This window comes from Microbacterium sp. GW823-FHT02G05 (assembly GCF_058797175.1).
On sequence record NZ_JBXAJK010000001.1, the window covers coordinates 1,526,513 to 1,584,183 of the forward strand.

Below are 57,671 nucleotides of genomic sequence, written 5' to 3' on the forward strand. Positions count from 1 at the left end.
ACGCGATTTCCCCGGCGCCAAGGTCGTGCTGCTCGAGCAGAACTACCGTTCCTCGCAGAACATCCTCACGGCGGCGAACGCCGTCATCAGCAACAACTTCGACCGCAAAGAGAAGAAGCTCTGGAGCGACCGCGGTGATGGCGACAAGATCGTCGGCTTCACCGGCTACTCGCAGCACGACGAGGCGCAGTTCGTCGCAGACGAGATCGAAGCGATCCACCGTGCCGGCACGCCCTACTCCGAGATGGCGGTCTTCTACCGCACGAACTCGCAGTCGCGTGCGTTGGAAGAGATCTTCATCCGCTCGGCCGTCCCGTACAAGATCATGGGCGGCACGAAGTTCTATGAGCGCGCCGAGATCAAAGATGCGCTCGCGTACCTCGTGGCGGTCGCCAACCCCGCCGATTCGATGGCGCTGCGCCGCATCCTCAACAAGCCGCGCCGGGGCATCGGCGACGTGACCGAGACAGCCATCGCACGCTTCGCGGATGACCACGGCATCACCTTCCGTGAGGCGCTGTCGCGTCCGGCCGAGCTCGGGGTCGGCCCCAAGCTGCAGGCCGCCATCGCGCAGCTCGACGAGACACTCACGGCCGCATCCGTGCTCATGCTCCCGCCCAGCGGCGAGCTCGCACCGCCCACTGCGGTTGCCGAAGGGCTCACGCTTCTGCTGACGCAGAGCGGCTACTTCGAGTCGCTGCGCGCGAGCCGTGACCCGCAAGACGAGGCCCGTCTCGAGAACCTCGACGAGCTCGTCGCCGTCGCGCGCGAGTTCGCACGCAACAACCCTGAGGGCACCGTCATCGACTTCCTCACCGAGGTGGCGCTCGTCTCCGATGCCGACGACCTCGACGACTCATCCGGGTCGGTGTCGCTCATGACGATGCACACCGCCAAGGGACTCGAGTACGACGCCGTCTTCGTCACGGGTGTCGAGGAAGACCTCATCCCGCACCGTATCTCTGCGGGCGAACCGGGCGGCCCGCAGGAAGAGCGGCGCCTCTTCTATGTCGGCATCACCCGAGCGCGCAAGCGTCTGCACCTCTCGCTGGCGATGACGCGCGCCCAGTTCGGAGAGATCTCCGCCGCGATGCCCAGCCGCTTCCTCCAGGAGATCCCGGCCCACATCATCGACTGGCGGCAGTCGCCGGGCGACGTCAACTCCCGCGGTGGAACACAGTCGAGAGCCCTCAACGGGCGCCGACCCGGGCGTGGCTACGGCGGTTCCGGTAGCGGGTTCGGCGGCTCGGGGAACGACCGTTTCGCGCCCCGGGAGCTCCCCAAGAACTCGTTGAAGCCACTGTCGACCTCGATGGATCGGTTCCCGAACCGCGTGCCCGCCAAGGTGCGTGACAATGGCGATCTCGAACTCGCGGCCGGCGATCGTATTCGTCACGACGACTTCGGCGAGGGCCGCGTGGATGCCGTGACCGGCGAGGGTGCCAAGCGCATCGCCCACGTGCGATTCGACACGGCGGGGCTGAAGAAGCTGCTCATCAAGATCGCGCCGATCCAGAAGCTGTAGCCATACGGCGCATCGCTTTCCCCGCGGCGGATAGGCTGACGGCATGGCTCTTTTCTCGCGTCGCTCCAAGTCCGACAACGCTGCGTCCGAGGCGGACACTGCGGAGAGCGCGACGACGGAGACATCCGTCTCCGGGGCGCCCGAATCGGTGACGGCGGAAGAGCCCGGGAACCCGGACGTGCCCAACGTCTCCATCTCCATGGAGACGTTCCGAGGAGTGGGGGCGGCATCGACGCCGGCGCCCGCCCCGCAGGCGCCCCCGGTGCGACCTGCCACGCCCACGCTGCCCCTCGCTCCCGCCGACCCCCCGGCGCAGACCGAGACGGTTCCGGGCATGAAAGACAACGTGCTGCTGCGCGAGGCGCTCGCCGAGCTCGGCGAGGCGCCCACCAACGAGCAGCTCCTCGGCGTGCTTCGTCAGACTCTCCAGGGGCACCTCTACTTGCGTGTGCAGGGCGACGCCCAAGAGCAGATCAACGCCGGTCAGCCGCTCGCGATCGCCGTCGCCCGCGAGGGCGAGAACCAGTTCATGCTGGCCTACAGCTCGGCGGGGGCAGTGAAGGCCTCGGTGCTGCTCGAGAGTGACCCGACGGCCACATCCGCGGTGGCACAGCCCGTGCACGCCGCGTTCTCGCAGCTTCTCGCGGGCCCGTTCGCGGGTGTCGTGTTCGACACCGCGTCGGCCCCGCATCGCGCGGTCTTCCCGCGTGAGCTGATCGAGAAAGCGATGAATCAGGCAGACCCTGGTTTCGCGCTCAAGACGCAGCTCGCGACACCGCGCGACGCATCCTCTGAGGCGCGTGTCGGCGAAGAACTCGCGACAGCTCGACTCTGGGTTGCGGTTGCGACGGGGCAGGAAGAAGGGCAGTTCGGCATCGCCGAAGCGCAGACGGCCGATGGCTCACGCCTGCTGCAGCTGTTCTCGCACCCCCTGGAGATCATCGCTCTCGGGCGAGGAGAGCAGCCGATGCCCTTCACCGCCGAGCAGCTGGGAACGGTTCTCGCCCAGCACGCCGAAATCGATGGCGTCCTGATCGACGCGGCGGGCCCCACGATCGCGGTGCGCCGCGCTGCTCTCGGCGCGGTCATCGCGCTCGCGAAGCCCCAGGAGGATGGCGCGGCGGAGCCCGCAGCCGAATAGCGTCACCGTGCGCAACGAGGGGTGAGCGGAGGCATCCGCCCATCCCTCGTTTCGCATGACCTCGATGATCGGCTCTCGGCGTCTTCGTCCGACCTCGGTGGGGCCGGAAATATCGCCCTTGCCACCGGCGGGTGCGGCAGTCCAGGATGTAGGCACCAGCGCGACGCGGCGCACCGGAAAGCGACGTTCTTGCGCACCATCCAGTTCATTGAGGGGAACGAGATGTCTAAGAACAACAATCGCCGCAAGGTGCTGGCCGTGCTCGCGGGCGGGCTTGTCCTCGGCGTCGGCGCTGCGGTGACGCTTGCCGCCTGGAACGACTCCGAGTTCGCTACCGGAACCTTCACCGCCGGCAGCTTCGACCTCGAAGGCTCCATCACCAGCGGGACCACCGGCTTCGCCAACCACAACACGGCGGGCACCGCTCAGGCGCTGTCGTTCACGCTGCCCTCGGGTGTCGTGAACAACATGTCTCCCGGCCAGACCGTGTACGCCCCGTTCTGGGTGCGGTTGGCGGCGAACACGACGAGCGATGCCACGGTGACTCCCGCGTCCGTCGCCGCGGGCACTGGCGGCAACGAAGCGAACATGTCGTACTCCATCTCCGTCATCGGCGTCGCGGAGACGTGCGATCAGAGTTCAGCCGCGGCCGGCACGACCATTGCGACAGGAGCCACGCTCTCGGCGCTGACCGATGCCGCCTCCAGTGTGCTTCTGAAGGGGTCGCCGACGACGGTGGCTGGCACTGCGATCCAGATGTGCTTTGCCGTCACGGCGGGAAACCAGGCGTCGCTGGTGCAGGGCGCCTCGGCGACAGCCACCTGGCGATTCGAAGCGACCTCGACGAACTGATCTCATGCACACCCGCAGAGCCGTGCGGGAGAAGAGGCAACAACGCTCCCGCCGCGTGAGAGCAGTGCTTGCCGGAGGCCTGGTCTTCGGTGTCGGCGCTGCCGCGACGCTCGCATCCTGGACCGATCAGGAAGTCGCGACGGCGACCATCACGGCAGGGACCTTCGCGATCGAATCGCGCACGAACCTCGGGGCTTTCGAGGATTCGCCGCACACCCCCGCGCTGACGCTGCCCCTCGGGGCGACGGGACTGTATCCGGGGGAGAAGCGCGCCGCGTGGATCCAGATCCAGAACAAGGGGTCGGTGCCCGGCACCGTCAGTCTCAGCGGGGTGACCGTGGTCGGCGCCGATAACGTGAGCGCGCCGACAGGCAACAGCGTGAACCTGCAGAACGTGCTGAAGGTGGGAGTGGCGGTGACGACCACCACCAATGGGGGTGTCGCCCCCACCTGCACGACGACGACGCCGACGACATCCGTCGCCACGGGAGCGAACGTCGTTCCCGCTCCGGTGGCGACGGGCTCGCTGTCGGCGAATCGCGGCAACATCGTCTCCTTCTGCGTTGTCGTCGAATTTCCGGCGACCGCGGGAAACAACACGCAGGGCGGCGATGTGCGACCCACCTGGACCTTCACGGCGACCACGCCGACGACCTGACGAGGAGGCGAGATGATGCGGATGCTGCGCGCTGTGGGGCGCGGGATGCGAGAAGCTCTCCTCACTCTGGCTGCCGCGGGTGGTGTGGTCTGCATCGTCCTGGTCGTGTTGGCCTTCACCGGCGGGTTCTCGCTCATGATGTTCAAGACCGGATCGATGGCGCCGACGATCCCGGCGGGGTCTGTCGCACTCGTGCAGGAGATCTCGGCGGCGCAGATCGCGGTCGGCGACATCGTGACCGTCGCCCGCGAGGACGAGCTCCCTGTCACACACCGGGTCACGAGCGTCGCATCTGCCGATGATCGTGACGCGCGCGTGATCACCATGCGCGGTGACGCAAACGACGTCGACGATCCCGCGGCGTACGTCGTCACAGATGTGCGCATCGTGCGCGGGTCCCTCCCGCACCTGGCGAACGTCGTCGTCTGGCTCGCTCAACCCCTCGTGCTCGGCTGCATCACGCTCGGAGCGGCGCTCCTGGTCGGGTGGGCGTTCTGGCCACGTTCCCGAAGAGAGGAGTCGGATGCTGCGGCATCCGATCTCCCGGCCGATGAGGTGCTCGCCGATGATGCGCTCGCCAGAGACGGGCGGGTGCCCGTGGGTGCGGCTCTGCGGAGGGATCGTCGGACATGAGGCGTCTCCGGTGGGCGAGTGCGGCGCTGGCGATGATGATCGCCGTGATCGCGGGCGCGCCGGCGGCGCACGCCGATCCGTCGACACAGATCGTGCAGGGGCAATACGTGCGTCTGGTCTCGGTCGCCGACTGGGATGCTGCGCAGAATCTGCGCCCGGGAGCATCAGTGCGGTGGGATGTCGCGGTGAGCGCGGACGCTCCGGAGGCGGGGACGCTCACGGTCGGGGTGAGTGCGCGCGGTGACGCGTCGCTGCGCATTCATGCCGCTCTGTGCATGAATCCGTGGGAGGGCGATTCGTGCCCGGGTGGGGCGCGCACGCTCGTCGAGAATTGGAGTGTTCCGCGAGATGGGGCCCTGATGCCGCTGGCCGAGTTCGATGCCGCTCTCGAAGGGCACCTCCGCCTGCAGGTCGCCCTCGACCAGGGGTCTGCGGGAAGCAGTGAGCTGCGGGTGCACGGGCAGGGCGCAGGCGACACCGTCAGCGTCGGCCCCGGTGACGATCTCGCCACGACGGGGATGTCGCCGTTCGTGGTGGTGCTGTTCGGGCTGAGCGCAGCGCTGCTCCTGCTCGGCGGTGTACTGGCATTGACCTCCCGCCCGCGAGACGCTGTCCGGAGCGGGCGATGAGGCGGCGGGTGGCCGCGGCCACCGCGGGGCTGTCGATCCTTCTCGCGGGGGCACTGCTGCCCGGCGTGCAGCCGACGACGGCCTCGTTCGTCGACGACGAGTATGCAACGACCGCGATCTCCACGATCACGTTGGCACCTCCGCAGAGCATCTCGGTCATCAACTGCACGGGTCTTCTCGGTACCGGCATCGGTGCCGGGGTCACGATCGAGTGGCAGTTTCCCGCGGGTGCGCCGTACACAGGTTTCACACCCGCCGCGAACGTGCAGTGGGCGTTCAACAGTGCGGGGGACAACTGGCAGGCGGTGGCGACGCAGGCGCAGGGCAACGGGCGCTATCGCACCACGTTCAACACGGGCATCATCAGCGGGCTGCTGAGCCTTCTTCTCGGTGGGGAGATGACCTTCCAGTCACGGACGGTGCTCGGCAACTGGGTCTCGGGGAGCAGCGCGAAGGTGAAGTACACCGCCCCCGTCCTCGGAAGCCCCAGCTGCCAGATCGTGCCCTGAGTCAGTCCATCAGTGCGAGCGCGCGGAACGCATCTCGCTCACGCAGCTCCTCGCGGCGGCTGGCAGGAGCAGGAGAGACGCGAGCCGGCGCGGTGCGCCCCGTCGTGCGCTGGTAGAGCTCATCGATCAGAGAGGTGGCGAGCCCGACGAGTTTGGCGATCTCTGCATCGTCGCGGTCGATCCACGTGCAGCGAGGTTCATCATCGACGGGAACGAAATCGTCGTGTTGTTCCCACACCACCAGGGTGCGCTCGGCCCCCAGCACGTGCTGCTGCCACCACACCTGGCGGAGGTAGGTGCGCGGCACGGAACGCCAGGCCTTGTTCGTCGTCTTGATCTCGGCGAGCACGATGCGACCCTCGGCGTCCACCGCGATGCCGTCGGGGGTGGCGAGATGACGATGCTCGATCTCGGCGCGGAACAGCGCAGAGGACGGGAGGATGCCGTGGGTCGCGGCGACCCAGGCCGCGATCTCCGGCTCTCGGCGGCGGCCGTGGTCGGTGTAGGCGTTCCCCGTGAAGCGGGCGCCACCGCCGAGCTTCACCTCCGCCGCGCGGGCGATCGAAGCGGGGCTGGTGAGGTTCGCGACATCCGTCGCAGTGATCCCGCGCGAGCGTGCCCGAAGCCAGGCGACCCGGTCGCGGGAGTCCGCGACGATTCGGGCTTCAAGTTCGGGGGTCACCTCTCGAGGCTACCCCCGGGCGCGCACGCCTGCGTCCGCACACGCCGTGCCGCGCGGGCGTGCTCCGACACGCCCTCGACGGGAGAGCGTGTCCTCGGCGATCCGGGGCAGGGGGAGTGAGGCCTCCTCGATTTGGGCGGCGGATGCCGGTGGGGTACAGTTGTCGATAACCGAAGACCGCCGGTCATCGTGTTGCGTGAAAACGCAGCATGATCGAAGCACTGCTCTCGCAGGGGCCCGCGCAGGACACGAACGAATCCCAGTTCTCTGGATGTAGCTCCGTGCGCTTGCGCCGGAGCTTTTTTTCTTGCCGCAGCGCCGGATCCGGAAGGTCGAGGTCGATGCTCCTCTCACCAGGAGCATCCCGTACCCACCAAGGAGTGACCATGGCGCAGAAGGATGCATCGGTTGCCGAGCTCACGAAGAACTTCGAGAACTCGAACGCCGTCCTGCTGACCGAGTACCGCGGTCTGACGGTTGCCCAGCTCAAGGAGCTGCGCAACAACCTTCGTCAGGACGCGAACTACGCCGTGGTGAAGAACACGCTGACCAAGATTGCTGCGAACAACGCAGGAATCACGTCGCTGGACGACGACCTCAAGGGTCCGTCGGCTGTGGCGTTCGTGCACGGTGACTTCGTCACCGCTGCAAAGGCTCTGCGTGACTTCGCCAAGGCCAACCCGCTTCTCGTGATCAAGGGTGGCGTCTTCGAGGGTGCTGCCCTCAACGCTGACGAGGTCAACAAGTACGCCTCGCTGGAGAGCCGTGAGGTTCTGCTGGCAAAGGCCGCGGGCATGATGAAGGCGACGATGGGCAAGGCTGCGGCCACCGTCGACGCGCTTCGCGAAAAGCTGGAGACCGCCGAGGCCGCGTAAGCGACCAGCGATTTCCTCTCTACAAACCACATCAATAGGAGATACATCATGGCGAAGCTCACCACTGAGGAGCTGCTTGAGCAGTTTGCTGGCCTGACGCTCATCGAGCTCAGCGAGTTCGTGAAGGCGTTCGAGGAGAAGTTCGACGTCACCGCTGCTGCCCCCGTCGCCGTTGCCGGCGCTGCTGGTGGCGCTGGCGCTGCTGAGGCTGAGGAAGAGAAGGACTCCTTCGACGTCATCCTCGAGTCGGCTGGCGACAAGAAGATCCAGGTCATCAAGACGGTCCGCGAGCTCACCTCGCTCGGCCTCGGCGAGGCCAAGGCTGTCGTCGACGGTGCACCCAAGGCTGTGCTCGAGGGCGCAAACAAGGAGACCGCCGAGAAGGCCAAGGCTGCTCTCGAAGAGGCTGGCGCAACGGTTACCCTCAAGTAATCTCGCGTTTTCACGCTTCGCGAAGGCCCCGGGTTCTCCCGGGGCCTTCGTGCGTTCAAGGGGAGATTCGGCCGCGGGGTGCTGTCGAATTCCGCACCACGAGAGCGGATGCCTCCACCCGGTGTTCGAGCGGTGCATCCGCGTTCTGCATCCGCTCCTGCAGCAATCGCACCGCCGTGCGGCCCTGTTCCCTCGGATGCTGCCGCATTGTCGTCAGCCCGAACATCTCCGCGTACTGGTGATCGTCGATGCCCACGACGCTCAGTTCGCCGGGGATCGAGATCGCCATCCGCCGCGCCGCGATCATCGCGCCCACCGCCGTCTCGTCACACACGGCAAGGAGTGCCGTGGGGCGCGTGCGCCTGTTGCCCAGCAGGTCCCCGGCTGCGGCGTAGCCTCCAGGTACGGAGGACTCGGCGGGGACGATGCGCGCCGCATCCTCAAGGCCTGCCTCTGCCATGGCATCGAGGTAGCCGCGGATGCGCAGCGCGTCGCCGAACCCTGCCTGCTGGGGGTCTGCGGGGCCGCCGAGGAACGCGATGTCGGTGTGACCGAGGTCGATCAGATGCTCCGTCGCGACGTGAGCGGTGAGGCGATCATCGAGCATGATCGAGCTCGCTCCCTCGCTGTGCGGGCCGATCGTGACGATGGGGCGCCGGGCCTTCAGCAGCCTCTCGATCTCGTGGGCCTCCGGCTCGATACCGACGGCTATGACACCGTCGAAGCGTCGCCGTGAGATGGCGTGGTCGAGCATGCGCGCCCGGCCTTCGCTGCCGTCGGCGCCGTTGTAGAGCATGAGGTCGAATCCGCCCGTGAGGAGCTCCTCCTGCACGCCGTCGAGGAGCTCGGCGAAGTACCAGCGGTCTGCACGGGGCAGGATCACGGCCACGGTCTGCGTGCGTCCCGTCGCCAGGCTCGCCGCGCCCGGGTGAGCGACGAATCCGAGTTCCTTCGCGGCACGGGTGACACGGGCGCGCGTCTCGGCGGAGACGTATCCGGAGTCGTTGAGTGCGCGACTGGCCGTCGACTTCGAGACGCCGGCGCGCGCGGCGACATCGGCGAGTGTGGACATGATCGACTCCGGGGTGGGGCCGCTGCGATGCGGATCGGGATCAGCCTAGCGCGGGCGCGAGAAAAGAGGGAACCGGTTCCATCTTGTATCCGCGAGAGCGCTTCCATAATGTTCGAGAAGCGGCAAGAAGGTTGTGAGCTTGTGACCCGACAGCCATTGTGCCGCGGAGGAGATCAACAGTAGGTTGGCCTGGAATCGGTTCCCGACGCGGTGATGCAGTGGGATGCGCCGCGTCGCGAACGTGAACTCGAAGAGGAGAAGTCATGGCACTGACACAGCGTTACCGGCGACTCGCGCCGCTCGCACTTGTGGGCGCAGTGGGAATCGCTCTGGCGGGATGTGGGGCGCCCGGCGCGCCCAGCGGTGGGGGAGAGACCGGTGGCGGCGGCGGCGACAGCACCGTGACGATCTACGGCACCATCGTCGACGCAGAAGCAGAACTTCTGCAGCAGTCGTGGGCGGACTGGGCCGAGTCCGAGGGCATCACCATCAAGTACGAGGGTTCCCAGGACTTCGAGACGCAGCTCGGAACGCGCGCGCAGGGCGGCAACCCGCCTGACATCGCGATCTTCCCGCAGCCGGGACTCTTCGCGGACTTCGCGTCTCGCGACTTCCTCAAGCCTGCGCCCGCGGACGTCGAGAAGAACGCTAACGAGTACTGGACCAAGGACTGGGTCAACTACGGCACGGTCGACGGCACCTTCTACGGCGCTCCGCTCATGGCCAACGTCAAGGGCTGGATCTGGTACTCCCCGGCGAAGTTCGCCGAGTGGGGTGTTGAGATCCCCAAGACGCTCGACGAGCTCACCACGCTGACCGAGACGATCGCCTCGACGACGGGCGCTCCGGCCTGGTGTGCCGGATTCGAATCCGGCACGGCGACCGGCTGGCCGGGCACCGACTGGATCGAGGACTACGTGCTCCGTGACAGCGGCGCCGAGGTCTACGACCAGTGGGTCACGAACGAGGTCAAGTTCACCGACCCCGAGATCAAGGGCGCTTTCGACAAGGTCGGTGCGATCCTGCTCAACCCGGCCTACGTCAACGCCGGTTTCGGTGACGTGCGCTCGATCAACTCGACTGCCTTCGGTGATGTCGCCCCCGCGCTGGCATCCGGCTCGTGCGCGCTGACGCACCAGGCATCGTTCCTCTCGGGCTTCTTCCCGGAGGGCACCAACGTCGCGGAAGACGGCGACGTCTGGGCCTTCATGCTTCCGGGTAAGACCGAGTCCGACTCGGCTGTCACCGGCGGTGGTGAGATCGTCGGCGGATTCAGCGACGACGAGGCCACGCAGAAGGTCCTTGCCTACCTGTCGAGCCCCGAGTGGGCGAACAGCCGCGTCAGCCTCGGCGGCGTCACCTCCGCGAACAACGGGCTGGACCCGGAGAGCGCGAAGGACCCGATCCTTCAGGAGACCATCAAGATCCTGCAGGACCCCGACACCACGTTCCGCTTCGACGCATCTGACCTGATGCCGGGTGCCGTCGGCGCCGGAACGTTCTGGAAGGGCATGGTCGCGTGGGTCAACGGCACCGCGACGGATGAGGTGCTCACGCAGATCGAGTCCGGCTGGCCGGCCGGATGATCTGAGGAAAGCGGGTCGCCCCTCACCGGGCGGCCCGCTTTTCCCACCCGGCAGCGCCGCCCGGTGGGTGACCACGCACACCCCGAGAAGGGACTGAAGTGACCCAGTTCTTCCAGTGGATCGGCACGATGCATCCGATCCTTCAGGCGCTCATCGTCGTGCTCGCGTTCGCGGCCGTCGTCGCGCTCATCCTGTTCTTCGTCGACATCGCGCCCCGCAAGGGCACCATGTACACCGTGATCCGGCTGGCGATGTGCCTGCTCATTCCGCTCGCGGTCATGCTGCTCTTCAACTCGTACTACTGGGCCATGGGAGTCGCGGTCGTCGTCGGCGGCATCTTCTTCCTGCTCGATCTTCGAGCCAGGGAGGGACGCGGATATCTGATCCAGCTCGTCGCCTTCATGGCACCGGCGATGCTCCTGCTACTCATCGGACTCGTGCTGCCGTCGATCCAGACGATCTTCGCCTCGTTCATGAACTCCTCGGGCAAGAGCTTCGTCGGCCTCGCGAACTATGCCTGGATCTTCGGTCAGCCCGACGGCATCCGTGTCGTCGTGAACACGATCATCTGGGTGCTGGTCGTGCCGACGGTCTCGACGGTCGTCGGTCTCGCCTACGCCGTGTTCATCGACAAGACCCGCGGCGAGAAGATCTACAAGGTGCTCGTCTTCATGCCGATGGCGATCTCGTTCGTCGGCGCCGGCATCATCTGGCGGTTCATGTACGAGTATCGCGCGAAGCAGTACGACCAGATCGGCCTGCTCAACCAGATCGTCGTCTGGTTCGGCGGCGAGCCGCAGCAGTGGCTGCTCAACCCGCCGTGGAACACCTTCTTCCTCATCGTCGTGCTGATCTGGGTGCAGACCGGTTTCGCGATGGTCATCCTGTCGGCATCGATCAAGGGCGTCCCCGTCGAACTGCTGGAGGCCGCGGAGCTCGACGGCGCCAACGCGTGGCAGCGGTTCATCTCGGTGACGGTGCCCGCCATCCGCCCCGCGCTCATCGTGGTGCTCACGACGATCTCGATCGCCTCGCTGAAGGTCTTCGACATCGTGCGCACCATGACCGCCGGAAACTACGAGACCAGCGTGCTCGCCAACGAGATGTACACGCAGTTCACCAAGTTCGAGGCGGGGCGCAGCGCTGCGCTCGCCGTGATCCTCTTCCTCCTGGTGCTGCCGATCGTGATCTACAACGCGCGCCAGATCCAGAAGCAGCGGAGCATCCGATGACTGACACCGTGAGCACCCACTCGTCCTCCACCCGCGCCATCACGACAGGCGGGAAGCTGGATGCGTCGGCGGCACGCGCTCGCCGCAAGCTGTCCCGGCCCTGGGCATCCGCCGCATCCATCGTCATTGCCGTGCTGTGGACGATCCCGACACTCGGACTGTTCATCTCGTCGTTCCGTCCGCGCGATCAGATCATCTCCAGCGGATGGTGGGAATTCTTCCTCAACCCCGAGGTGACGGGGGAGAACTACGTCGACGTGCTGCAGTCGGGCACGACGCAGCTGACCATGCTCGAGTCGTTCGTCAACTCGATCGCGATCACGATCCCCGCCACCGTCGTTCCGCTCATGATCGCGTCGATGGCGGCCTACGCCTTCGCATGGATCGACTTCAAGGGACGCAACGCGCTGTTCATCTTCGTCTTCGCGCTGCAGATCGTGCCGATCCAGATGGCCCTGGTGCCGCTGCTGAGCACGTTCTCCCGCGGGCTGAATCTCTTCGGCCTGCAGGTGACACTGCCGCTGGGTGCCTCCGACGGCTACGCACAGGTGTGGTTCGCGCACTCGATGTTCGCACTGCCGCTGGCGATCTACCTGCTGCACAACTTCATGTCGGAGATCCCGGGCGAGGTCATCGAGGCCGCACGCGTCGACGGAGCATCCCGCGGACAGATCTTCTTCCGCATCGTGCTGCCGCTGACGATGCCCGCGATCGCCTCGGTCGCGATCTTCCAGTTCCTCTGGGTGTGGAACGACCTGCTGGTGGCCCTCGTGTTCGCCGACGGAGCCGCGGCTCCGATCACGAAGCTCCTGGCCGAGATCACGGGCACGCGGGGCAATGACTGGTACCTGCTGACGGCGGGTGCCTTCGTGTCGATCATCGTTCCGCTGATCGTGTTCTTCTCGCTGCAGAGGTACTTCGTCCGCGGCCTCCTGGCGGGGTCGACGAAGGGCTGAGTCTCGCATCGCCCGTAGACTGGACGAATCCTCACGCACCGGCGTTGGCCGAGGCGTGAGGATTCGCTTTTGAGGAAGGATCCGCGTGCCCGACGCCACCCACCCGAACACATCTGCGTCCACGGGGGCGATCCGCACGCTCGGATCCAACCCGGTGACCGCGCCCATCATGCTGCACCCGGGAGATTCGATCACGCTCCGCCGCCGCGTGATCTACATCGTGCTGCTCGGGGCGCTGACGGCACTCGGGCCGTTCACGATCGACCTGTACCTGCCGGCTTTCCCCGTGCTCGAGGCGGATTTCCAGACGACGGCCGCCGCCATCCAGCTGACGCTGACCGGAACGATGATCGGCTTTGCTGTCGGACAGCTCGTCGTGGGACCGCTGAGTGACAAGGTCGGGCGCAGAGTTCCCCTCATCGCTGTCACAGCGCTGCACGTTCTCGCGAGCGCTGCGGCTGCGTTCGCTCCCGACCTCGGCCTGTTGAGTGCGGCGCGCGTGTTCATGGGCATCGGCGCGGCGGCGGGCGGCGTCGTCGCGATGGCGATCGTGCGTGATCTGTTCGGCGGGCGACGCCTGGTGATCATGCTGTCCCGGCTCGCGCTGGTCTCCGGTGTCGCGCCCGTGATCGCACCTCTCATCGGGTCGATGCTGCTGACGGTCATGCCGTGGCGGGGGATCTTCGTCGTGCTCGCCGCCTACGGTGCGGTGATGCTCGTCGCGGCCATCATCCTGATTCCCGAGACGCTGCCCAAGGAGCGTCGCCACGACCGCGGATCCACGACGGTGCTGCAGCGCTACCGCAGCGTCTTCTCCGACCGTGTTTTCATCGGCGTGCTCATCATCGGTGGCATGACCTTCTCGGGCCTGTTCTCCTACCTTTCGGCGTCTCCGTTCCTGTTCCAGCAGACGCACGGCCTGGACGCCCAGCAGTACGGGGTGCTGTTCGCGGTCAACTCGCTCGGCGTCGTCGTCGGCGTGCAGGTGGCGTCGCGACTCGCCGCGCGCTTCGGACCGCAGTGGGTGCTCGCCTTCTCGACCGCAGTGCTGCTCCTGGCAGGGGCAGCGATCATCGTCACGGACCAGCTCGGTCTCGGCCTTTGGGGCACCGTGGTTCCGCTGTTCGTCTTCATGACGGCGTGCGGCTTCACGTTCCCGAACGTGCAGGTTCTCGCGCTCGATCGGCACGGCAAGGCCGCAGGGACCGCCGCATCCATCCTCGGCGCGGTGAACTTCGGTGTCGCCGGCCTCATCACCCCGATCGTGGGCTGGGTGTCGCGCGACGCAGGTATCACGGCGACGACGATGGCGGCGGTGATGGTCGGCTGCGCGGTGATCGGAGCGCTCGCGCTGTGGCTGATCGTGCGTCCGCGCACCGTGGGGATGCTCGCTCCCTGACGTTCGCCGGGTCGCGCACGGTGGGTGAGGACGGATCCTGCGACTCGTCCCGGCACAATGGGGGGATGACTCGACGCCTCGCCCTCTCCCTTGCCGCGGGCGCCGCCGCGGCTGCCCTGCTGCTGGGGCTGCTCGTGGTCCTGCTGCCGACGGCGGGGATCGCCGCCATCGACCAGGGGTGGAATCAGCTCATGGGTGGCCTGCGCCAGCCCTGGCTGTTGAGCTTCGCCTACGCCATGAACATCATCGGCGGAGGGTGGGTCGCGATCTTCCTCGTTCCGCTCACCATGGCGGCCCTGCTGTGGGCACTGCGCGGGTGGCGCACCGCCGTGTTCGCTCTGATCTCCTTCGCGGCGAGTGCCCTGCTGGTGCAGGTGCTCAAGCACCTGTTCGCCCGGGCGCGGCCCGATGACATGCTCGTGTCCTCCGACTTCGGATCCTTCCCGTCGGGCCACGCGGCGAACGCGGCCACGCTGGCGATGGTGCTCTGGATCGTCTTCCCCCGGATGTGGGCGGTGATCGCGGGGGTCGCCTGGGTTGTCCTGATGGCCCTCTCGCGGACCCTGCTGAGCGTGCACTGGCTCAGCGACACGATGGCAGGTACGCTCCTCGGCGCGGGCGCTGCGCTTCTCGTCGCCGTCGCCTGCGCACCATGGGTGCGCCTGGCGGCGTTCGACACGCTCGCGCGCTCTAGTGTGGACAGCAGCATCCCCTCGACTTCTCAGGAGTTCTCTGTGCCCCGCATCCGCCCCTACCAGCCTGCTGATCGCGACGCCCTCTACGAGGTGTGCGTGCGCACCGCCGACGCCGGCGGTGATGCGACGGGCATCTTCACCGATGACGCGCTGTGGGGCGACATCTTCGCGGTTCCCTACGCCGAACGCCACCCGGACCTGTCCTGGGTCGTGGAGGGCGAGGACGGCCGTGTGATCGGGTACCTGGTGGCCACTGACGACACGAACGCCTTCGAGAGCTGGTTCCGCGACGAGTGGTGGCCGACGAAGGCCGCCCAGTACCCGCTGTCCGGCGAGGCCGAACCCACCCGCCAGGACCGCATCATCTCCTATGCGGCGGGGCGCGCGCCGGGCAAGGAGCCGAACGCGGGGGAGTACCCGGCGCACCTGCATATCGACCTGCTGCCCGAGACGCAGGGCCACGGTCTCGGCCGCACCCTCATGCAGACGCTTTTCGTCGAGCTGGAGCGCCGCGGTGTGCCCGCTCTGCACCTGGGGATGGACCCCGCGAACACCGGCGCTGCAGCGTTCTACACGAAGCTCGGCTTCGAGACGCTTCCTGCCCCGGAAGGCGCGATGACGCTCGGCATCCGCTTCTGACGAAACGAGTAAGGGCCCCGCAGATGCGGGGCCCTTACTCGTTCTGGCGGTGACGGAGGGATTCGAACCCTCGGTTGCTTGCACAACACACGCTTTCCAAGCGTGCTCCTTCGGCCGCTCGGACACGTCACCAGGAAACAACCTCACCATCGTACCTGACCGCGGGAGGGGTTCGAGACCGCGGAGGGCCTCCCGCCTCTAGAGTGGGCGTGTGGGCAGGGAAAAGACGACGCAGAAGCGCGGGGGAGCGCAGCGCCGATGGGCGATGCAGATGCAGCAGCCGCTCCCTCCGACGACGGTCGGCGATCGCGTGTTCTTCCTGATCGGGACGGGAGCCGCGATCTGGCTTGCCGTGATCATCGCGCTCCAGGGCGTGCGTTCATGGTGGGCACTGCTGCTCCTTGTGCCGGTGTGGGCGATCATGGCGTACCTCGCGCTGCCGCGCTTGCACCGCATGCTCTCCGACCTCTATGTGCCCGACTACTTCTTCGGGCGCACTCGCACCGCGGACGGTCTGCTCGGCGACCCGGTCAATCTCGGCGTGGACGGCTCGGCCGCGCAGCTGGATGCCGTCATGACCTCCGCGGGTTGGCATCGTGCGGATGAGATCACCGCGGCCTCCACCTGGGGCATCATCGTCTCCACGCTGACCCGGCGCAGCTATCCGACGGCACCGGTCTCGCCGCTCATGCTCTTCGGTCGGCGGCATGACGTCGCCTATCAGCAGGAGGTCGAGGGCAATCCGAAGCAGCGTCACCATGTGCGCTTCTGGCACTGCCCGCCGGGCTGGCTGCTCCCGGGCGGCGCGAAGACCGACTGGCTGGGCGCCGGCACCTACGACACGGATGTGGGCCTGTCGTTCTTCACGTTGCAGGTCACGCACCGGATCGACGAGAACACCGACATCGAACGCGACTACGTCGTGTCCTCCGCCCGTGCGGCCGACCCTGCCGTCGAGGTGCGGGTGCTGCGCGACTTCACGACCGGATACCACTCCCGCAACGGCGGAGGCGACCGTTTCATCACCGACGGCAACCTCCCCGTCATCGACGTCTCCGCTGTGACGGTTCCGCCGCTCGTGGAGCAGGTTCCCGAGGCGACGGTGCGCCCCGAGGTTCCGACGCGTCCCGAGTCGGTGCGCGAGCGGGCCCGCGAGGCGGCGGCATCCGCGGAGCAGATCGCGCAGCGCGTGCCGCTGTCGATCGTCGCGGGCGTCGCTTTCGTCCTCCTCTCCGGTCTGATCGAGCTGGCGGTCTCCCTCGCCGTCGACGACATCTGGGGACTGCTGGGCTCCACCTCCGAAGACAACAGGATCGTCGCCGCGAGCGTGCTCGTCATCAGCGGGCTCATCACCCTCGCTCAGATCATCACCTGCGTCTTCGTGCTGCGCGGTGGACGGCGCTCGCGCGCACTTCTGATGGTGCTGTTGAGTCTCGGCATTCTCGTCACGGCGATGGACTACATCGACGGTCAGGCGGTGCTCGCGCTCAACCTGACATTGCTCACGGCCTCACTGGACTGCATCGCGCTGCTCGCGCTGTCGAGCGAGTCCGCGAGCCTGTGGTCGCACCGCAGGCGCCGCTCGCGGGAAGCGCCCATCCCGGCGTCCTAGGATTTCAGGGTGAGTACCCCCAAGATCGTCCTGTTCTACGCCTTCACTCCGCTCGCCGACCCCGAGGCGATCCGTCTCTGGCAGCGCGACCTGGGTGAGGCGCTGAACCTGCGCGGTCGGGTGCTGCTGTCGAAAGACGGAATCAACGGAACCCTCGGCGGCGATCTGCTCGCGCTGAAGAAGTGGTTGCGCTCTTTCCGCTCCTACGCGCCGTTCAAGGACGCCGACATCAAGTGGAGCGAAGGCACGGGATTGGACGCCACGGGGCACAGCCTCGACTTCCCGAAGCTCAGCGTCAAGGTGCGCGACGAGATCGTCTCCTTCGGTGCGCCGGGCGAACTCCGAGTGGATGAGCAGGGCGTGGTCGGAGGCGGCGAGCGTCTGAGTCCTGAACAGCTGCACGACCTCATGGATGCGCGCGGCGACGAGGTCGTCTTCTTCGACGGACGCAATGCGCTCGAGGCACAGATCGGCCGCTTCAAGAACGCGATCGTTCCCGACACCGAGACCACGCGGGACTTCGTGCAGCTGCTCGATTCCGGTGTCTACGACGATCTCAAGGGCAAGCCGGTCGTCACCTACTGCACCGGCGGCATCCGATGCGAGGTGCTTTCGAGCCTGATGACGGCGCGCGGCTTCGGTGAGGTCTACCAGCTCGAAGGCGGCATCGTCCGCTACGGCGAGAAGTATGGCGACAGCGGTCTCTGGGAGGGCTCGCTGTACGTGTTCGACAAGCGCGGTTCCGTTGATTTCAGTGCGGATGCGGCGGTGATCGGCGAGTGCGCGGGATGCGGCACGGCCACCAAGCGCACCGCGAATTGCCCTGACCTGTCGTGTCGGCACCAGTTCGTCGTCTGCGAGAGCTGCGACAGCGTGCCGTGCGCGGAGCACCACGCGGCCTGACAGCCTTCCGCGTGCACGCCGACGACCGATATTCTCGTCGCTATGGGCACCTCTGACACCACGTCTGCTGACTCCGCGCGCCTCGGCACCCCGCGAGGGCGACGGATCCTGCGCAGCACCGCCGCTGCGGTCCTCATCACACTCGGTGTTGTCCTGGCGCCCGTCGCGCTCACCGCGACCACGGCACAGACGATCCTGCGCGACTCGGATCGCTTCGTCGAGACCTTCGCACCGCTCGCAGAGAATCCCGCTGTGCAGAAAGAGGTGACTGCCCAGGTCGCGACCGCGATCGACGACGCGATCGACACGCAGACGCTGGCCCACGAACTGATCGGCGGACTGCAGACGCTCGATATGCCCTCTGTCGTCTCCGGGCGTCTCGCTCTGCTGGAGGCGCCGCTCGCCGCGGGCATGCAGTCCCTCGTCCACGACGTCGTGGAGCGATTCGTCTCGTCGCCCGCGTTCGCAGAGACCTGGCGAGGAGCCCTGCGCGTCGCGCACACCGGCATCAACGCCACGATCGCCGGCGCCGACGGGGCCGTGCTCGTCGTGGATGGGTCGACGGTCGCCGTCGACCTTGCGCCGATCATCACCGCTGTACGCGGCGAGCTGGTCGACCGGGGCATCACACTGGCCAGCGCGATCCCTGAGGGCGTCGGTCCGCAGATCGCCGTCGCTGAGGTCGAGGGACTCACCCAGGTGCGGATGATCGTCGTCGGCCTCGACATCGCCAACGCCTGGCTTCCCGTCCTGGTCGCGGTTCTCCTCGTCGCCGGCATCCTGCTCGCGATGAGCTGGCGTCGTGCGATCTTCGGCACCGGAGTCGCCCTGCTCGCGGTCGGTCTCGTGCTCGGGGCCGGGCTCGGCATCGGGCGGATGTTCGCGACCGGTGTCGCCGCGATCTCCGCGGATGCGGTCGGTGCTCTCTTCGATGCCGCCGCGCACCAGGTCTCTGCGGGAGTGGCTGCTCTGACCACCCTCGGCGCGCTCATGGCGCTTGCCGCGTGGTGGGCGGGTCCGAGCCGCCCTGCGCGCGCACTGCGCGTGGGCGTCACAGACACCGTGGCGCGTCTGCCGCTGCCCTCGTCGTTCCGCCCGATCGGCGCCGCCGTCCGCGGCGCAACCCCGGTGCTGGCGGGAGTTCTGGTTGCCGCGATGGCGGTGGTTCTGACCCTGGTGCGCCCCTTCACGCCGGAGCTCGTGCTGACGACAGGTGCTGTCGCGCTGCTGCTGGTCGTGGTCGCGGTCGTGCTGCGCGCGCAGAAGGAACCCGAGGTCGCCGCTACGCCAGCGCCGGTGCCGTAGCTCGACGACCGAGCAGCGAACGCGGGGCCACCATCGCAAGCACGCGATCGCGCCCGCTGACACTCCTCAGCAGATCGTGTCTGACGGTGTGCAGCGCCCGCGCCAGATCAGGGCCCTCATGCGGCGGGTACCCGTACCGTGCGAACCGTGTGCGCTCGACAGCGAGCACAAGTTCGTCGATCGATGCAGCATCCACCGCCCGTGCGGCGTGCAGCGCGGCACCCCGCGCCCGGGGCGTATCCGCCGCGGACGCCGGAAGGCCCAGATCGACGAGCGTGTCGTGGACCTCGGCCCATGCTGCTTCGGGGTCTCCGCGGTGAGCGCGCGCAATGCGCACACGACGACGCACGAGCCGCACGAGGCCCGGAACCACGCCGGCGATCAGAACGCCCAGCACGGTGAGCAGGACGGGCAGCGGGTTGAGGGTGCGCAGCGGTGTGGCGGCTCCACCAGCGGCATCCGCATCCCGGCGATCCACGTCGCTGTCCGCGCCCGGTGCCGCGGAGGGGGCAGTGGTCGCCGTCGGTGCGTCCGGCGACACCGTGTTTCCGCTCGTCGCCGCGGGAGAGAAGCGCGTCGGCACGCCCAGCGTCGCTGTCGGCTCGAACGGCACCCAACCGATCCCGTCGAAGTACACCTCGGGCCAGGAATGCAACTGGTCGCTGGAGACGACGTAGATGGGCTTGCCGTCCTGCTTCTCCTCGCTCTCACGGCCCGGCAGGTAGCCGACGACGATGCGTGTCGGCATGTCGAGCGCGCGGGCCATGAGGGCGAACGCCCCGGCGAAATGGATACAGTAGCCCGTGCGCTCCTCCAGGAATCGGGCGACAGCTTCGACCCCGGTGCCGTCGAAGTCCTCCTCGACAGGTGTCTCCAGCGAGTAGCGGAACCCCGCCCGAAACCAGGTCTGCAGCGCGGCCAGCCGGTCGTAGTCGTTGTCGGCGTTGCCCGAGACCTCGGCGGCCAGCTGCGCGACGATCGGAGGCAGGTCTTCAGGTAGCGCGTGCAGAAGCGCGTTTGCGGCCTCCTGCTCGGGAGTCGTCGGGGCGGGCAGCGCTGCGTTGGCCGCACGCACCTGCTCCAGGGTGGGAGAGACATCGAGCGCATCGACGGTGTAGGTCTGTCCCGCGGCGTCGGCGCCGTGCGTCATGACCGTGCGATTCGACGGCATGATGCGCCAGACGCCGTCGAGGCCGCGGATGTCGGTGGCCGGGTAGGGCACCGGCAGCCAGGTGCTCGAGATGCCGGTGACACGCACGGAGCTGCGCTGGGTCGTCGTCGCGACCTCCTCGCTCCACTGCGGCGCCCCGAATCCCGTGCGCAGCGCGACACTGTCGGTCTGGTCGGGATGCCACACCTCGCCGTCGAAGCTGGAGAGCGTCGCCACGCGCAGATACGGCGCGCGCGTGGCATCCGTCACGAGCGTGAGTGCGGGTGCCGGCGCCGGGCGGCGGAGGTCTTCGCCGAGCCGCAGCGACGGATTCAGCGACATCGTGCCGCCGAAGCTGAGCCCGGTCGCCGAAACCGGCAGCGCCGGGGCGACCAGCAGCGTGCCGACGATCGTCGCCGCGCCGACCATCGCGGTCACGCGGGCGCGAGGGCGTGGAGCGGGGGCATCGCTCACAGCGGGCGCGGTCCCGGCTGCGAGCCGTTCATCGATGCGCAGGCGCAGAAGCGCCAGGATCAGGATGCTGAGCAGGACGAACCAGAAGAGATTCACATCGCCCGGCACGATGATCGACGGCAGTGCCCCGACCACGGCGACGCAGAGCCCGGCGAGCAGCGGGATCCGCGCGACGATGATGAGCAGATCGAGGGCGATCAGAAGGATGCCCACCGCAAGGGCCAGAGAGAAGGCCAGCGCCGGGGTGGATTCGAGCGGTGCGGCCCCGTTTCGTACCTCCAGGCCCGCCGCGGTGAGCACCCCGAGCGCCCGGCTCACGACGGCCGGGCTCGGGAGGACGCCGAGCCATGCGTCGTCTCGGAAGTTCAGAAGGGTCAGCGAGCCCACCAGCATCACGATCTGCGCGATCAGCGGCAGCAGGATCCGCCCGCGCCGACTCGCGACGAGGCGCCGGACGAGGAATCCTGTCGCCGCGATCAGCAGGGCGACGGTCGTGGCTTGGTTGCTCCACCGGCCGGCGGAGATCACCGATGTGAGGGGCCAGACGGCCAGAGCGACGCTCGCCAGGGTCAGCAGAGCAGCGCCGAACGTTCCGAGCGTCGGGCGCCCTGCCGTCGTCGCCCAGGCGCTCTGGGGCCGGGTGGTCGCTTCAGCGGACACGACGTGCCTCCGCGGAAGAGGGCACGGCGGGCGGTGCGGCGGACGTCGCATCCGCCCAGGCTCCGGCGATGTCGTCGCCGAGCGTCACGACCCGCCAGCCTTGGGCGGATGCGGCGCGTGCGGCATCGCCGTCGACGGAGGCCATCATGAGGACGGGCAGCACTGCGCCGCCGTGCGCCCACTGCGGCGCTTCGGCGGCCGTGATCGTGCCGGTGAGGACGACCAGGGGGCCGAGCAGATGGCCGGAGGCGGCCGCGTGCAGCGGCACGTGCACGTCGGTCCCGCGCGGATGCACCGAGGCGAGGGTGACGAGCAGCCCGTCGCGGTCGTCTTCGCCGCCGCGAAGCTCTCCCAGGAGGACGCCGCCGGGGTCCATGATGTCCACGCTGTAGCCGTGCTGGGCCAGATGGATCGCGATCGACGCGCACGCCGACACAGCGTTCTCGAAGTCCGCGTCGGAGCGCCAGTGCGCCCCGGTGCGGTCGAGCACGACGATGGCGTCCGGGTGGGACTCCTGCTCTTCCTGTCGCACCATGAGCGTGCCGCGGTGCGCGGTCGCGCGCCAGTGGATCCGGCGCATGCTGTCGCCCGGAACGTAGCGTCGCGGCGAGAGGTTGTCGGCGCCCTGACCGACGCGGTTCGAGGAATGCTGTGCGGAACCACTCGCCACGCCGCTCTGCGCCGCCGACGAAGGCAGGGTCAGTACCGCGGGGACGACCGTGACCGGATACGTCTCACCGAAGTCCTGCATCCGTCGCACCAGACCGAAGGGATCGGTCGTCGACAGGCTCAGCGGCCCGATCGCCCAGATACCGCGGCGCACCCCGCGGATCGGGTACGAGAACGTGAGGGGCTCACTACCGGAGAGAGGGGCGGGAAGCCCGGACAGCAGTCGTGGCGGGAAAAGCCCTTCGGCCTCGCCGGCGACGGCGTCGGGGAGCGCATCGGACCAGGTGCCGTTCGGCACCCCCAGCAGCGAGCGGAACGCGAAGCGCACGATCACGCGGGAGTCTTCGCCGACCGTGAGGAGATCGCTCGTGACCGTTCGGCGCACGCCGCCCGTGCGTCGCGGGGCGCGCACAGCGATCGCCGCGATCACGACGAGCAGGACCAGCAGCAGGCCGAGATAGAGGAACAGCGGAGTGCCGAGGACGTTCGCGGCGATCATGCACACGCCGCCGGAGAGGAGCGCAGCGAGGCCGCGACCGGTGAGAGGACGCCGCTTCATCGTGTTCCCCCTACGCGCGGGGCGCGACCGGAACGGGGGTGCGCTCGATGATGTGGGTGATCGCCGCGTCGATCGGGCGGGCGCCGGCGCGGTGCGCACCGCGCGCCGGGATCAGACGGTGTGCGAAGACGGCGGGCAGAAGCGCGGTGAGGTCGTCAGGAATGACATAGTCCCGGCCGTCGAGCGCCGCCGAGACCTTGGCCGCGCGCACGAGCTGCAGCGTCGCGCGAGGGCTCGCGCCCAGGTGCAGGTTCGCGTCGGTGCGGGTCGCCTGCGCGAGCGCGACGGCGTACTGTTCGATCACGGGGGCGACATGCACCGCCCGCGCCCAAGCGATGAGCGCCTGAACATCGGCGGCCTTCAGTACGGGGCGGATCCGCTCGAGCGGGTTGATCGTGTCACGTTGACGCAGCATGAGGGCTTCGGCGGCGGCATCCGGATACCCCATCGAGATCCGCATCATGAAACGGTCGCGCTGCGCCTCGGGGAGCGCATAGGTGCCCTCCATCTCGAACGGGTTCTGCGTCGCCACGACGAGGAAGGGCTCGGGAAGGTAATGGGTCTCACCGTCGACGGTGACCTGACCCTCTTCCATCGCCTCCAGCAACGCGGACTGCGTCTTCGGAGACGAGCGGTTGATCTCGTCCGCGATCACGAGGTTCGCGAAGATCGCCCCGCGCTTGAACTCGAACTCACGCGCCACGGGGTTGAAGACGGAGACCCCGGTGACATCTCCCGGCAGCAGGTCGGGGGTGAACTGGATGCGCCGGACGGACGCGTCGATGCTCGCCGCGAGTGCCCGAGCGAGCATGGTCTTTCCCACGCCCGGCACGTCCTCGATGAGCAGATGCCCCTCGGCGAGAAGGCACACCAGCGCGCTGCGCAGCGCGTCGGCCTTGCCGTCGATCACCTCGGCGATCGAGGCGAGAATGGCGCCGGTCTGCGCCGCGAAGACTTCCGCGTTCATCGCGGTCTGGGGTGCGTACCCGGTCGACGCCGTCATCGAGGGGGTGGCTTCCATGCGTTCCCTTTCATGTCCTCCGCAGCGGGACGGAGGGCTGAGCGCCGATGCAGGACCTGCGCGGTTGTTGTGATCCTAACGCGCGCAGAGGGTCATGCGGCCGCGGATTCCCACAGAGCGATGACCCGCGGAACGGACGGGCGCGGAGGCGGCGCGGGGGCGCTGTGCGCGAGCACTCTCCGAACCCGGGTAGACTGGTGCACGGCTCTCCGCGTGGCGACACCCAGGCCAATTCCCCCAGGACGGAAACGTAGCAAGGGTAACCGGGCTCTGTCGGGTGCGCGGAGGGTCTTTTCTTTTCAGCTTCCTCTGGGATCCTCCTGCCAGGATCAAGCTGTGAGCACCTCCACGACCGCCCCGCGCACCTCTGCGCTGGGGCGTTTTGCGTCCCCGGTGCTCCTGCTCGCGCTGATGTGGGCCGTGCAGTTCGTCGACGCCATCCTCCCGATCAGCTTCACCGGGTTCGGTCTGCGTGCCTGGGACACGAGCGCGCTGGGCGGAGTGCTGCTCGCGCCCCTGCTGCATGCCAGCTGGGCGCACCTCATGGCGAACTCGCTCCCGTTCCTGGTGCTGGGGAGCCTCGTCGCCGTCGAGGGCGCACGCCGGTTCTGGATGGTTACGCTCGTCGTGGTGCTCGTCGGCGGTGCCGGAACTTGGCTGTTCAGCGCACCGGGAAGCGTGACGGTCGGAGCATCCGGCCTCGTGTTCGGCTACTTCGGATACGTCGTCCTGCGCGTCTTCGCGCCCGGCCGCGTTGCGCACCGCGTGCTGTACGCCGTGATCGGCCTCATCGTCATCGGCCTGTACGGCGCCTCGATGCTCGCCGGGATCATCGGGGTGAGCTCGGGCATCTCCTGGCAGGCACATCTGTTCGGAGCTGTCGGCGGAGGGGTCGCGGTGCTGCTCGCGCGCCGTCGGCCCGGAGCATCCGCATGAAGAAGAGGAAGAAGAAACCGGCCGCGAAGCGCCGTCTGACCGCGAAGCAGCGTGCCGCACTCCAGGAGCGCCGACGCACGCAGCGCCTCATCGTGATCGCAGCCGGCGTTCTCACGACCTCTGTGGGGCTGGCCGTGCTCCTGCCGACCGCCGTCGCGCAGGCGCCGCAGCCGGTCTGCATCCACGACGCCGAGACTCTTCCGGTGACGGGGGTCGCCGGCTGGTCGGGGAAGCAGCTCGCCAATGCGGCGACGATCGTGCTGACCGCGCAGTCACTGGGCTTCGGACGCGACGGACAGATCATCGGGGTCATGACCGCGATGGGCGAGAGCAGCCTGCGCAACATCGACTACGGCGACTGGGAGACGCGCGGATTCACGAACCCAGACGGCACCCGCACCACGAGCATCGGTCTCTTCCAGCAACAGGACTGGTGGGGCAGCGTCGATGCGCGGATGGACCCGGCGACCGCTGCATCCCTTTTCTACGCACGCCTCGGCGGACTCGAGGGATGGCAGCAGATGGAGCCCTCCCACGCGATCCACCGCGTCCAGGTCAACACCGATCGCGACTACTACGCGCAGTATCGCGAAGACGCGACCGCGGTTGTCGACGCGCTCGCCGGTGCCTGCTGACAGGCGCTGCATCGAACACCCCCGGCCTAAGCTGGAGGGGTGGCACAGAGCATCTACATCACCTCTGCTGAGGGTCATACCGGCAAATCGACGATCGCTCTGGGAGTGCTCGACGCTCTGATGCGCGCGACGCCGCGTGTCGGCGTGTTCCGGCCCATCGCGCGTTCCACCGAGGAGCGCGACCACGTCCTCGAGCTGCTGCTCGCCCACGACGGGGTGCCCCTGGAGTACGACGAGTGCATCGGCGTCACCTACGACGACGTGCGCGATCACCCCGAGCATGCGCTCGCGACGATCGTCGCTCGCTTCAAGGCGATCGAGGCGCAGTGCGACGCCGTCGTGATCGTCGGCAGCGACTACACCGATGTCGCCAGCCCCGCCGAGTTCGGATTCAACGCCCGCATCGCGGCGAACCTCGGCGCCCCCGTCCTGCTCGTCCTCAGCGGCCGTGACCAGCAGCGGCAGGCGGAACAGCTCGGCACGACCACCGCGCGCACCGCCGCGCAGGTCGGACAGAGCGCATCGCTCAGCCTCGCCGAGCTCACTGCCGAACGCGCAGAGCTGTTCGCCGTGATCGTCAACCGCGCTGACCCCGAGCGCCTCGACGACATCGTGCATGCGGTGCACGCCGCGCAGAGCACCGAGACGCCCGTGTGGGTCATCCCGGAGGACCGCACGCTCGTGGCGCCGTCGGTGCGGGGGATCCTCGCCGCGGTCGACGGGCGTCTGATCAAGGGCGACCAGGAACTGCTGACGCGCGAGGCTCTCAGCGTCGTGGTGGCCGGGATGTCGATGGTCAACGTGCTGCCGCGTCTCACCGAGGACTCGGTCGTGGTGATTCCGGCCGACCGCACCGAGGTCCTGCTCGCCACGCTCCTCGCCGACGCATCCGGCACTTTCCCGCGCGTCGTCGGCGTCATCCTCAACGGGCCCTTCGAACTGCCGGAGCCCATCACGCGCCTGCTCGACGGGCTCTCCTCGACCGTGCCGATCATCGCGACGGACCTCGGCACCTTCGATACCGCGATCCGCGTCATGTCCGCCCGCGGACGCCTCGCCGCAGACTCCCGCGCTCGCTACGACCGCGCCCTCGCGCTCTTCCAGGCGCACGTCGACGTGCCCGAGCTGACCACGCAGGTCGGTCTTGCCGAGGCGAGCGTCGTGACCCCCCTCATGTTCGAGTACGACCTCATCGAGCGTGCTCGCCAGGATCGCAAGCGCATCGTCCTGCCCGAGGGAGGAGACGACCGCATCCTGCGCGCCGCGGCGACTCTGCTCGCTCGGGGCGTCGCCGATCTCACGATCCTCGGCGACGACACCGAGATCCGCTCCCGCGCGACGGAGCTCGGCATCGATCTCTCTGCGGCGCAGGTCCTCAGCCCCACCGACCCGGTGCTCGTCGAGCGCTTCGCCGCCGAGTACGCGCGCCTGCGGGCGCACAAGGGCATCACGCTCGCGCAGGCGGCCGACACCGTGACCGACGTGTCGTACTTCGGAACGATGATGGTGCACCTGGGTCTCGCCGACGGCATGGTCTCCGGTGCCGCGCACACGACGGCGCACACCATCCGCCCCTCCTTCGAGATCATCAAGACGAAGCCCGGGGTCAACGTCGTCTCCAGCGTCTTCCTCATGGCGCTCGCCGATCGGGTGCTCGTCTACGGCGACTGCGCGGTGATCCCCGACCCGACCAGCGAGCAGCTCGCCGACATCGCGATCTCCTCAGCCGCGACGGCGAAGCAGTTCGGCATCGATCCGCGCGTCGCGATGCTGTCGTACTCGACGGGCGAGTCCGGATCCGGCGCTGACGTCGACAAGGTGCGCGCGGCGACCGCGCTCGTGCGCGAGCGCAGCCCGGAGCTGCTCGTCGAGGGCCCCATCCAGTACGACGCCGCGGCCGATGTGGCCGTGGCCCGAGCGAAGCTTCCGGACTCCGCCGTGGCGGGCCGCGCGACGGTCTTCGTCTTCCCTGACCTCAACACCGGCAACAACACGTACAAGGCAGTGCAGCGCTCGGCGGGTGCACTCGCCATCGGGCCCGTGCTGCAGGGCCTCAACAAGCCGATCAACGACCTCTCGCGCGGAGCGCTCGTCGAGGACATCGTCAACACCGTCGCCATCACGGCGATCCAGGCGCAGGAGGCCTGAGCGTGAGCCACATTCTCGTCATCAACAGCGGCTCCTCGTCTCTGAAGTACAGCCTGTACGACATGACCTCCGAGACGGAGATCGGTCACGGCCTGATCGAGCGCATCGGCGGTGCCAAGGGGCAGATCTCGCACAGCACACTGGTCGCCGCGGATACTGCGGGGCACGGCGTCGAACAAACGGTGAAGAGCGACCGCCCGATCACCGATCACGCCGAGGCGTTCGGCGTGATGCTGGAACAGTTCGATGCACACGGCCCCTCGCTGGAGACGCATGCTCCGGTCGGCGTCGGTCACCGCGTCGTCCACGGCGGTGCCCGCTTCTTCGCCCCCACGCTCGTCGATGAGCGCGTCGAGCGCGAGATCGGTGAACTCGCGGTGCTGGCACCGCTCCACAACCCGGCGAACCTGGCGGGCATCATCGCGGCCCGGGCGATCTTCGACACCGTGCCGCATGTCACGGTGTTCGACACGGCCTTCCACCAGACGCTCCCACCGGCGGCGTACACGTACGCGATCGACGCGGAACTTGCCGCGGAGCATCGGGTGCGCCGCTACGGCTTCCACGGCACGAGCCACCAGCATGTCTCCGCGGCGACCGCGGAGTTCCTCGGCCGCGACATCGCCGACCTGCGTCAGATCGTCTTCCACCTCGGAAACGGCGCCTCGGTCACGGCGATCGACGGTGGTCGCTCGGTCGACACTTCGATGGGACTCACGCCCCTCGAAGGACTCGTCATGGGAACGCGCTCGGGTGATCTCGACCCCGCGGCCCTTCTGCATCTCGCCCGCACGGCGGGCTACACGATCGACGACCTCGACGTCCTGCTGAACACGCGCAGCGGGCTCAAGGGGCTGACCGGGCACGCCGACATGCGCGACATCCTGCAGGGGCTGGAGACCGGCGACGAGACCGCGCAGCTCGCCTTCGACGTGTACGTGCACCGGCTGCGGGCCTACCTCGGCGCGTACCTCGTCCAGCTCGGCGGGGTGGATGTCATCGCGTTCACCGCGGGCGTCGGCGAGAACGCGGTGCGTGTGCGTGCGGAAGCGCTCGCGACCCTCGGATTCCTCGGCGTCGAAGTCGATCCGGAGCGCAACGCCTCACCGGGTCGGGGCACACGTCGGATCTCCTCCGACGCGTCCACCGTCGAGGTCCTCGTCGTTCCGACCGACGAGGAGCTGGAGATCGCCCGGCAGACGTACTCGCTCGTCTGAACCGGTCCCTTGGTGCGGCATCCGCCCAGGGCCATCCGGGTTCTGCGTACTACGCTGGCACCATGGCACGCAGAGGTGCCGACCACTCGAACCCTCCGGGAGGCCCGCGTGTCTGATCTTCTGCCCGATATCCGCAGCGCCCGTGGCGTGCTCTTCGATCTCGACGGGGTGCTGACCCCCACCGCCGAGGTGCATATGCGCGCCTGGCAGTCCGTGTTCGACGGGGTTTTCGCGCAGTGGGGGATCACCCCGGCCTACACGGATGACGACTACTTCGACTACGTCGACGGCAAGAAGCGCTACGACGGGGTCGCCAGCCTGCTGCACAGCCGTAATGTCGAGGTTCCCTGGGGGCAGATCGACGACCCGCCGTCCGCCGACACCATCTGCGGCATCGGAAACCGCAAGAACGCCGCCTTCACCGCGGCCCTGCGGCGGGACGGGATCGCGCCCTATCCGGGGTCGCTCGCACTCGTGCAGCAGCTGCACGCGGTCGGGGTTCCGCTCGCGGTCGTGTCGAGCTCGAAGAACGCCGCGGATGTTCTCGCGGCGGCCGGACTCACCGAGTACTTCCCGCTCGTCGTCGACGGTCTCGTCGCCGAGCGCGAGCATCTCGCCTCCAAGCCCGCACCCGATGTGTTCCGCGTCGCCGCCGAACGCCTCGGCGTGCCCGCCGCGGAGGCCGTGGCCATCGAGGATGCCACCTCCGGCGTCGCGTCCGCCGCGGCCGCCGGCTACGGACTCGTGATCGGCGTGGACCGCGGCGCCGGAGCATCCGCCCTGCGCGAATCCGGAGCATCCGTCGTGATCACCGACCTCGCCGACCTGCTGCACTGACCCGCCCGCACCGACCATTCTGGAGTCTTGATGTTCGACCGCGACCTGTTCCCCGTCGACCCGTGGCGCCTCATCGAGACGCGATATCCCGCAGAGAAGTCCGGCGTCGCCGAGACGCTGTTCACCGTCGGAAACGGCTACCTGGGCCTCCGGGGCAACCACATCGAGGGGCGCGCCGCGCACGAGCACGGCACCTTCATCAACGGCTTCCACGAGACCTGGCCGATCCGGCACGCCGAGCAGGCGTTCGGATTCGCGGAGGTCGGCCAGACGATCGTCAACGCCCCGGATGCCAAGGTGATGCGCGTCTACGTCGATGACGAGCCGCTCTCCTTCGACGAGGCCGATGTGCGCGAGTACTCGCGGGTTCTCGACTTCCGCACCGGTGTGCTGAGCCGCGATGTGCTGTGGGTCACGCCCTCCGGCAAGCGGGTGCGGATGCGCGATGAGCGCTTCGTGTCGTTCAGCGAGCGGCACCTCGCGGTGCTGCGGCTCGAGATCACGGTCGAGAACGCGGATGCCCCGGTCACGATCAGCTCGCAGATCATCAACCGTCAGGACGGCGAAGACGTCTACGGCGGGGCCCCGGGGCCCGCGGCCGGATTCGACCCACGGCGCACCGAGCGCATCGCCGAACGGGTGCTGCAGCCGGTCGAGTACTGGCAGTCCGACCTGCGCTCGGCGCTGTCCTTCCGCACGACGGAGTCCGGGATGACACTCGCCGTCGTCGCCGACCACGTCATGGTCACCGACAACGACTACTCGGCGCGGCGACTCGTCGAGCCCGACATCGCGAAGAACGTGTTCCGCGTGCAGGCGAAGGCCGGTGTGCCCATCCAGCTCACCAAGCTCGTGAGCTATCACTCGTCGCGCGGTGCCCCCGCACGCGAACTCGTCGACCGCGCCCGCCGCAGCCTCGACCGTGTGCTCGTCGAGGGTGTCGACGCGCAGTTCGAGGCGCAGATCGACTGGCTGGAGGCGTTCTGGGAGCGATCGGACGTGCGCATCGTCGGACACGACGATCTGCAGCAGGCGACACGCTGGTGTCTGCTCCAGCTCGCGCAGGCCGCGGCGCGCGCGGACGGGGCCGGCGTCTCCGCGAAGGGCGTCTCCGGTTCGGGCTACAGCGGGCACTACTTCTGGGACACCGAGATCTACGTGCTGCCGTTCCTGTCGTACACGTCGCCGCTGTGGGCGCGCAACGCACTGCGTGCGCGCGTGCTCATGCTTCCTGCCGCCCGCCGCCGCGCCGCGATGCTGAACGAGGCGGGTGCCCTGTTCCCGTGGCGCACGATCAACGGCGAGGAGGCCTCCGCGTACTACGCCGCGGGCACCGCGCAGTACCACATCAACGCCGACGTCAGCTTCGCTCTCGGAAAGTATGTGCGCGCGACAGGCGATGAGGAGTTCATGCGTCGCGAGGGCGTCGACATCGCCGTCGAGACCGCGCGGATGTGGGCGACCCTGGGCTTCTGGCGCGCCGGCGGGGGAGTGGAGACGTTCCACATCCACGGTGTCACCGGCCCCGACGAGTACACGACGGTCGTCAACGACAATCTCTTCACGAACGTGATGGCGCGGTACAACCTGCGCTTCGCGGCCCGGGTCGTGACCGAGCTGCAGGAGGAGTGCCCGGAGGACTACGCCGCGATGGTGGAGCGTCTCGCCCTGGGCGAGGATGAGGCAGACGGATGGGAGCGCGCCGCCGAGGCGATGTACATCCCGTTCAGCCCGGCTCTCGGCATCCACCCGCAGGATGCGCTCTTCCTCGAGCGCGAGGTGTGGGATCTGGAGAGCACTCCGCCCGAGAAGCGACCTCTGCTCCTGCATTACCACCCGCTCGTGATCTACCGTTTCCAGGTGCTCAAGCAGGCGGATGTCGTGCTTGCGCTGTTCCTCCAGGGCAACCACTTCACTGAGGCCGAGAAGCTCGCCGACTTCGAGTACTACGACCCGCTGACCACCGGCGACTCGACGCTGTCGGCGGTGGTGCAGTCGATCCTCGCCGCTGAGGTCGGGTACCAGGATCTGGCGAGGACGTACTTCGAGGAATCGCTGTTCGTCGATCTCGGAGACCTTCATCACAATGCCGCCGACGGTGTGCACGTCGCGTCGGCGGGTGGCGTGTGGACGGCCCTCGTGAGCGGGTTCGGCGGTATGCGCGACCATCGTGGCGAGCTCAGCTTCGACCCGCGCCTCCCCGCAGACTGGCCGGAACTGGCGTTCCCGTTGCAGTGGCGGGGCTCGCAGCTGGCCGTGAACATCACCCGCGCGCAGATTCGCGTCGAGGTGATCGAGGGGGATGCCGTCGCGTTCACGGTGCGCGGTGTCGCACACACGGCTGCCGTGGGGGCTCCCGCGGAGGTGCCGCTGTCGCACCAGGGGCCGCTGATCCCCGGACGCCCGCGGATCGCGGACTTCGCGGATGCGCGCCGCGACGACGGGACTCTCATGTCGGCCTCGGTGCCGGTGACCACGACATCGCTGCCGATTCTGGGAGAGTTCTAGGGGCGCCGCTCGCTCCGCCGGGGCTGGTATGCGTCCGGCGGAGCGGATGTCCGGGGCACGCCGTAGGCTTAGCGGGTGACCACAGCCCTTTACCGTCGATACCGGCCCGAGAACTTCGCCGAGATGATCGGGCAGTCTCAGGTCACCGATCCGCTCATGACGGCGCTGCGCAGCGATCGCGTGGGGCACGCGTACCTGTTCTCCGGTCCGCGCGGATGCGGCAAGACGACCTCGGCCCGGATTCTCGCGCGTTGCCTGAACTGCGCAGAAGGGCCGACTGACACCCCGTGCGGCGTCTGCCCGAGCTGTGTCGAGCTGTCCCGCGCCGGCGGCGGCTCGCTCGACGTCGTCGAGATCGACGCGGCCAGCCACAACGGCGTCGATGACGCGCGTGATCTGCGCGAGCGTGCGACCTTCGCACCGAGTCGTGACCGCTTCAAGATCTTCATCCTCGATGAGGCGCACATGGTCACGCCGCAGGGCTTCAACGCCCTGCTCAAGCTCGTCGAAGAGCCGCCTGCGCACGTCAAGTTCATCTTCGCGACGACCGAGCCCGACAAGGTGCTTGGCACAATCCGCTCGCGTACGCACCACTACCCGTTCCGGCTGGTTCCGCCGGCAGCGATGCTCGAGTACGTCGAGAAGCTGTGCCGAGAAGAGGGCGTCTCGGTCGAACCCGGTGTCCTGCCGCTCGTGGTGCGCGCCGGTGGCGGATCGCCCCGCGACACCCTGTCGCTGCTCGACCAGCTGATCGCCGGTTCCGAGGGCGACTCGGTCGGCTACGCCCGCGCGGTCGCACTGCTCGGCTATACGCACGGTGCCCTCCTCGATGAGATCGTCGACGCTCTCGCGTCGAACGACGCCACCATCGCGTTCCCCGCGGTGGATCGCGTCGTGCAGACCGGGCAGGATCCACGGCGGTTCGTCGACGACCTGCTCGAGCGGCTGCGCGATCTCATCGTGATCGCCGCGGTGGGCGACGGCGCATCCGCCGTGCTGCGCGGCGTTTCGGAAGAAGACCTCGCCAAGATGCGCGATCAGGCGGCGGTCTTCGGGGCGTCGCGGCTCTCGCGGACGGCCGACCTCGTGAGCACCGCGCTCGACGACATGAGCGGCGCCACCTCGCCGCGCCTGCACCTCGAACTGCTCGTCGCGCGTGTGCTCGCCGGGGGGCAGGATGAACCCGAGGGGCAGACAGCACCGACGCAGAGCGCAGCCTCGATGCGCGATGCCCGCGCCGCCGCGATGGCCACGATCGGGTCCGGGCCCGCGGCTCCGGCAGCACCTGCTGCGGCAGCTGCGCCGCGGGCATCCGAGGCCCCCGCGGCCGCTGCAGCCCCGGTGACGCCTACGACGACGGAGGTCCCCGCAGCGTCCTCGCCTGCGGAGGCGCCCGCCTCCGCTCTCGATCAGGTTTCCGCATCCGCGCCGGAGGCACCCGCACCCGAGAGCTCCGCGGCCGCGGTCCCTGCTCCGGAACCGTCCGGGCCTGCAGCCGATGCGCCCGAGACGCCCGCGCCGGAGTCTGCCGTGACGACGCCTGCTCCGGTCTCCGACGCCTCGGGGCCGGTGGACTTCGAGCGTGTTCGCGGCGCCTGGCCAAGAATCCTCACGCGTCTGCAGGCGATCAACAGCTCGTCGTGGATCGTCGTCACGGCGGTGCAGCCTCTCGGCTTCGACACCGCCAGCGAGGTGCTCACCGTCGGCTTCCCGTCGCAGTCCGACGTCGGACGCTTCCGCGGTGCGACGCCCGGCGACGGGCCTTCCGATCACCTGCGCACCGCGATCTCCGAGGAACTCGGTGTGCGCGTCAAGTTCAAGCCCGCACCACTTCCGCCGGCCGGTGCCGAGGGAACGAGCCGACCGGCTCCCGCGCAGCGTCCGTCGAACGGTCCGGCACGCAGCGTGTCTGACAACGCCGCCCCCGTGACGGAATGGGTCGTCGCGTCGATCCCGCGCGGCGAGAGCGCGCCTGCCGAGGCGCCCGGGGCAGAACCCGCGTCGCCCACAGCCTCGACGTCGCCCGCGGTTCCGGCCCCGAACGTGGCGGCGCCCGCACCGGTCCGCGAGGCACAGCCCGTCACCGCACCGGTCCGCGAGGCGCAGCCGGATGTCGAGACGATGCCCGCCTCCGGCTGGTACGAGCCGTCGAGTGACTACGACGACATGCCGCCTCCGCCCGAGGACGAGCCTCCGTACGATCCAGGGCCACCCGCAGAGCACGCCCCGCGCCAGAGCAGCGGGGCGCAGGGCTCATCCGTTGCGCCCGCATCCGCGCCGGCATCTACGCCCGCTGCGCCGCGTGACGCGGCCGGGCCCGCGTCTCGTCCCACCGTGACATCCCGACCTATCGGGGGTGGGGTGCAGCGCTACGGTGAAGCGGTCGTCCGGCAGGTGCTCGGGGCGTCCTTCGTGCGCGAAGAGCCCTTTGATCCCCCGACGAGGTTCAACTGATGTACGACGGCATTGTTCAAGAGCTGATCGACGAGTTCGGTCGTCTGCCGGGCATCGGCCCGAAATCCGCGCAGCGGATCACCTTCCACATCCTGCAGACGCCGAGCTTCGATGTCGCACGTCTCGCGGAACTCCTCGGCGAGATCCGTGAGCGGGTGCGCTTCTGCGAGGTCTGTGGCAACGTCGCGGAGCAGGAACGCTGCGCGATCTGCCGCGATCCCCGTCGCAACCCGGCGCTCATCTGCGTCGTCGAAGACGCGAAAGACGTCTCGGCGATCGAGCGCACGCGCGAGTTCCGTGGGCTTTATCACGTCCTCGGCGGCGCCATCAGTCCGATCGCGGGCGTCGGTCCTGACGATCTGCGCATCACGCAGCTCATGACCCGCCTCGCTGACGGCACCGTGCAAGAGGTCATCATCGCCACGAACCCGAACCTCGAGGGTGAGGCGACCGCGAGCTACCTCAGCCGTCTGCTCACGACGATGCAGATCACGGTCTCGCGGCTCGCCTCCGGTCTTCCGGTCGGGGGCGATCTCGAGTACGCCGACGAGGTCACGCTCGGTCGCGCCTTCGAAGGCCGGCGCGTCCTGTGAACCAGAGCGGTGGTTTCACCCGCCGCGGGTGGCTGCTGTTCGCCGCGATGGCGCTGATCTGGGGCGTCCCGTACCTGTTCATCAGCATCGCCGTCGAAACGTACTCTCCGCCCGCCGTCGTGGCTGGGCGCACCCTCATCGCCGCCCTGCTGCTGCTGCCGTTCGCGATCCGCAGCGGCGCGCTCAAGGCCGCCTGGAAGCTCTGGCCGTGGGTGCTCGCCTTCGGGCTCGTCGAGATGGCGGGGCCTTTCCTCCTGCTGGGGCACGCAGAGCAGACGCTGCCTTCGGGGCTCACAGGCCTTCTGGTGGCGACCGTGCCGCTCGTCGCCGCGGTCATCGCTCTGCTGGGCGGAGACAGGGGAGTGCTGCGCCCCGCGCGCATCATCGGCCTGTTCGTCGGCATCGTAGGGGTGGGGATCGTCGTCGCCGGCCCCAGCCTGTTCGGCCACGGTCAGCTCGACCTTCTCGCGATCGGCGAGGTGCTGCTGGTCGCCGTCCTCTACGCGATCGCGCCTTTCATCGTCGCGCGCAAGCTGTCGTCCGTGCCCTCGCTCGGAACGATCACGCTCTCGCTCCTGGCGATCGGGCTCCTGTACCTGCCGATCGCGCTGGTCGTTCCGTCGGCACCGCCGACGCTCGAATCGACGGTCGCCCTCGTCATCCTCGGCGTGCTGTGCACGGCCGTCGCATTCCTGGCGTTCTTCGCCCTCATCCGCGAAGTAGGGCCCGTGCGTGCGCCGCTGTTCACGTACGTCAACCCGGTCGTCGCGATCGTCCTGGGTGCGCTGATCCTCGCGGAGCCGCTCACACCGGGGCTCCTCATCGGCTTCCCGCTCATCATCCTCGGATGCTGGTTCGCCGGAACAGGCGGGCGGCTGCGCCCGGTCGCCGCGGAGGCTGTGCCCACCGATACGAGTGCGATCGCCGAGTGCGCTGATCCCGAGGCCGAGCCGTCCGCGCCGACGCAACGCGCCGACGCGGAGTAGACCCGCTCAGCTCGCGATGGCCGCGCGGGCGTCGCGGCGCAGTGCCGCGTTGAGGTTCAGCAGGAGCAGCACGAAGCCGGCGCCGATCAGGATGTGCCCGAGGCCGGCGATCCCCGAGATCATCCCCGAGCCCTCCAGGCCCTTCACCTGAAGGATGCCATGCCACACGAGCAGTGCCGTCGTGAGCACGACGCCGAGGTTGTAGATCCAGAAGAACCAGCGCAACAGGCGACTTGTCGACAGGCGGAAGACCTTCTCCAGAATCAGCACGATCAGCAGCACGAGCATGCCGAGGGTCAGGATGTGCGTGTGCGCGAGGCCGAGCTGACCTGCGAAACCCTCCGGGTACCCGTTTGCCTTCGTGAACTCACGGTAGAACAGGCCCGCGGCGAGGCCGAGCACGGCGTAGACAGCGGTCGTGCCGAGCAGGATGCGCAGTGTGCGGTGATGGGTGGCAGTGTTTTCCGTCATACGTCGAGCTTCCGTGCGTCGCGGTGATGTGACATCCATCGAAGGATCGATCTCCGTACGTGGCAGCGATGGCGGCGACGCGCGAGGATGAGAACATGGACGCGCACGCCTCGCTGGGTTCGGCACGACAGCGGATGCTCCGCGGTGCCCGATTCGCGCTGCATGTGATCACCGTCGTGTTGGCGTTCGTCGGCACGATCCGTGCGATCGATGCCGGTGCCGAGATTGTCGTCGCCTCGATCGCCGCAGCACTCTTCCTCGGCTGGTACGCCACAGGTGCCGCGCTGCTGCAGGGAGCCGTGGCCCGCTGGTGGCTGTTCGCTCTTGCGGCTCTGTGGGCCGGTCTGCTCGCGATCTCCGCCGAGTACGTCTGGCTGGCGTTTCCCCTGCTGCTGCTGGCGGGGCACGTGCTGCAGGCGGGTTGGTCGGTGGTCTTCGCGATCCTCGTTCTCGCTGCGGCGATCACGGCGCCGCTCCTGCACCACGGCCAGACGTCGTTCGCGCACATCGTCGGCCCGGTCGTCGGCGGTGGATTCGCGCTCGCGATCTCGCTCGGCTATGACACGCTGCTGCGCGACGCGGCGGAACGCGAACGCCTCATCGCCTCTCTGGTGCGCGCGCAGCACGAGACGGCGGAGCTGCAGGATGAGCTTCTGCGGACGCAGCGCGAGGCGGGCGCGAGTCGCGAGCGGACACGTCTCGCGCGTGACCTGCACGACACGATCGCGCAGGAGCTCAGTTCGATCTCCCTTCTCGCGCGTACGGGCGAGATCGTGCGGATGCCGCAGATCGACGCTCTGGCGCAGAAGTCGTTGACCGAGCTGCGCCGCATCGTCGCGGCTCTCGACCCGACGGAGTTGGAGGGCTCTGCTCTCGCCGGGGCCCTGGAGCGGATGTTGGCGGAGGCACACGCCCACAGCGGCATCCAGACGAGTCTCGAGGTCGATCTGTCGCCGCGGGCTCTGCCCACAGCGGTCGAGGTCACCCTTCTTCGCGTCGCTCAGTCGGCATTGGCGAATGTGCGCCAGCACGCGGCGGCGACCACCGTCGCCGTCCGACTTCACGAGAGTGAGGGAAGCATCGGGCTGGACATCGTCGACGACGGCGCGGGCTTCGATCCCGATGCCGGCGAGCAGCCGCGTGCAGAGCGCACGTCGTACGGCCTCGCGGCGATGCGCGCGCGAGTGCGGGAGCACGGCGGTGAGTTGCACGTGGAGAGCGCGGTGGGCGAAGGCACGCGGCTTCGGGTGCGCATCCCCCTTCCTGGCGCCGACGCATTCGGTGTCGGAGGCGTCGCATGAGCATCCGTCTCCTCCTCATCGACGACCACCCCATCGTGCGCGCGGGATTGCGCGCCGTCGTCGAAGGGCGCGGCTTCACGGTCGCGGGCGAGGCTGCGACGGGCGAGGAGGGGGTCGCCGCGGCATCCGAGCTTCGTCCTGATGTCGTGCTGTGCGACCTGCGCTTGGGGGAGGGGATCGACGGGGTCGCCGCGACCGCCGCGCTGCGCGCACTGCCGGATCCGCCCGCCGTGCTGATCCTCACGACCTTCGACCACGACGCGCAGATCGTGCGCGCGCTGGAAGCCGGTGCCGCCGGATACCTGCTCAAAGACGTCGACACCGATACGATCGCGCGAGCGATCCGCGATGCGGCCGCGGGCGGACTGGTCTTCACTCCGGAGGGGGACCAGCGGCTTCTGGCCGCGCTCCGCGCTCCCCGTGTCGCTCTCACCGCGCGCGAGCTCGAGGTGCTCGGCCAGGTCGCCGCGGGCGCGAGCAACAAGGAGATCGCGGCGGCGCTGTTCATCACAGAAGCCACGGTCAAGACCCATGTGGTGCACCTGCTGCAGAAGCTCGGAGTCGACAGTCGCACGGGTGCCGTGAGCGAGGCGCGGCGACGCGGCCTGCTCTGAGCAGGACGGGGCTCCGTCACATGTCCGTTTCGGCATACGGCCCGCTTCTAGAATGTGAGGGGCTGTATCGCCCACCATCCCCCAGGAGTGTTTCGTGGCTCTCATCGTGCAGAAGTACGGCGGCTCGTCCGTCGCCGACGCAGAAGGCATCAAGCGCGTCGCCAAGCGCATCGTCGACACCCGTCGTGCTGGTCATGACGTCGTCGTCGCCGTGAGCGCCATGGGCGACACCACCGACGAGCTGCTCGACCTTGCGGCCGAGGTCGCCCCGATCCCCGCGCCGCGCGAACTCGACATGCTGCTCTCCAGCGGAGAGCGCATCTCGATGGCGCTGCTGGCCATGGCGATCCACTCCATGGGCTTCGACGCGCGCTCCTTCACCGGTCCTCAGGCCGGAATGCGCACCGACAGCCGACACGGTGCGGCTCGCATCGTCGAAGTCACCCCGACCCGTCTGCGCGAGGCGCTCGACGAGGGAGCCATCGTCATCGTCGCCGGATTCCAGGGGCTCAACGACGACACGCAAGACATCACGACCCTGGGCCGCGGCGGTTCTGACACAACCGCCGTCGCGCTCGCCGCCGCGCTCGAGGCGGATGTCTGTGAGATCTACAGCGACGTCGACGGTATCTTCACGGCCGACCCGCGCGTCGTGCCTCTTGCGCACAAGCTGGGATCGATCGGCGCAGAAGAGATGCTCGAGCTCGCGGCCAACGGTGCGAAGGTCCTCTACATCCGCGCGGTCGAGTACGCACGCCGTCATGGCGTCCTCATTCACGCTCGTTCGACGTTCTCGTCGAACGAGGGCACCTACGTTCTGGGCGAGGGGCAGAAGTCCCCCCGCGAATCCGAGGGAGAAGACATGGAAGAGCCGATCGTCGCCGGAGTCGCGACCGACCTCAGCCAGGCCAAGGTCACGGTCACGGGCGTTCCGGATGTTCCGGGCAAGGCCGCCGAGATCTTCAAGATCGTGTCGAAATCGGGCGCGAACGTCGACATGATCGTGCAGAACGTGTCGGCCGCCGGCACCGCACGCACCGACATCTCCTTCACCCTGCCGAAGTCGGATGCTGCCGCCGCGCTGCGCGCGCTGTCCGCCGAGCAGGAAGAGGTCGGTTTCGAGGGGCTGCTGCACGACGACCAGATCGGCAAGCTGTCGGTCGTCGGTGCGGGCATGCGCACTCACTCGGGTGTCTCCGCGACCCTCTTCGAGGCGCTGAGCTCGACCGGTATCAACATCGAGATGATCTCGACGTCTGAGATCCGCATCTCGGTCGTGCTGCGCGGTGACGACCTCGCTCACGCCGCCCGCGTCGTGCACACCGCCTACGGTCTCGACGGCGACGTCGAGGCGATCGTCGCCGCGGGCACCGGCCGCTGACCCACCGGGGAGGGGCGGCTTCGACGCGAAGCATCCCGCCCCTCTCGTGAGCCGCTAGACTCACGGAAACCCTGACATCGGCGACAGGCGCGGCATCCGCACCCGGCCGCCGTGCCTTGCGCCTCGCACGCCTCCCGCCTCCGCGGGAGTTTGAAGCCAAGGAACCCCAATGACCCGCATCTCTGACTCTGGACTCTCCGTCGCCATCGTCGGCGCCACCGGCCAGGTTGGCACCGTCATGCGCCAGATTCTCGCGGAGCGGTCTTTCCCGATTCGCGAGCTGCGCCTGTTCGCCTCCGCGCGCTCTGCCGGTTCCGAGATCGATTACGCCGGTGTCTCCGTCATCGTCGAGGACGTCGAGACCGCGGATGCCTCGGGCATCGACATCGCGCTGTTCTCGGCCGGTGCCACGGCCAGCCGTGCCTACGCCGAGCGTTTCGCCGCCGCGGGCGCGGTCGTGGTCGACAACTCCAGCGCATGGCGCATGCACCCGGAAGTTCCGCTGGTCGTCAGCGAGGTCAATCCCGAGGCGATCGACGACGCCCCCAAGGGCATCATCGCCAACCCGAACTGCACCACCATGGCGGCGATGCCCGTCATCAAGGCGCTGCACGCCGAGGCCGGCGTCGAGCGCCTCATCGTCAGCACCTACCAGGCCGTGAGCGGCTCGGGCATCTCCGGCGCAGAAGAGCTTCTCGGGCAGGTGCGGGCCGTGCTGGAGCAGGGCGACACCCTGCGACTCGTGCACGACGGCGAATCGGTCGACTTCCCCGCGCCGAACAACTACGTCGCTCCCATCGCCTTCGATGTGATCCCGCAGGCGGGTTCGGTCGTCGATGACGGCGAGAACGAGACCGACGAAGAGAAGAAGCTCCGCAACGAGAGCCGCAAGATCCTGGGCCTGCCCGACCTCCGCGTCGCAGGCACCTGCGTGCGCGTTCCTGTCTTCACGGGCCATTCGCTCTCCATCCACGCGGAGTTCGCGAACGACATCACCCCCGACCGGGCGCGCGAGGTGCTGGCAGCTGCTCCGGGCGTCGAGCTGCGTGAGGTCCCGACCCCGCTGCACGCCGCGGGCAAGAACCCCAGCTTCGTCGGGCGCATCCGCCAGGACCAGTCCGCGCCCGAGAACAAGGGCCTCGTCCTGTTCATCAGCAACGACAACCTGCGCAAGGGCGCAGCGCTCAACGCTGTGCAGGTGGCCGAGCTCGTCGCCGAGCGCATCGCCGTCGCATCCTGAGCCGAGGGGCCTGGGGTGGTGGTCTGCGGCCACCGGGAGGCGAACTAGACTGTTCAGGTGACTGAAACCGTCGACGTCGTCCTCATCGGTGGTGGCATCATGAGCGCCACCCTGGGTACCCTTCTGCACGAACTCCAGCCCGACTGGAAGATCGTCGCCTTCGAGCGACTCTCCGATGTCGCGCAGGAGAGCTCGAACCCGTGGAACAACGCAGGGACGGGCCACGCGGCCCTCTGCGAGCTCAACTACATGCCCGACACCGGGGGCGACGACATCGACCCCGCGAAGGCCGTCGGCATCAACGAGCAGTTCCAGCTGAGCCGTCAGCTGTGGTCGACGCTGGTCGAACGCGGTGTTCTCGACGAGCCCTCGACGTTCATCAACGCCACCCCGCACATGACCTTCGTGCAGGGCGAGAAAGACGTCGACTACCTGCGTCGCCGCTACGAGGTGCTCAAGAAGCAGCCCCTCTTCGCCGGCATCGAGTACAGCGAAGACTCGCGTGTGATCAACCAGTGGGCGCCGCTGCTCATGCAGAAGCGCCTCAAGGGCAAGAAGTTCGCCGCGACCCGCGTGCCCGCCGGCACCGACGTCGACTTCGGCGCGCTCACGCACCAGCTCTTCGACCACCTGCAGAAGAACGGCACCACGGTCTACAAGAACCGGGAGATTCGCTCGCTGAAGCAGCAGAAGGACGGCACCTGGCGTCTGAAGTACCGCGACACGATCGGCAGCACGCCGGGCGAGATCAAGGCCCGTTTCGTGTTCGTCGGAGCGGGCGGCTGGGCGCTCAAGATGCTGCAGCGCTCGGGGATCCCCGAGATCAAGGGCTACGGCGTCTTCCCCATCGGCGGGCAGTTCCTGAAGACCACGAACCCGAAGATCGTCGCGCAGCACAAGGCGAAGGTGTACTCGCAGGCATCCGTCGGCGCACCGCCCATGTCGGTGCCGCACCTCGACGCACGCGTCGTCGACGGTGAATCGTCCCTGCTGTTCGGCCCGTTCGCGACCTTCAGCCCGAAGTTCCTCAAGCAGGGTTCGCTGCTCGACATCGTCACCCAGGTGCGTCCGCACAACCTGTGGCCCATGCTGCGCGTGGCCTTCGCGAACCCGGATCTCATCACGTACCTCGTCGGCGAGCTGATGAAGAACCACCACAAGAAGGTCGACAGCCTGCGCACTTTCATGCCGACCGCGAAGGACGAGGACTGGACGCTCATCCAGGCCGGCCAGCGTGCGCAGGTCATGAAGAAGGACGCGAAGAAGGGTGGCGTCCTCCAGTTCGGCACCGAGGTCATCACCGCGAAGGACGGAACGATCGCCGGTCTTCTCGGCGCGTCCCCGGGTGCCTCGACGGCTGTGCCGATCATGCTCGACGTTCTGCAGCGCTGCTTCCCTGAGCAGTACAAGGGCTGGGAGTCGGCGATCGAGGACCTCATCCCGACCTACGGCACGAAGCTGAACACCGATCCTGCAGCCGCGCAGACGTCGATGGCGGCCACTGCGGGCGTTCTCGGGATCTCGGAGTAGCTCGTCACCGTGGCGAAGCTCTACTTCCGCTACGGGGCGATGAACTCCGGCAAGTCCACGGCGCTCCTGCAGGCCGCGTACAACTACGAAGAACGCGGCCAGCGGGTGCTGCTGGCGAAGCCGGAGATCGACACCAAGGGTGCCGGCCAGATCGAGAGTCGTCTCGGGATGACGCGTGAGGTGGACTTCCTCATCGCGCCAGGTGCATCCGTGCGGGAGCTGTTCCAGCAGGAGCGCCTGTGCGCGCGGCAGGAAGAGGCAGATGCGCTGCTTCCGGAGAGCCCCCGTGATATCGCGTGCCTGCTCGTCGACGAGGCGCAGTTCCTCTCCGCCGAGCAGATCGATGACCTGTTCCGCATCGCCGTGGTCGACGGCATCCCGGTGATGGCCTACGGCATCCGCAACGACTTCCTGACCCACGCCTTCCCCGGCTCTGCCCGGCTTTTGGCGATCGCACACTCCCTGGAGGAGCTCAAGACGATCTGCCGCTGCGGACGCAAGGCGGTGTTCAATGGCAGACGGATCGACGACCGCTTCGTCTTCGACGGTGATCAGGTCGCCATCGACGGCGGCGGAGACGAGCACGTCGTCACGTACGAGTCACTCTGCGGCAACTGCTATCTCGCGGAATCCGGCGGGCGTCTGGGCTGAGGCGGCGTCAGCCCCGCGGGGCGGCAATGCGCCGATGGTCCTCAGACGGCTTCAGAGGTTCGGAGAGCGAGCAGCAGCGCGTCCAGGTGGTCGGCGGTGTCTTCCCAGCCTTCGACGGCGACAGAGGGCACTCCCATGGCCTTGACAGGATAGTCGTTGCCGCCTTCGTCGAGTCGATCACCGTAGAAGAGCATGTCGGCGAGCGCGATCCCGGTGCGCTGTGCGAGCTCAGCCATGCCATAGGCCTTGTCTATGCCCGCGCGGGTGATGTCGATCGACGTGGAGCCGCCGGCGCGCACCTCGAGGTCGGGCACACGGGGGGCGACGGCGTCACGCAGCGCGATGCGCTTGGAGCCATCCGGATCCCAGGCCTTCTTTGCGTCGTGGGGTGCACGCTGGCCGAGAGCTGAGAATGTGATCTGTGAGCCGCGGTCTTCGAGGATCGGGCCCCAGGTCTCGGTCTCCCAGATATCGAGACGCTGCGCTTCCTCTTCCAGTGCGGCGAGCGCCGCGGTCTTCTGCGCCGCGGAGAGGTCATGGGCGTAGACGAGCGCGAACTCTACGCCGTCGTGGTGCAGGTACCGGGTGCCGCAGGTGGGCATGAGGTGGATGCGTGCCAAGAGCCCCGCATCAGCGTCGCCGAGCCGAGAGATCACCTGGCTGCGAAACTGCTCCTCGTTGCCGCCGGAGATGATCGCGACCTCGACGGTCTCTGCGAGTGCGAGCAGCTGTCGTGCGATGCGGTCGTCGATCGGGCTCTTCGAGGGGGCGAGTGTGTCGTCGAGGTCGAAGGCGACCAGGCGCGGCGTCGTCATGATCCTCCAGCGTAGTGCGCGGCGATGCGAGGCGACCGAGAACCCCGGAGGTCGCCCGGATATGGAGAGAGGGACCGCACCGAAGTGGGTCCCTCTCTGTTGTCGGGATGACAGGATTTGAACCTGCGACCTCTTCGTCCCGAACGAAGCGCGCTACCAAGCTGCGCCACATCCCGCGACAACCGTTCAAGTCTATAGCGAAATTCGCACAGCACCCAATCGGCGTGTCACCCGCGCGCGGTGAGCGTCAGCAGCGTCGCCTCGGGGCGGCATGCGAATCGCACGGGGGCGTAGATCGAGTGGCCGCAGCCCGCGCTCACGTTCAGGGGAACGCGGATACCGTGGTGCTCCCAGGTGCTCAGGCCCTTCGCCTGCTTCAGGGGAATGTCGCAGTTGGCGACAAGTGCCCCGAAGCCGGGTAGGCACACCTGGCCGCCGTGCGTGTGCCCGCCGAAGATCGCATCGGCGCCGAGGGTCACGAACTCGTTCAGAACGCGCTGGTAGGGAGCGTGGGTGACGCCGAGCACGACGGTGTCGTCGGTATGCGCGCCGAGAGCGGCGATGCGGTCGGGGAGAACTCCCAGCTCGTCCCAGCCTCGGTGGGGATCATTCACCCCGAAGAGGTCCACGCGCAGGTCGCCGAGCGTGAGGCTCGTCGCGGCGTTGTTGATGTTGTGCCACCCCAGGCCGTCGGTGAAGAACTGGTCCATCGCAGACGAGTCCAGTGGCTCGGCGCTGCGGTGCTTCTTCGACGGGCCACGGAAGTAGTTCAGCGGGTTGCGAGGGCTCGGTGCGTGCAGATCGTTGGATCCGTGCACGAAGACACCGGGGATGCCGGCGAACGGCGCGAACGCCCTGCGGATGCCCGCGAGTCCTTCGACGTGACCGATGTTGTCACCGGTGTTGATGATTAGATCGGGCTGCAGTGCGGCGAGGGACGAGAGCCACTGCTGCTTGCGATGCTGCCAGGGCGCCATATGGACGTCTGAGAGGTGCAGGATGCGCAGCGGTGCGCTGCCGCGGGGGAGGGCCGCTGCCGTCACTTCACGCACGGTGAACAGGTATCGCTCGATGCCGATGCCCCAGATCGCGGCCGCCGCGCCAGCGGCCCCCACCGCGCCGAGCGCGATGAGGGCCGGGTGTGCAGCTCTGTTCTTCGTCAACAGTCCTGCTTCTTGTAGTTGAGCGTGATCGCTGTACTCTTTGACGTCATCGTTCCGGCGGGTGGATTCGAACTCGTCACCGAGCCATCAGGGCCGCCGCTGCCTTCGGTGCATTGACCGAGCGATACGTTGGTGAACCCGGCGGCCTGGAGTTTCGCCACTGCATCCGCGGGTTTGTCGCCCGCGACGTTCGGGACCTTCGCGCCCTGGCCGTTGCTGGGCGAGATCGTCACCGTGGTGCCACCCGCGACCTGACCGGCCCCGGGGTCCTGGGCGGCGATCGTGCCCGGCGCGAGTTCGCTGTCGATCGGCTCGCCCACGTTGACGCTGAACCCAGCGTTCTCGAGGGTCTGCACAGCAGCATCCTGCGCCATGCCGACGACGTTCGGGAGATCGGTGAGGACACGGCGCACGAGGTTGCTCGCCGGACCCGGGAACGCGTTGCCGCCGTAGATGGCGTTCGCTGCGCCCTGCAACGCGGGTGTCAGGTAATGACGAGTGCTCGTGAGATTCACGCCATTCGCGCTGAAGTCGTACAGATCGACCAGGTCGAGGCTGTTGCCGACCCAGACGGCGGTTGCCGTCTCGGTGCTGGCCGTGATCATCGTCGTCTGGTCGTCATTGTGCGTACCGGTCTTGCCGATCAGCGGCACCGAGTCGTCCGTCTGTGAAGCTGTACCGGTACCGCGGGTCATGACCTGCTCGAGCGCGTACGCCGCAGTGTTCGCGACCTCCGGCGTGAGCACAGCCGTGCACGAAGGCGGCGGCACGGGGATCTCGGTGCCGTCCTGGCCGACGATGCGGTCGATCGCGCGGGGGACACAGTAGGTGCCGCCGTTGCCGATCGTGCCGATGGCGGACGCCATCTGGATCGGGGCGATGGCCTTGGAACCGAGCACGTCGAAGGGCACGTTCTGGTCAGTGACCTTGCCCATGTCGCCCAGGTGGACGCCCATCCGATCGGCCACCTTGTTGATGTCGCAGAGGTCGAGGCGCTCCGCCATGGCGAAGTATCCGCTGTTCAGCGATGCTGTGGTGAACGAGAGCGGAGTGCCGTTGCCGCCGCGCTGACCGCCGGCGTTGCCGACGATCTCCGTGCCGAAGGGCACGGGCGAGTCGCCGCATTTCATCTTGTTGAAGAGGCGGTTCGTACCGTTGAGGGTCTCGTTGAGCGAGTTTCCCTTCTCCAGCCAGTCGATGAGTGTGAAGATCTTGTACGTCGAGCCGACGGGGAACCCGATCGAACCGCCGTGGTCGTAGTCGGCTCCGTACACCAGACCGGAGTACCCGGGCTGGCCTTCCAGTTCCGCCTCCTCGGTGAAGGTCGTGTTCTGGGTGATCGCGAGGATGCGTCCGGTCTTGGACTCGATCGTGACGCCGGCGGCGCCGAAGTGCATCCCCTCAATCGCCGCCGGGGCGTACTCTGCCATCGCAGCATTGCCTGCGTCCTGGATCGGCGCGCTGAGCGAGGTGTAGATGTCGAGTCCGCCTCGGAGGAGGTTGTCGCGGCGCTCCTCGGGGGTGGCTCCGAAGGCAGGGTCGCTCTCGAGAGTGGCCTTCACGTACTGGCAGAAGTAGGCATTGCGCTCTGCCGCCGCACATCCGGATGACGGGGGGACGATGTTCGGTGTGATCGGCTCCGCGTAGGAGGCGTCGTACTGCTCCTGGTTGATCTTCCCGTCGATCAGGAGGCGCTCAAGCACGTAGTTGCGGCGCGTGAGCGTCTCGGCATAGCCGTCTGCCTCGGAGTTGTAGAGGGAGTCGGTCTTGCTGTCGTACATCGAGCCCTCGGGCTGATCGATGCGATACGAGTTCGGGTTCTGCACCATTCCGGCGAGGATCGCGGCCTGGCTGATGCTGAGAGTGGCGGCCGTCGCCCCGAAGTAGCGCTGCGCTGCGGCTTCGATGCCGTAGGTCGTGCCGCCGAAGTTGGCGAGGTTCAGATATCCGAGAAGGATGTCGTTCTTGGAGTACTCCTTCTCGATCTGCAGGGCGAAGCGCATCTCCTGCAGCTTTCGCTGGATGCCCTTCGAGCCGCTGGACGCCGAAGCCTCCAGCCAGCACTGCTCAAGCTTCTCGCTGCGATCGGGGTCGCCGAGATCGATGTCGCGCTCACAGTCCTGCAGCAGCACGTTCTTGACGTACTGCTGGCTGATGGAGGAGCCACCGCGCGTGGAGGTTCCGCGCAGGTTGTCGATGAGCGCCTTCGTCGTACCCAGCAGGTCGACGCCGCCGTGCTTGTAGAAGTTCTTGTCTTCACTCGAGAGGACGGCGTCGAACATGATCGGCGCGACCTGGTCGAAGGTGACCGGGATGCGGTTCTGATCGAAGAACCGCGCCAGCTGCACGGGGTTCCCATCGGTGCCCGTGTAGTAGATCGTCGTCGGTTCCATCGGACGGTCGACCTTGAGATTCGAGGGCAGGTCTTCGAAGAGACCGATCGCGTTCGAGGCTGTGGCGCCGGTGACAGCGATGGCGGGGGTCACCGTGGCAGTGACGAGCACGCCGGCGACGACGCTCAGACCGACAAGTCCAGCGAGTCCGCCGAGCACACCTTTAGCCGTGCGGGTGGGATGAGGCATACGCTAGATCGTAGGGGAGTTCCCTGAAAAGCGCCTTTGACGACTGCGAGATGTGCGGTCATCCGGCCCGAGAAAATCGGAGAACCATGACGACGTGGGAGTACTTCACCACACCGCTGCTGATTCACAACACCACCGCGATCCTCAACAACTGGGGCAAGCAGGGCTGGGAGCTGGTGCAGGTCATCACCGGCCCTGAGGGTGGGCTTGTGGCGTACTTCAAGCGCCCCGTGATGCAGGATGCCACCGCCAACCCGGGTCTCGCGGCCGCCGCAGAGGCCGCGCGTCAGTTCGAGGGCGGTGCCGCATGAGCGTCTCCGCACGCCTCGATGAACTCGGTATCGAGCTCCCTGCCGTCGCCGCACCGGTCGCCGCATATGTGGCTGCGCGTGTCCATGGCGACCTTGTCTACACCTCAGGGCAGCTGCCCTTCACGGATGGCGCCCTGCCCGCGACCGGCAAGGTCGGCGCTGAGGTCTCCGCGGATGATGCGAAGGCCTACGCGCGCACCTGCGCGCTGAACGCGATCGCCGCAGCGGCATCCGTCGCGGGCGGCGTCGACAAGCTCAGCGGCGTCCTGCGGGTCGGCGGCTTCGTCGCATCCGTTCCCTCCTTCACAGGCCAGCCGGGCGTCATCAACGGTGCCAGTGAGGTGCTCGCCGAGATCTTCGGCGACGCGGGGCGCCACGCCCGTGCCGCGGTCGGAGTGCCCGTGCTGCCGCTCGACAGCCCCGTCGAGGTCGAGGTGACCTTCACGCTCGCCTGAGCCTCTCGTATGCACGAAGACGCCGCCCCGGTCAGCCGGGGCGGCGTCTTCGTGCATAAGGGCTACTTGACCTGTGCCGAGATGATGCTCATGACGGCCGTGTCGGCGAGCGTCGTCGTGTCGCCGACCTCGCGACCCTCCGCGACATCGCGTAGCAGGCGTCGCATGATCTTGCCCGAGCGGGTCTTGGGCAGCTCGCCCACGATGTACACGTCACGAGGACGTGCGATCGGGCCGATCTGCTCTCCGACCCAGAGGCGCAGCTGCTGTGCGAGGCCCTCGGGGGTGTGCTCGGCGAGGTAGCTCTCCTTGAGGATCACGAACGCCACGACCGCCTGACCCGTGGTCTCATCCGACGCACCGACGACCGCCGCCTCTGCGGTTGCCTCGTGCGCCACGAGGGAGGACTCGATCTCTGCAGTGGACAGGCGGTGGCCCGAGACGTTCATGACGTCGTCGACGCGGCCGAGGAGCCAGAGGTCGCCGTCTTCGTCATGGCGCGCGCCGTCGCCGGCGAAGTAGTAGCCCTGCGCTTCGAACTTCTCCCAGTACGTCTCCTTGAAGCGCTCCGGGTCGCCCCAGATACCGCGGAGCATGCTCGGCCACGGTTCGGTGACGACGAGCAGGCCGCCGCTCTCGTCGCGGATCGGCGTGCCGGATTCGTCCACCACGTCGATCGAGATGCCGGGGAGCGCCACCTGCGCGGATCCGGGCTTCGTGTTCGTGATGCCCGGCAGCGGGGAGACCATGATCGCACCGGTCTCGGTCTGCCACCACGTGTCGACGATCGGCGTCTTGTCGCCGCCGATGACCTCGCGGTACCACATCCACGCCTCGGGGTTGATGGGCTCGCCCACAGAGCCGAGCAGACGCAGGGAGGAGAGGTCGAACTGCTGCGGAACACTGCGCCCGATCTTCATGAACGAGCGGATCGCCGTCGGTGCCGTGTAGAAGATCGAGACGCCGTAACGCTCGATGATCTCCCACCAGCGGCCGGGGTGCGGCGAGTCCGGGGTGCCTTCGAACAGCACCTGCGTGGCGCCGTTCGCGAGGGGGCCGTACGTGACATACGAGTGTCCGGTGATCCAGCCGATGTCGGCGGTGCACCAGAAGACATCGGTCTCGGGCTTCAGGTCGAACACGTTCTTGTGCGTGTACGCGGCCTGGGTGAGGTATCCGCCGGACGTGTGGAGGATGCCCTTCGGCTTTCCGGTCGTGCCCGAGGTGTAGAGGATGAAGAGGGGGTTCTCCGCGGGGAAGGCCTCAGCGGTGTGCTCTGCGGATGCGGCAGGAACCACATCGTGCCACCACACATCACGCCCTTCTGCCCAGTCGACCTCGTTCTCCGTGCGACGCACCACAAGCACGTGCTCGACGGTCTTCTGCTCGCCGTCGCCACGGTCCGCGAGTGCCTGGTCGACCGCGGGCTTGAGCGGCGACACGCGACCCTTGCGGAAGCCTCCGTCGGCCGTGATCACGACCTTGGCGCCGGCGTCGTCGATGCGCGAGCGCAGACTGTCGGCGCTGAAGCCGCCGAAGACGACAGAGTGGATCGCGCCGATGCGTGCCACGGCGAGCATGGAGGCGACGGCCTCGGGGATCATCGGCAGGTAGATCGCGACGCGGTCGCCCTGGCCGACGCCCATCTCGGTGAGGACATTGGCGACGCGCTTGACCTCGGCGGTGAGCTCGGCGTAGGTGATGCGGCGCTGATCGCCCGGCTCTCCCTCGAAGAAGAGCGCGACGCGGTCGCCGTTGCCGGCTTCGACGTGACGGTCGAGGCAGTTGTACGCGACGTTGAGCTCGCCGTCGTCGAACCACTTCGCGAACGGCGGCGTCGACCAGTCGAGTACCTGGGTGAAGGGCGTGTGCCAGTGCAGCAGATCGCGGGACTGATCGGCCCAGAATCCTTCGCGGTCAGCCGCTGCGCGCTCGTAGATGGCGGGCTGTGCGACGGCCTGTGCAGCGAACTCAGCGGACGGGGGGAAGTGACGGGATTCGTCCAGCAGGTGATCGATCTGGCTGCTCATACGAGGACGCGCTCCTTTGCGACGGGTATTTCGGGTCGCCACAAGACGGCGACATCGAGAATCTAGTGGTGGGGCCGACGCGCGCATACTGTCGAAAGTTGGTAGTCCGATGCTGAGTTGCGTCCGCAGTTCGGATGCGTACACTCTCGGTCAGCCGATTTCTTCACAGACGGCATGACGCCGCGGTCCCTCCCTTCCGCGGCGTGAGGGCGGCATCCCATTCCCCCCGTGGGGTGCCGCCCGTTCCTCTCTCCGCGTGTCGAGTTGTGCACAGGCGTGACTAGAGCGCTGTTGTCCACCGAGCATGCATCGCGGCGTCGGGCGCTGTCGCAACCTTTCTAGCGTCGAGGCATGCCTGAGCCCTTCGTCATCACGCCGCGCACTTCTGCCGCGTCACGGCCTGCCGGCGCGCCCGACGCGACCACGGCGGAGACGGCCGGTGAGCTGTTCGTGGCGACGGGTACCGGCCAGCATCGAGAGCGGTCGGATGCGGCGCTGCCGCAGCATCCGCTGTTCATCCGACATCCCCTTCTGGCGGACGCCTGGAGCGATGAGCAGGTGACCGATCTCTTCGTCAACGGCAGCACCGGAATGTTCGTCGACCGCGGCGCTGGTCCCGAGCGCGTCGAGCGCTGGTCGGCGGCCGAACGCGAGGTGCGGGAGATCGCCGTGGAGCTCGTCGGTCTCGGGGGACGGCACCTTGACGATCAGGCACCCTGCGTCGATGTGCGGTTGGGAGCAGGTGTCCGTGTGCATGCGGTTCTCGCCCCGGTCGCGACCTCCGGCACCGCGGTGTCGGTGCGCATCCCACGCGTGCGGGCGGGCGACCTGGAGGGGCTTCAGGCCCGGGGACTGTGCGACGACCGACAGCGGTCATGGATCGCGCGCATGGTCGCAGCCCGGCGAAACATCCTGATCACGGGAGGAACCGGCAGCGGCAAGACGACCCTGTTGTCGGCGCTGCTGACGGCGGTGCCGCCGGGGGAGCGGATCGTGACGATCGAGGACGTCGCCGAACTGCATCCGCTGCATCCGCATCACGTGTCGCTGGAGGCGCGCCAGCCCAATCTCGAAGGAGCCGGAGGGATCTCGGTCGCGCGCCTGGTGCGCGAGTCGTTGCGGATGCGTCCCGATCGCCTCGTCGTGGGGGAGTGTCGAGGAGAAGAGGTCCGTGATCTGCTGACCGCGCTGAACACCGGCCATGATGGTGGCGCAGGCACCCTGCATGCCAGCAGCCTCGCCGACGTCCCCGCTCGTCTGGAAGCGCTGGGTGCGCTTGCGGGAATGGATGCGCCCGCACTCGCGCGGCAGTCTGTCAGCGCGTTCGACGTCGTACTGCACCTCGCGCGAGACCGCGACGGCATGCGCCGGCTGCAGGACGTGGGGCGGCTGCGGCTCGCGGACGACCGGCTCGCAATCGAATCCGTGCGGCCCTGGGACGAGTCGCGGTCTGAGGGAACCGGCACATGGTGAGCCTGGTCCGGCGATCGCCCCCGCCCGCATCCGCACGACCGGAGCTTGTGCGCACACTCGCTGTGCTCTTGCAGGCGGGCGCCCGGCCCGTCGTCGCGTGGCGACATGTGGCCGAGGGCGGCGATTCCGACGCGCAGGCGGTCGTCGCCGCGAGTGAGAGGGGGCAGGCGCTGCCGGACGCGATTCGTGCGCGAGGCGTGGGGTGGGCTGAGGTCTCGGCCGCCTGGGGGATCGCGGCGACGGTCGGCGCTCCGCTCGGAGACGTGCTGCGCGGCATCGCCGACGCCCTGCAGGACGCGGAGGCGACCTCGGATGATGTGCGCATCGCGCTCGCGGAACCGGCGAGCACCGCCCGTTTGATGCTCTGGCTGCCGCTCGTCGGTGTGCTCCTCGGTATCGCGCTCGGCTTCGACACGCTGGTCGTACTCACGACCTCGCCGCTCGGCGTCGCCTGTCTCGTCGGAGGAGTGCTGCTGACGGCGCTCGCGCGCATCTGGACATCCGCGCTCGTTCGTCGCGCGCAGCCGGCTCCCGGCATCCCGGGGATGGACGCCGAACTGCTCGCCGTCGCGCTCACAGGAGGCGCGTCAATCGCCCGGGCGCGTCAGCTCGTCGCGGACGAGCAGCTCGGCGACGCCGCGGACGGTGTCGGATGCGAGCGAGTCCTGCGGCTGTCGCAGGCGGCCGGCGTTCCTGCCGTCGAACTCCTCCGGGCGCATGCGTCCGAGAGTCGTCGCTCCGCCCGCGTGCAGGGCAGAGTCGCCGCCGCGCGACTCGGGTCGCGACTTCTCCTTCCTCTCGGCGCGTGCACGCTGCCTGCCTTCCTCCTGCTGGGTGTCGCACCGCTCATCCTGAGCGTCTTCCTGTCGACGCCTCTCCCGCTGGGGCCCTGACCGGGGCCCTCCCACAAAGAAAAGGAACCACCATGCTCATCTCTCGACTCGCCCGGGCCTCCCGCTCTACCGCACTCCCACCGCTTCCGCCGCTGACCCGCGGCCGCGCCGTTGACCTCTTCACCGACGACACGGGCGCGGCGACGGCCGAGTACGCCGTGGCCACGATGGCGGCGGTCGCGTTCGCCGGCCTTCTGGTCGTCATCATGAGGTCGGATGAGGTCCGCGGCATCCTCACCGATCTCGTCCGCCGCGCACTCACGGTCTCGTGACGTGAGGGGTCGAGATCTCTCCCGGCGCCTGCGAGGCGATCGGGGCGCCGCGACCGCGGAACTCGCCGTCGCGCTTCCCGTGGTCGTGCTGACGCTGCTGCTCGGCGGCGGTGCACTCGCCGCGGGAACACGCCAGGTCGCGCTGCAAGATGCGGTTGCTGATGCGGCGCGTCTGCTGGCCCGCGGGGAGGGGGATGCGGTGGCGTCGCTCACCGTGCATCGCGCGGTCACCGGCGCGCAGACGAGCGTCGGACGGCACGACGGTCTCGTCTGCGTCTCGGCGGAGGCTGTCGTGCCGATCGCCGGAGCTCTCACTCTCCCGATCCGAACCTCCAGCTGCGCACTCGACGGCGGGCTGTAGCGCTGTGGCGAGCGTGACCCTCACCGTCGGGGCGGCGGCCACAGCGGCAACCCTTGCGATCGCCGCCGCTCTGATCGGCGGCGCCGCGACCGCATCCCAGCGTCTGGCGAGCGGGGCGGACGCCGCCGCACTCGCGGCCGCCGACGTCGCATCCGGCGCCGTGGCCTCCGCGGGCAGCCCTTGCGAGGTCGCGGCCACGGTGGCCGCCGCATCCGGAGCGCGCCTCGATGACTGTCGGTTTGAGGGCTTCGTGGCGATCGTGCAGGTCTCCTCGGCGTACGCTGGAATCACTGCCGTCGCCCGATCCCGAGCTGGACCACCCGAGGTCGCCGCGGACGACGGATAACCTCCGCATGGGAATCCCTCCCGAATGTGGTGTGTATGGTGTGCTTCGAAGAAAGGACGCACCCGTGGCGCAAGGCAAGAAGCTGGTCATCGTCGAGTCCCCGACCAAGATGAAGTCGATTCAGGGGTACCTCGGCGACGGCTATGAGGTGCTCAGCTCGGTCGGTCACATCCGTGACCTCGCCGACAAGAAAGACATCCCGGCCGCCGACAAAGCCGCCTACGGCAAGTACTCGATCGACGTTGAGAATGACTTCGACCCGTACTACGTCGTCAGCGACCGCAAGACCAAGACCGTCGCTGAGCTCAAGCGCGCGCTGAAGACGGCCGACGAGGTCTTGCTCGCCACCGATGAAGATCGCGAAGGCGAAGCCATCGCGTGGCATCTTCTCGAGACGCTCAAGCCGAAGGTCCCGGTCAAGCGCATGGTGTTCCACGAGATCACCAAGGACGCCATCCAGGCGGCCATCGGCAACACCCGCGAGCTCGACGTCGCTCTCGTCGACGCGCAGGAGACCCGGCGCATCCTCGACCGCCTCTACGGGTGGGACGTCTCGCCCGTGCTCTGGTACAAGGTCAAGACCGGTCTGTCGGCGGGGCGCGTGCAGTCGGCCGCGACGCGCATGATCGTCGAGCGCGAGCGCGAGCGCATGGCGTTCGTCTCCGCCGAGTACTGGGACGTCGAAGCTGCCGCATCCAGCAGCGGATTCACCGTCCGCCTGGTGCGCGTGGACGGCGGCCAGCTCGCCCGAGGCACCGACTTCGACGACACCGGAAAGCTGAAGAAGGCCGTCGTCATCCTGGATGAGCGCAAGGCCACAGCGCTCGCCACGGCGGTCGACGCCGCCGGTACGGGTGAGGTCACCAAGGTCGAGGCGAAGCCCGGCAAGCGCAGCCCCTATGCCCCCTTCACGACCTCCACGATGCAGCAGGAGGCCGGACGCAAGCTCTCCATGAGCGCGAAGCAGGCGATGAGCGTCGCCCAGCGTCTGTACGAAAAGGGTTACATCACCTATATGCGTACGGACTCGATCTCGCTGAGCACCCAGGCCGTCCAGGCGGCACGCTCGCAGGCCGTCGCACTGTACGGCGACCAGGCGGTGCCGCTCAACCCGCGTGTCTACACCTCGAAGACGAAGAACGCGCAGGAGGCGCATGAGGCCATCCGCCCCTCGGGTGAGGAGTTCCGCACCCCGGCATCCGTCGCGAACGAACTCGACCGTGAAGAGCAGCGCCTCTACGACCTGATCTGGAAGCGCACCGTCGCCAGCCAGATGTCCGACGCGAAGTACGAGACGACGACCGTCACGATCGCCGTCGACGCCGCCGGACAGAAGGCCGAGTTCACCGCATCCGGCACCGTCTACACCTTCAAGGGATTCCTCGAGGCGTACGAAGAGGGCCGCGACGAGAAGCGCAGCGATGCGGATGCTGCTGAGAACCAGTCGCTTCCCGCTGTCGCTGTCGGCGACGCCCTCTCGATGAAGGACGCCGTCGCGAAGGGGCACAAGACCACCCCGAAGCCGCGCTTCACCGAAGCATCCCTCGTCAAGGCCCTCGAAGAGCACGGCATCGGACGCCCGTCGACCTTCGCGAGCATCATCGGCACCGTGATCGACCGTGGCTATGCGACCAAGCGCGGTCAGGCGCTCGTTCCGACCTGGCTCGCGTTCAGCGTCGTGCGTCTGCTCGAGCAGCACTTCGCCGAACTGATCGACTACGACTTCACCGCCGCACTCGAGGACGACCTCGATGCGATCGCCCGTGGCGAGCAGAACCGTGTCGAATGGCTGCGCTCCTTCTACTACGGGTCCGAGGCGCAGGTGGGTCTGCGTCAGGTCGTCGACAACCTCGGCGAGATCGACGCGCGTGCGTTGAACTCCACACCGATCACCGACACGGCGACCCTCCGCTTCGGCAAGTACGGTCCCTACCTGGAGGTTGCGGACCCCGCGAACCCCGAGGCGAAGCCGCGCATCGTCAACGTTCCCGAAGACCTCGCGCCGGACGAGCTCACCGCCGCGAAGGCGCAGGAGCTCATCGACGCGCCCGTCGCGGGAGATCGTGTCCTGGGCGAGAACCCCGCCAACGGCAAGATCATCGTCGTCAAGGACGGTCGATTCGGCCCGTACGTGCAGGAGAACGAGCCCGAGGCTGAGGTCGTCGACGAGGCGACGGGCGAGGTGCTTCCGGCGGATGAGAAGCCGAAGAAGAAGGGCGCGAAGAAGGATGCGGCGCCCAAGCCACGCACCGGATCCCTGTTCCGCTCCATGTCGGTCGACACGATCGACCTCGAGACCGCGCTTCGGCTGCTCGACCTGCCGCGCGTCGTCGGCACGGACCCCGAGAGCGGGGACGAGATCACGGCGCAGAACGGCCGCTTCGGCCCGTATCTGAAGAAGGGCACCGACTCGCGTTCGCTGGAGAACGAGCAGCAGATCTTCGACATCACCCTTGAACAGGCGCTCGAGATCTACGCGCAGCCGAAGTACGGTGCCCGCAAGGCATCGAGCGCGCTCGTCGAGTTCGAAGCCGACCCCGAGAGCGGCAAACCGATTCGCATCCGCGACGGGCGTTTCGGCCCGTACGTGACCGACGGCGTCACGAACGTGACGATCCCGAAGGCCGAGAAGCCGGAAGACATCACCTTCGAACGTGCCGTGCAGATGCTCGCCGACAAGCGGGCGAAGGGTCCGGCTCCCAAGCGCGGTGCCAAGAAGGCACCGGCCAAGAAGGCTCCCGCGAAGAAGCCCGCTGCCAAGAAGGCTCCCGCGAAGAAGGCGACTGCGAAGACCGACGACGAGAAGGCTGCGGCTCGCTCGGCGGCGGCGAAGAAGGCCGCGGCGACACGTGCGGCGAACGCGGCGAAGAAGGCTGCCGAGGCGAGTTCGTGACATCCGGTCTCTGGATCACTCTCGAAGGCGGCGATGGTTCGGGCAAGACCACCCAGGCGGAGCTGCTCACGGAGCGGCTGCGCGCTGACGGTCGGACGGTGGTGCGCACCCGCGAACCCGGTGGCTCCGAGGTCGGCCAGCTGATCCGCGACATCGTGCTGCACCACCGCGGTGATATCGCCCCGCGCGCGGAGGCGCTGCTGTACGCGGCGGACCGCGCGCACCATGTCGCGACGGTGGTGCGCCCCGCACTCGCGCGCGGCGAGGTCGTGCTGCAGGATCGCTATCTCGATTCGTCCGTCGCCTACCAGGGGGCCGGACGCGTGCTGGACGCCACGGAGGTGCGCGAACTGTCACTGTGGGCTGCCGAGGGTGCGCTGCCCGACCTGACCGTGCTGCTGGATCTGGATCCGACGACGGCGCGGGAGCGCCTGGACTCTGCAGACAAGCCGTTCGACCGACTTGAGGCCGAGCGAGAGGAGTTCCACGCGCGCGTGCGCGGTGCCTACCTCGAGCTCGCAGCGGCGGAGCCCGCACGTTTTCTCGTGGTGGATGCGGCGCGGCCGCCAGCGGCGATCGCCGAGCGCATCCACGAACGCGTCGCCGCACTCGTGCAGACGCACGAACTGCGCTGAGAGGTCGGGTCCCTCGTCCGTTCGAGGTGATGTCCGGCACCCCGACTAGGCTGAAAGCATGCCAGACGCCGC

General features: G+C 68.0%; 52 protein-coding genes, 2 tRNA genes and 1 other RNA gene (2 of these 55 running past the window's edge). 43 read left to right on the forward strand and 12 right to left on the reverse strand.

The features are described 5' to 3' along the window. The 7 genes from AC1REM_RS07310 to AC1REM_RS07340 all read left to right on the forward strand — a co-directional run. Nucleotides 1-1,525, forward strand: the 3' portion of a protein-coding gene (locus AC1REM_RS07310; protein WP_492514025.1) for an ATP-dependent helicase. 929 nt of this gene lie to the left of the window's left edge; 1,525 of the gene's 2,454 nt are visible here — the last part of the coding sequence; the start codon falls outside the window, past its left edge; it ends in the stop codon at nt 1,523-1,525. Nucleotides 1,526-1,568: 43 nt separating this feature from the next. After that, nucleotides 1,569-2,666 carry an SseB family protein gene (locus AC1REM_RS07315; RefSeq protein WP_492514026.1) on the forward strand — a complete coding sequence of 366 codons (1,098 nt, stop codon included), beginning with the start codon at nt 1,569-1,571 and terminating at the stop codon, nt 2,664-2,666. A gap of 222 nt (nt 2,667-2,888) precedes the next feature. Continuing rightward, nucleotides 2,889-3,518 (forward strand): SipW-dependent-type signal peptide-containing protein, encoded by a 630-nt coding sequence (locus AC1REM_RS07320; protein WP_492514027.1) that lies wholly within the window; start codon nt 2,889-2,891, stop codon nt 3,516-3,518. A gap of 55 nt (nt 3,519-3,573) precedes the next feature. Beyond that, on the forward strand, nt 3,574-4,176 hold the full coding sequence (locus AC1REM_RS07325; protein WP_492514028.1) for a SipW-dependent-type signal peptide-containing protein: 603 nt from the start codon (nt 3,574-3,576) through the stop codon (nt 4,174-4,176). Between the two features lie 12 nt (nt 4,177-4,188). After that, complete coding sequence (locus AC1REM_RS07330) at nt 4,189-4,809, forward strand: signal peptidase I (RefSeq protein ID WP_492514029.1); 621 nt, start codon at nt 4,189-4,191, stop codon at nt 4,807-4,809. Continuing rightward, nucleotides 4,806-5,438, forward strand: a complete 633-nt coding sequence (locus AC1REM_RS07335) for a hypothetical protein (RefSeq protein WP_492514030.1) — start codon at nt 4,806-4,808, stop codon at nt 5,436-5,438. The genes AC1REM_RS07330 and AC1REM_RS07335 overlap by 4 nt, the downstream gene beginning before the upstream one ends. A gap of 8 nt (nt 5,439-5,446) precedes the next feature. Beyond that, complete coding sequence (locus tag AC1REM_RS07340; RefSeq protein WP_492514031.1) at nt 5,447-5,947, forward strand: hypothetical protein; 501 nt, start codon at nt 5,447-5,449, stop codon at nt 5,945-5,947. Between the two features lies 1 nt (nt 5,948). On the opposite strand, the gene AC1REM_RS07345 is transcribed toward AC1REM_RS07340, so the two are convergent. Next, complete coding sequence (locus AC1REM_RS07345) at nt 5,949-6,629, reverse strand: YqaJ viral recombinase family protein (protein WP_492514032.1); 681 nt, start codon at nt 6,627-6,629, stop codon at nt 5,949-5,951. 386 nt (nt 6,630-7,015) lie between these two features. Here AC1REM_RS07345 and rplJ point away from each other — a divergent pair, with 386 nt between their 5' ends. Both rplJ and rplL read left to right on the forward strand, forming a co-directional pair. Then, nucleotides 7,016-7,504 (forward strand): 50S ribosomal protein L10, encoded by a 489-nt coding sequence (rplJ, locus tag AC1REM_RS07350; RefSeq protein WP_492514033.1) that lies wholly within the window; start codon nt 7,016-7,018, stop codon nt 7,502-7,504. A 48-nt stretch (nt 7,505-7,552) separates the two neighbouring features. Then, the gene (rplL, locus tag AC1REM_RS07355) at nt 7,553-7,936 is read left to right on the forward strand and encodes a 50S ribosomal protein L7/L12 (protein ID WP_204939290.1); all 384 of its coding nucleotides are present in this window, start codon (nt 7,553-7,555) and stop codon (nt 7,934-7,936) included. A 55-nt stretch (nt 7,937-7,991) separates the two neighbouring features. Here the strand turns inward: rplL and AC1REM_RS07360 are convergent, their stop codons facing one another. Continuing rightward, nucleotides 7,992-9,008 (reverse strand): LacI family DNA-binding transcriptional regulator, encoded by a 1,017-nt coding sequence (locus AC1REM_RS07360; protein WP_492514034.1) that lies wholly within the window; start codon nt 9,006-9,008, stop codon nt 7,992-7,994. A gap of 263 nt (nt 9,009-9,271) precedes the next feature. Between AC1REM_RS07360 and AC1REM_RS07365 the strand changes: the two genes are divergently transcribed. From AC1REM_RS07365 to AC1REM_RS07385, 5 genes are all read left to right on the forward strand, one after another. After that, entirely contained in the window at nt 9,272-10,594 is a 1,323-nt protein-coding gene (locus AC1REM_RS07365; RefSeq protein WP_492514035.1) for an ABC transporter substrate-binding protein, read from the forward strand. Between the two features lie 98 nt (nt 10,595-10,692). Next, nucleotides 10,693-11,826 carry a carbohydrate ABC transporter permease gene (locus tag AC1REM_RS07370; RefSeq protein ID WP_204939293.1) on the forward strand — a complete coding sequence of 378 codons (1,134 nt, stop codon included), beginning with the start codon at nt 10,693-10,695 and terminating at the stop codon, nt 11,824-11,826. Then, nucleotides 11,823-12,782 (forward strand): carbohydrate ABC transporter permease, encoded by a 960-nt coding sequence (locus AC1REM_RS07375; protein ID WP_489968901.1) that lies wholly within the window; start codon nt 11,823-11,825, stop codon nt 12,780-12,782. Before AC1REM_RS07370 ends, AC1REM_RS07375 begins: the two co-directional genes overlap by 4 nt. Nucleotides 12,783-12,951: 169 nt before the next feature. Next, nucleotides 12,952-14,181, forward strand: a complete 1,230-nt coding sequence (locus AC1REM_RS07380) for a multidrug effflux MFS transporter (RefSeq protein ID WP_492514479.1) — start codon at nt 12,952-12,954, stop codon at nt 14,179-14,181. A gap of 65 nt (nt 14,182-14,246) precedes the next feature. After that, nucleotides 14,247-15,515, forward strand: a complete 1,269-nt coding sequence (locus AC1REM_RS07385; protein ID WP_492514036.1) for a GNAT family N-acetyltransferase — start codon at nt 14,247-14,249, stop codon at nt 15,513-15,515. A gap of 44 nt (nt 15,516-15,559) precedes the next feature. Here the strand turns inward: AC1REM_RS07385 and AC1REM_RS07390 are convergent. Further along, nucleotides 15,560-15,647: transfer RNA gene (locus AC1REM_RS07390), tRNA-Ser, on the reverse strand. A 79-nt stretch (nt 15,648-15,726) separates the two neighbouring features. On the opposite strand from AC1REM_RS07390, the gene AC1REM_RS07395 reads away from it, so the two are divergent. The 3 genes from AC1REM_RS07395 to AC1REM_RS07405 are packed head-to-tail and all read left to right on the forward strand — an operon-like array spanning nt 15,727 to nt 19,335. Then, nucleotides 15,727-17,127, forward strand: coding sequence for an LssY C-terminal domain-containing protein (locus AC1REM_RS07395; RefSeq protein WP_492514037.1), 1,401 nt, complete (start codon nt 15,727-15,729; stop codon nt 17,125-17,127). A 9-nt stretch (nt 17,128-17,136) separates the two neighbouring features. Continuing rightward, complete coding sequence (gene trhO / locus AC1REM_RS07400) at nt 17,137-18,030, forward strand: oxygen-dependent tRNA uridine(34) hydroxylase TrhO (RefSeq protein WP_492514038.1); 894 nt, start codon at nt 17,137-17,139, stop codon at nt 18,028-18,030. A 42-nt stretch (nt 18,031-18,072) separates the two neighbouring features. Then, nucleotides 18,073-19,335 carry a hypothetical protein gene (locus tag AC1REM_RS07405; protein ID WP_492514039.1) on the forward strand — a complete coding sequence of 421 codons (1,263 nt, stop codon included), beginning with the start codon at nt 18,073-18,075 and terminating at the stop codon, nt 19,333-19,335. On the opposite strand, the gene AC1REM_RS07410 is transcribed toward AC1REM_RS07405, so the two are convergent. The 3 genes from AC1REM_RS07410 to AC1REM_RS07420 are packed head-to-tail and all read right to left on the reverse strand — an operon-like array spanning nt 19,313 to nt 23,868. Next, nucleotides 19,313-21,619 (reverse strand): transglutaminase TgpA family protein, encoded by a 2,307-nt coding sequence (locus tag AC1REM_RS07410; protein ID WP_492514040.1) that lies wholly within the window; start codon nt 21,617-21,619, stop codon nt 19,313-19,315. The genes AC1REM_RS07405 and AC1REM_RS07410 overlap by 23 nt on opposite strands. Next, nucleotides 21,609-22,847, reverse strand: coding sequence for a DUF58 domain-containing protein (locus AC1REM_RS07415; protein WP_492514041.1), 1,239 nt, complete (start codon nt 22,845-22,847; stop codon nt 21,609-21,611). Before AC1REM_RS07415 ends, AC1REM_RS07410 begins: the two co-directional genes overlap by 11 nt. Nucleotides 22,848-22,857: 10 nt before the next feature. Continuing rightward, complete coding sequence (locus AC1REM_RS07420; RefSeq protein ID WP_492514042.1) at nt 22,858-23,868, reverse strand: AAA family ATPase; 1,011 nt, start codon at nt 23,866-23,868, stop codon at nt 22,858-22,860. Nucleotides 23,869-24,068: 200 nt separating this feature from the next. Between AC1REM_RS07420 and ffs the strand changes: the two genes are divergently transcribed. The 10 genes from ffs (at nt 24,069) to AC1REM_RS07470 (ending at nt 36,182) form a co-directional block, all read left to right on the forward strand. Continuing rightward, nucleotides 24,069-24,165, forward strand: an RNA gene (gene ffs, locus AC1REM_RS07425) — signal recognition particle sRNA small type. Nucleotides 24,166-24,204: 39 nt separating this feature from the next. Then, entirely contained in the window at nt 24,205-24,804 is a 600-nt protein-coding gene (locus AC1REM_RS07430; RefSeq protein WP_492514043.1) for a rhomboid family intramembrane serine protease, read from the forward strand. Next, entirely contained in the window at nt 24,801-25,439 is a 639-nt protein-coding gene (locus AC1REM_RS07435) for a hypothetical protein (RefSeq protein WP_492514044.1), read from the forward strand. Before AC1REM_RS07430 ends, AC1REM_RS07435 begins: the two co-directional genes overlap by 4 nt. Nucleotides 25,440-25,478: 39 nt before the next feature. Beyond that, nucleotides 25,479-27,587, forward strand: a complete 2,109-nt coding sequence (gene pta / locus AC1REM_RS07440; protein ID WP_492514045.1) for a phosphate acetyltransferase — start codon at nt 25,479-25,481, stop codon at nt 27,585-27,587. A gap of 2 nt (nt 27,588-27,589) precedes the next feature. Continuing rightward, the gene (locus AC1REM_RS07445) at nt 27,590-28,804 is read left to right on the forward strand and encodes an acetate/propionate family kinase (RefSeq protein WP_492514046.1); all 1,215 of its coding nucleotides are present in this window, start codon (nt 27,590-27,592) and stop codon (nt 28,802-28,804) included. A gap of 108 nt (nt 28,805-28,912) precedes the next feature. Continuing rightward, on the forward strand, nt 28,913-29,641 hold the full coding sequence (locus AC1REM_RS07450) for an HAD family hydrolase (protein WP_492514047.1): 729 nt from the start codon (nt 28,913-28,915) through the stop codon (nt 29,639-29,641). 30 nt (nt 29,642-29,671) lie between these two features. Further along, on the forward strand, nt 29,672-32,149 hold the full coding sequence (locus tag AC1REM_RS07455) for a glycoside hydrolase family 65 protein (RefSeq protein ID WP_492514048.1): 2,478 nt from the start codon (nt 29,672-29,674) through the stop codon (nt 32,147-32,149). Nucleotides 32,150-32,224: 75 nt separating this feature from the next. Continuing rightward, a complete protein-coding gene (locus AC1REM_RS07460; RefSeq protein ID WP_492514049.1) occupies nt 32,225-34,603 on the forward strand; it encodes a DNA polymerase III subunit gamma and tau in 2,379 nt (792 codons plus the stop codon). After that, nucleotides 34,603-35,196, forward strand: a complete 594-nt coding sequence (gene recR, locus AC1REM_RS07465; protein WP_492514050.1) for a recombination mediator RecR — start codon at nt 34,603-34,605, stop codon at nt 35,194-35,196. The genes AC1REM_RS07460 and recR overlap by 1 nt, the downstream gene beginning before the upstream one ends. Continuing rightward, nucleotides 35,193-36,182, forward strand: a complete 990-nt coding sequence (locus tag AC1REM_RS07470) for a DMT family transporter (RefSeq protein WP_492514051.1) — start codon at nt 35,193-35,195, stop codon at nt 36,180-36,182. Before recR ends, AC1REM_RS07470 begins: the two co-directional genes overlap by 4 nt. Nucleotides 36,183-36,188: 6 nt before the next feature. Here AC1REM_RS07470 and AC1REM_RS07475 read toward each other — a convergent pair whose 3' ends face one another. Continuing rightward, nucleotides 36,189-36,653, reverse strand: coding sequence for a DUF2871 domain-containing protein (locus tag AC1REM_RS07475; protein WP_492514052.1), 465 nt, complete (start codon nt 36,651-36,653; stop codon nt 36,189-36,191). A 95-nt stretch (nt 36,654-36,748) separates the two neighbouring features. Between AC1REM_RS07475 and AC1REM_RS07480 the strand changes: the two genes are divergently transcribed. From AC1REM_RS07480 to AC1REM_RS07505, 6 genes are all read left to right on the forward strand, one after another. Next, nucleotides 36,749-37,954, forward strand: coding sequence for a sensor histidine kinase (locus AC1REM_RS07480; RefSeq protein ID WP_492514053.1), 1,206 nt, complete (start codon nt 36,749-36,751; stop codon nt 37,952-37,954). Beyond that, nucleotides 37,951-38,568 carry a response regulator gene (locus AC1REM_RS07485; RefSeq protein ID WP_492514054.1) on the forward strand — a complete coding sequence of 206 codons (618 nt, stop codon included), beginning with the start codon at nt 37,951-37,953 and terminating at the stop codon, nt 38,566-38,568. The genes AC1REM_RS07480 and AC1REM_RS07485 overlap by 4 nt, the downstream gene beginning before the upstream one ends. 94 nt (nt 38,569-38,662) lie before the next feature. Further along, nucleotides 38,663-39,949: an aspartate kinase gene (locus tag AC1REM_RS07490; protein ID WP_204939311.1), complete on the forward strand. Its 1,287-nt coding sequence runs from the start codon at nt 38,663-38,665 to the stop codon at nt 39,947-39,949. Nucleotides 39,950-40,118: 169 nt separating this feature from the next. Next, nucleotides 40,119-41,189 carry an aspartate-semialdehyde dehydrogenase gene (locus AC1REM_RS07495; protein ID WP_492514055.1) on the forward strand — a complete coding sequence of 357 codons (1,071 nt, stop codon included), beginning with the start codon at nt 40,119-40,121 and terminating at the stop codon, nt 41,187-41,189. 57 nt (nt 41,190-41,246) lie between these two features. Beyond that, nucleotides 41,247-42,719 carry a malate:quinone oxidoreductase gene (locus AC1REM_RS07500; RefSeq protein ID WP_492514056.1) on the forward strand — a complete coding sequence of 491 codons (1,473 nt, stop codon included), beginning with the start codon at nt 41,247-41,249 and terminating at the stop codon, nt 42,717-42,719. Between the two features lie 9 nt (nt 42,720-42,728). Continuing rightward, the gene (locus AC1REM_RS07505) at nt 42,729-43,370 is read left to right on the forward strand and encodes a thymidine kinase (RefSeq protein ID WP_492514057.1); all 642 of its coding nucleotides are present in this window, start codon (nt 42,729-42,731) and stop codon (nt 43,368-43,370) included. Between the two features lie 41 nt (nt 43,371-43,411). Here the strand turns inward: AC1REM_RS07505 and AC1REM_RS07510 are convergent, their stop codons facing one another. The 4 genes from AC1REM_RS07510 to AC1REM_RS07525 all read right to left on the reverse strand — a co-directional run bounded on the left by AC1REM_RS07510 (nt 43,412) and on the right by AC1REM_RS07525 (nt 47,930). Continuing rightward, on the reverse strand, nt 43,412-44,185 hold the full coding sequence (locus AC1REM_RS07510) for an HAD-IIB family hydrolase (protein WP_492514058.1): 774 nt from the start codon (nt 44,183-44,185) through the stop codon (nt 43,412-43,414). 102 nt (nt 44,186-44,287) lie between these two features. Further along, a tRNA-Pro gene (locus tag AC1REM_RS07515) sits at nt 44,288-44,361 on the reverse strand. A 51-nt stretch (nt 44,362-44,412) separates the two neighbouring features. Then, nucleotides 44,413-45,348, reverse strand: coding sequence for a metallophosphoesterase (locus tag AC1REM_RS07520; RefSeq protein WP_492514059.1), 936 nt, complete (start codon nt 45,346-45,348; stop codon nt 44,413-44,415). Further along, nucleotides 45,345-47,930, reverse strand: coding sequence for a transglycosylase domain-containing protein (locus AC1REM_RS07525; RefSeq protein ID WP_492514060.1), 2,586 nt, complete (start codon nt 47,928-47,930; stop codon nt 45,345-45,347). The genes AC1REM_RS07520 and AC1REM_RS07525 overlap by 4 nt, the downstream gene beginning before the upstream one ends. A gap of 86 nt (nt 47,931-48,016) precedes the next feature. On the opposite strand from AC1REM_RS07525, the gene sp36 reads away from it, so the two are divergent. Beyond that, nucleotides 48,017-48,241 (forward strand): Sp36 family protein, encoded by a 225-nt coding sequence (sp36, locus tag AC1REM_RS07530; protein WP_492514061.1) that lies wholly within the window; start codon nt 48,017-48,019, stop codon nt 48,239-48,241. Next, entirely contained in the window at nt 48,238-48,696 is a 459-nt protein-coding gene (locus AC1REM_RS07535) for a RidA family protein (protein WP_492514062.1), read from the forward strand. Before sp36 ends, AC1REM_RS07535 begins: the two co-directional genes overlap by 4 nt. Nucleotides 48,697-48,758: 62 nt before the next feature. Here the strand turns inward: AC1REM_RS07535 and acs are convergent, their stop codons facing one another. Beyond that, a complete protein-coding gene (gene acs, locus AC1REM_RS07540; protein ID WP_492514063.1) occupies nt 48,759-50,726 on the reverse strand; it encodes an acetate--CoA ligase in 1,968 nt (655 codons plus the stop codon). A 351-nt stretch (nt 50,727-51,077) separates the two neighbouring features. Between acs and AC1REM_RS07545 the strand changes: the two genes are divergently transcribed. The 8 genes from AC1REM_RS07545 to AC1REM_RS07580 all read left to right on the forward strand — a co-directional run. Beyond that, nucleotides 51,078-52,199, forward strand: coding sequence for a TadA family conjugal transfer-associated ATPase (locus AC1REM_RS07545; RefSeq protein WP_492514064.1), 1,122 nt, complete (start codon nt 51,078-51,080; stop codon nt 52,197-52,199). Beyond that, a complete protein-coding gene (locus AC1REM_RS07550; RefSeq protein WP_492514065.1) occupies nt 52,193-53,092 on the forward strand; it encodes a type II secretion system F family protein in 900 nt (299 codons plus the stop codon). The genes AC1REM_RS07545 and AC1REM_RS07550 overlap by 7 nt, the downstream gene beginning before the upstream one ends. Before the next feature lie 32 nt (nt 53,093-53,124). Further along, complete coding sequence (locus AC1REM_RS07555; RefSeq protein WP_492514066.1) at nt 53,125-53,364, forward strand: DUF4244 domain-containing protein; 240 nt, start codon at nt 53,125-53,127, stop codon at nt 53,362-53,364. A gap of 1 nt (nt 53,365) precedes the next feature. Next, nucleotides 53,366-53,725 carry a TadE family type IV pilus minor pilin gene (locus tag AC1REM_RS07560; RefSeq protein ID WP_492514067.1) on the forward strand — a complete coding sequence of 120 codons (360 nt, stop codon included), beginning with the start codon at nt 53,366-53,368 and terminating at the stop codon, nt 53,723-53,725. Between the two features lie 13 nt (nt 53,726-53,738). Next, on the forward strand, nt 53,739-54,071 hold the full coding sequence (locus AC1REM_RS07565; protein ID WP_492514068.1) for a helicase: 333 nt from the start codon (nt 53,739-53,741) through the stop codon (nt 54,069-54,071). A gap of 64 nt (nt 54,072-54,135) precedes the next feature. Then, nucleotides 54,136-56,964: a type I DNA topoisomerase gene (gene topA / locus AC1REM_RS07570; protein WP_492514069.1), complete on the forward strand. Its 2,829-nt coding sequence runs from the start codon at nt 54,136-54,138 to the stop codon at nt 56,962-56,964. Continuing rightward, nucleotides 56,961-57,599 carry a dTMP kinase gene (gene tmk, locus AC1REM_RS07575; protein WP_492514070.1) on the forward strand — a complete coding sequence of 213 codons (639 nt, stop codon included), beginning with the start codon at nt 56,961-56,963 and terminating at the stop codon, nt 57,597-57,599. The genes topA and tmk overlap by 4 nt, the downstream gene beginning before the upstream one ends. Before the next feature lie 58 nt (nt 57,600-57,657). Then, on the forward strand, nt 57,658-57,671 hold the 5' end (the start) of the coding sequence (locus tag AC1REM_RS07580) for a DNA polymerase III subunit delta' (RefSeq protein ID WP_492514071.1). It continues 1,144 nt past the right edge of the window; only the first 14 of its 1,158 coding nucleotides appear in the window; it begins with the start codon at nt 57,658-57,660; the stop codon falls past the right edge of the window.

Bases quoted from the DNA above. Each gene is read 5' to 3' on its own strand.
- AC1REM_RS07315 (WP_492514026.1), top strand. From the start codon at position 1,569: ATGGCTCTTTTCTCGCGTCGCTCCAAGTCCGACAACGCTGCGTCCGAG.
- AC1REM_RS07320 (WP_492514027.1), top strand. From the start codon at position 2,889: ATGTCTAAGAACAACAATCGCCGCAAGGTGCTGGCCGTGCTCGCGGGC.
- AC1REM_RS07330 (WP_492514029.1), top strand. From the start codon at position 4,189: ATGATGCGGATGCTGCGCGCTGTGGGGCGCGGGATGCGAGAAGCTCTC.
- AC1REM_RS07335 (WP_492514030.1), top strand. From the start codon at position 4,806: ATGAGGCGTCTCCGGTGGGCGAGTGCGGCGCTGGCGATGATGATCGCC.
- rplJ (WP_492514033.1), top strand. From the start codon at position 7,016: ATGGCGCAGAAGGATGCATCGGTTGCCGAGCTCACGAAGAACTTCGAG.
- rplL (WP_204939290.1), top strand. From the start codon at position 7,553: ATGGCGAAGCTCACCACTGAGGAGCTGCTTGAGCAGTTTGCTGGCCTG.
- AC1REM_RS07360 (WP_492514034.1), bottom strand. From the start codon at position 9,008: ATGTCCACACTCGCCGATGTCGCCGCGCGCGCCGGCGTCTCGAAGTCG.
- AC1REM_RS07365 (WP_492514035.1), top strand. From the start codon at position 9,272: ATGGCACTGACACAGCGTTACCGGCGACTCGCGCCGCTCGCACTTGTG.
- AC1REM_RS07375 (WP_489968901.1), top strand. From the start codon at position 11,823: ATGACTGACACCGTGAGCACCCACTCGTCCTCCACCCGCGCCATCACG.
- AC1REM_RS07380 (WP_492514479.1), top strand. From the start codon at position 12,952: ATGCTGCACCCGGGAGATTCGATCACGCTCCGCCGCCGCGTGATCTAC.
- AC1REM_RS07385 (WP_492514036.1), top strand. From the start codon at position 14,247: ATGACTCGACGCCTCGCCCTCTCCCTTGCCGCGGGCGCCGCCGCGGCT.
- AC1REM_RS07405 (WP_492514039.1), top strand. From the start codon at position 18,073: ATGGGCACCTCTGACACCACGTCTGCTGACTCCGCGCGCCTCGGCACC.
- AC1REM_RS07415 (WP_492514041.1), bottom strand. From the start codon at position 22,847: ATGAAGCGGCGTCCTCTCACCGGTCGCGGCCTCGCTGCGCTCCTCTCC.
- AC1REM_RS07420 (WP_492514042.1), bottom strand. From the start codon at position 23,868: ATGGAAGCCACCCCCTCGATGACGGCGTCGACCGGGTACGCACCCCAG.
- AC1REM_RS07435 (WP_492514044.1), top strand. From the start codon at position 24,801: ATGAAGAAGAGGAAGAAGAAACCGGCCGCGAAGCGCCGTCTGACCGCG.
- AC1REM_RS07455 (WP_492514048.1), top strand. From the start codon at position 29,672: ATGTTCGACCGCGACCTGTTCCCCGTCGACCCGTGGCGCCTCATCGAG.
- recR (WP_492514050.1), top strand. From the start codon at position 34,603: ATGTACGACGGCATTGTTCAAGAGCTGATCGACGAGTTCGGTCGTCTG.
- AC1REM_RS07475 (WP_492514052.1), bottom strand. From the start codon at position 36,653: ATGACGGAAAACACTGCCACCCATCACCGCACACTGCGCATCCTGCTC.
- AC1REM_RS07480 (WP_492514053.1), top strand. From the start codon at position 36,749: ATGGACGCGCACGCCTCGCTGGGTTCGGCACGACAGCGGATGCTCCGC.
- AC1REM_RS07485 (WP_492514054.1), top strand. From the start codon at position 37,951: ATGAGCATCCGTCTCCTCCTCATCGACGACCACCCCATCGTGCGCGCG.
- AC1REM_RS07495 (WP_492514055.1), top strand. From the start codon at position 40,119: ATGACCCGCATCTCTGACTCTGGACTCTCCGTCGCCATCGTCGGCGCC.
- AC1REM_RS07510 (WP_492514058.1), bottom strand. From the start codon at position 44,185: ATGACGACGCCGCGCCTGGTCGCCTTCGACCTCGACGACACACTCGCC.
- AC1REM_RS07525 (WP_492514060.1), bottom strand. From the start codon at position 47,930: ATGCCTCATCCCACCCGCACGGCTAAAGGTGTGCTCGGCGGACTCGCT.
- sp36 (WP_492514061.1), top strand. From the start codon at position 48,017: ATGACGACGTGGGAGTACTTCACCACACCGCTGCTGATTCACAACACC.
- AC1REM_RS07535 (WP_492514062.1), top strand. From the start codon at position 48,238: ATGAGCGTCTCCGCACGCCTCGATGAACTCGGTATCGAGCTCCCTGCC.
- acs (WP_492514063.1), bottom strand. From the start codon at position 50,726: ATGAGCAGCCAGATCGATCACCTGCTGGACGAATCCCGTCACTTCCCC.
- AC1REM_RS07545 (WP_492514064.1), top strand. From the start codon at position 51,078: ATGCCTGAGCCCTTCGTCATCACGCCGCGCACTTCTGCCGCGTCACGG.
- AC1REM_RS07550 (WP_492514065.1), top strand. From the start codon at position 52,193: ATGGTGAGCCTGGTCCGGCGATCGCCCCCGCCCGCATCCGCACGACCG.
- AC1REM_RS07555 (WP_492514066.1), top strand. From the start codon at position 53,125: ATGCTCATCTCTCGACTCGCCCGGGCCTCCCGCTCTACCGCACTCCCA.